This window comes from Paraburkholderia phytofirmans (assembly GCF_046028095.1).
GTDB lineage: Bacteria > Pseudomonadota > Gammaproteobacteria > Burkholderiales > Burkholderiaceae > Paraburkholderia > Paraburkholderia phytofirmans_A.
Genome location: NZ_JAQQDJ010000012.1, coordinates 115344 through 173014 on the forward strand (window position 1 = coordinate 115344; position 57671 = coordinate 173014).

Here is a 57671-nt window from a genome sequence, read left to right on the forward strand (position 1 = left end):
GATAAAGAGCCGGTCGCCACGCGTGGTGCCGATCGGCAGGAAGCCTTTGCGTTCGACGGTGGGCGAGCGGATTTCCCACACGGTCATGCCCGCCAGCATCACCACGACGCAGCCGAAAAAGATCGCCACTTCCGGTGTCCAATACATCCACGTGAGCATCAGACTCTCCCCATCGCAAAGCCCTTCGCGATGTAGTTCCGCACGAAATAGATGACGAGCGCGCCGGGCACGATGGTCAGCACGCCCGCCGCCGAGAGCACGCCCCAATCCATGCCCGCCGCCGATACCGTGCGCGTCATCACGGCGGCAATCGGCTTGGCGTTGACCGTGGTGAGCGTGCGCGCGAGCAGGAGTTCGACCCAGCTGAACATGAAGCAGAAGAACGCTGTCACGCCGACACCCGACTTGATCAGCGGCAGGAAAATCTTCACGAAGAACGCCGGGAACGTATAGCCGTCGATGTAGGCGGTTTCGTCGATTTCACGCGGCACGCCCGACATGAAGCCTTCGAGAATCCATACCGCGAGCGGCACGTTGAACAGCATGTGCGCGAGCGCGACCGCGATATACGTGTCCATCAAACCGACGCTCGAATACAGCTGGAAGAACGGCAGCAGGAACACGGCGGGCGGCGTCATCCGGTTGGTGAGCAACCAGAAGAACATGTGCTTGTCGCCGAGAAAGCGATAGCGCGAGAACGCGTACGCGGCGGGCAGCGCGACCAGCACCGACATCACCGTGTTCATCAGCACGTAGATGATCGAGTTGATGTAGCCCCAGTACCAGGACGGGTCGGTGAAGATGACCTTGTAGTTGTCGAAGGTCACGTGGTGCGGCCAGATTGCAAACGCCGACATCGTCTCTTCGTTCGTGCGCAGCGAGATCGACAGCATCCAGTAGAGCGGAATCAGCGCGAACAGGATGTATAACGTGAGTACGACGACGCGCATCCAGCGGTTATTGCGCATAGTCGTCTCCGCTGGTGGCCGGGCCGCCCTTGCCGACGCGCTCCATCCAGTTGTACAGAATGAAACACAGCAACAGGATGATCAGGAAGTAGATCAGCGAAAACGCCGCCGCCGGGCCGAGGTCGAATTGACCGACCGCTTTTTGCGTGAGGTACTGCGACAGGAAGGTGGTCGAATCGCCGGGGCCGCCGCCCGTCAGTACGAACGGCTCGGTGTAGATCATGAAGCTGTCCATGAAACGCAGCAGCACCGCGATCATCAACACGCCGCGCATCTTCGGCAGCTCGATATAGCGGAATACCGCGAAGCGGCTCGCGCCGTCGATTTCGGCGGCCTGATAGAAGGCGTCGGGAATCGCACGCAAGCCGGCATAGCAGAGCAGCGCGACGAGCGGCGTCCAATGCCAGATGTCCATCACCAGCACCGTTATCCACGCGGCGGCGGGACTGGCCGTGTAGTTATATTCGATGCCCGCGTGATTGAGCGCATAGCCGAGCAGGCCGATATCCGGCCGCCCGAAAATTTGCCAGATCGTGCCGACCACATTCCATGGAATCAGCAGCGGCATGGCCAGCACGACCAGCGAAGCCGACGCGCGCCAGCCGGAAGCGGGCATTGCGAGTGCAAGACCGACGCCGAGCGGAATCTCGAACAGCAGCACGCACGCGGAGAAGATGATCTGCCGACCGAGCGCGCCGCGCAGGTCGTCGTCGTTGATGATCGCGCGAAACCACTCGGTGCCGACGAACACATGCTGCGTCGGGCTGATGATGTCCTGCACCGAATAGTTGACCACCGTCATAAGCGGCAAGATGGCGGAAAACGCGACGCAGATGAACACCGGCACGACCAGCAGCCACGCCTTCTGGTTGACGGGCTTGTTCATCGCGTGATCCTTTCATCGTTGCTGAAGAACACGGTTTCCGCCGTGGCAAGCTTCAACCAGACCGCTCCTTCGTCGACCCGCAGATGCGGTTCGACTTTTGCCCTGAAGACGTGCCCGTCGCATTGCGCAGTGACGAGTTGGTAATTGCCGAGTTGCTGCACACGCAGCAGGTGCGCTTTCACCGCGCCGGCTTCACCGTCGCTCACCACGCGTACGAACTCCGGGCGAATACCGAGCGTCAGGTTGCCGTTGGCGTGCTTCAGCGTATCGAGCGTAGGCGGGTCGAGTTGTAAATGCTGCGTGCCGATTTTGATGCCGTCGGCGTTCAGTTCGATCGGGCAGAGATTCATGCCCGGGCTGCCGATGAAATAGCCGACGAACGCGTGATCGGGCCGCAAAAACAGCGCGCCCGGATCGCCTTTCTGCACGACACGGCCGTTCGTCATCACGACGACTTCATCCGCGAAGGTCAACGCCTCGACCTGATCGTGCGTCACGTAGATCAGCGTCAGCTTCAGTTGCTGATGAATCTTCTTCAACTGACGACGCAGGATCCACTTCATATGCGGGTCGATGACGGTCAACGGTTCATCGAACAGGATCGCGGCGACGTCCTTGCGCACGAGGCCGCGCCCAAGCGAGATTTTCTGCTTCGCGTCCGCCGACAGATTGTTCGCCTTGCGCGGCAATTCGCGCGTCATGTCGAGAATCTCCGCCACTTCGTGAACGCGCTGTTTCACGTCACGTACCGACATTTTCCGGTTGCGCAGCGGGAACGCGAGGTTGTCGAAGACGCTCATCGTGTCGTAGATCACCGGGAACTGGAACACTTGCGCAATGTTGCGTTCGCGCGGGCTCTTTGCCGTGATGTCGCTGCCGTCGAACAGCACCTTGCCTTCCGACGGCGTCACCAGGCCGGACACGATGTTGAGCAGCGTGGACTTGCCGCAACCGGACGGCCCGAGCAACGCAAACGCGCCGCCGTCTTCCCAGACCATGCTCATCGGTTGCAACGCGTAGTCGTCGAGCGTGGCGGGGTTGGGTGCGTAAGCGTGCGCGAGATTCTGGAACTCAATGCGCGCCATGAGCGGCCTCCGGGCCAGACACCAGCGTCGTGTCCGCGCCGAACACGAACAGTTCGTCGGGGTCGATGTACACGTCGAGTTCCGTACCGAGATCGATCTGATGCACGCCTTGCAGTTGTGCCACCAGGTCGATGCCGCCTTGCCGCGTGTGCAGATGCAGATAGGTTTCGGAGCCGCTCAATTCGGCCAGTTCGAGCCGGCACGGCACGGCGACGGAGCGCGGTGTCCGCGGCGCCAGTCGCAGATGGCCTGGGCGCACGCCGATGCGGAACGTTTCCTTTCCACTGACAGCTCGCGCGCTGGCCCGCCCGAGCGGCACGTCGATGCCGATCGGCAGGCGCGCGGTGCCGTCGGCGGTGAGGTCGCTGGCGAGCATGTTCATCGGCGGATCGTTGAAGACGGCCGCGACGTCGATATTGGCGGGCGCGTTGTACACGTCGAGCGTCGGGCCGTGTTGCAGCACGCGCCCCTTGTCGACGATCGCCGTATAGCCGCCGAGCAGCAGCGCTTCAAGCGGTTCGGTCGTCGCGTAGACGACGGTGGTTTTGCCGTCCGCGAACAGCGTCGCCAGTTCGACGCGCAATTCCTCGCGCAGCTTGTAGTCGAGATTGACGAGCGGTTCGTCGAGCAATACCAGCGACGAGCGCTTGACCAGCGCCCGCGCCAATGCACAACGCTGCTGCTGGCCGCCGGACAGTTCGCCCGGACGCCGTTGCAGCAGGTGATCGATATGGAGTTTGGCGGCGACTTCGTGGACGCGCCTTTTGACTTCGTCGGCGGGAGTCTTTTGGAGCTTCAGCGGCGACGCGATGTTGTCGAACACCGTCATGGCCGGATAGTTGATGAATTGCTGGTAGACCATGGCGAGGTTGCGCTGCCTGACGCTGACGCCGGTCACGTCGTTGCCGTCGGCCAGCACCCGGCCCGAAGCCGGGCGGTCGAGTCCGGCCATCACGCGCATCAGGGTGGTCTTGCCGGCTTGCGTCGGTCCAAGCAGCACGTTGATCGCGCCGGGGACAAGCCGCAGATCGACGCCGTACAGGTGCGTCTGAGCGCCCGAAACGACTGTCACCCGCTCCAGTTCCAAGACCAAATCGCTCTCCTTTGTTCTAGTGCGTCTCCGGTGCTGCGGGTGCCTTCTGGCTCATTTTGGGCGGACGGCAAGGCGCGCCCCTTTTTCTGAAAGGAAATCAAAACAACGGATTCGATGTTCCTTTTTGTTCGTTTACGTTTAAATTGGTGTTAACCATACAATCGGTCGACAATTAAGTTCGCCGGCGTTTACCGTATCGATAACGATTGCTTTCGTTGAATATTTTATTTCGTACCAATCGTAATCTGGGTGTCAGCGTAACAGAATGGCAATCAGTCTGAAGGATTGCCTGCTCACGCCGCGCGGATAGGACGCAGGTTTGGCGCGCATGGTCAAATGGGGCTTTTGAGGAGGACTGCATGAGTGCTGTCAACGATAAAGAAGCCGCTGACCGGACCGTCAAGCTCTACTCGGTACGCGACTTTTTCCGCAGGCCCGAGAAACACCAGTTCACGATTTCGCCGGATGGCCGGCATCTCTCGTTCTTGACCCGGCATGCGGGCCGCCAGAACATCTTCGTTCAGGAAGTCGGCCCCGACGGCTCACCGCTTGGAGACGCGCGGGCGCTGACCAACGAAACCGAACGCGACGTACCTGGCCACGCCTGGAAAGGCAACGACCGCATTCTGTTCGTCAAGGACTTTGGCGGCGACGAAAACTATCACGTGCTGTCCGTGCCGATCCACGGCGGCGAACCGGTCGACCTGACGCCGTTCGAAGGCGTCAAGGCGAGCATCGTCGACGATCTCCGGGACGATGACCGCCATATCCTGATCCAGATGAACCGGCGCGACCCGCAGGTGTTCGACGTGTTTCGCGTCGATGTCGTTACGGGCGCGTTCACTCCGATCGCTGAAAACCCCGGCAACATCATGGGCTGGATGACCGACCACGCCGGCAGCCTGCGCGTCGCGACGGCCTCGGACGGCGTCAACACGACCCTGCTCTATCGCGATACCGAAACCGAACCGTTCCGCCCGATCCTGACGACCAACTTTCGCGAAACGGTGTCGCCGCTATTCTTCACCTTCGACGATCGGCGCTTGTACGTGCTATCCAATCGAGGCCGGGACAAGACGGCCATCTTCGAGTTCGACCCGCAGACCGCGCAGGAAGGCGAACTGCTGTTCGAAACGGAACACGTGGACGTGGGCGGCTTGACGTTTTCGACCCATCGGCGCGTGTTGACTGCCGCGTGGTATGTGGACGACCGCCTGCATCGGCATTTCTTCGACGAGTGGGCTCGCTCGATTCACGAGGATCTGGCGCGTCAGTTGCCCGGCCAGGAAATCGCGATCACGAGCATCACGCGCGACGAGTCGCGCGCGATCGTGCACGCTTCGAGCGACCTGTCGCCGGGCTCGATCTGGACATACGATATCGCCAGCCGCCATCTGTCCAGGCTCACTGAACTGATGCCTTGGCTCGACGCCGCGGACATGGCGCGCATGGAACCGATCAGCTTCGTCGCGCGCGATGGGTTGCAGATCAACGGCTATTTGACGTTGCCCGCGGGCATCGAACTCGGGCAGAAGCTGGAGCGCTCGCTTCCATTGATCGTCAATCCGCACGGAGGACCTTGGGCGCGCGATTCGTGGGGATTCAATCCCGAAGTGCAATTGCTCGCCAATCGCGGGTATGCCGTCTTGCAGCTGAACTTCCGCGGATCGACGGGCTATGGACGCGCGTTCTGGGAAGCGAGCTTCGGTCAATGGGGCAAGTCGATGCAGGACGACATCGACGACGGCATCGACTGGCTCGTCGGGCAAGGTCTGGTCGACCCCGCGCGCGTGGGCATCTACGGCGCGAGCTACGGAGGCTACGCGGTGCTCGCCGGCGTAGCGTTCACACCCACGCGCTATGCGGCTGCAGTGGATTATGTCGGCGTCTCGAACCTGTTCACCTTGCTCGAATCGTTGCCGCCGTATTGGAAGCCGATGCTCGACATGATGTACGAGATGATCGGTAACCCGCAAACCGAATCGGGCAAGCAGGCGCTGCACGATGCATCGCCGCTATTTTTCGTGGATCGGATCGTGACGCCGCTATTTGTCGCGCAAGGCGCGAACGATCCGCGAGTCAAGCAAGCCGAAAGCGACCAGATCGTGAGCGCGCTGCGCGAGCGTGGGATCGACGTCAAGTACATGCTCAAAGACAACGAAGGGCACGGCTTCCACAACGAAGAAAACCAGTTCGAGTTCTACGAGGCGATGGAAGCCTTTCTTGCGCAGCATCTGGGCGGCCGTTCGGGGGCGTAGCGTCGCAGCATCTGCACCGGCCGGTGATCGTCACCGGCCGGCAGGCTATTCCCCGTGATAGGCGGTGAGAAACTCGTCGGACGCCACTTCGTCCGCGAGCGCCCGCAGCGTTGCCGCCGAGTCGCGGCCCAACACGTCTTCCACGCGATTGTTCGCTTCGGCCCAAAGCACCAATGCCTCCGAGAGGCGCTTCTTGCCGAGGCGGGTGAGAACGCCGTGTTTTGTCCGCCTGTCCTCGGCGTCCTGGCGCAATTCCACCAGCCCGTCCCGCACCAGCGGCCTTAACGCATGCGTCAATGCCGAAATCTGGATGGCGAGCCGAGCCGCCAGATCCTGCAATGTCGGCCCCTCTGCACTGCCGTTGGCGGAAAAACGCTCAATTTCGGCAATCAGGCCGATCTGAGTGGCTTTGAGGTCGAGCGGAGCCAGCGCCTCGTCGTATAGCTGGCCCAGTCTGCGCGCGGCGCGTCGTAACGCCGTGTTCGTACACGCGAGCTCGCCGAGGATATCCCGCTCATCTGTAGCTGGCCGATCCAGATCGTCCGGATTCGCCAGTGAATCAATTTTCTTTCCCATACGCATAGGATGGTTGAGTACTGCACTGTTGACAAGGGGGTGACGTCCGGCTATATACTTGAGCCCTCAATTATTATAGTTGAGTACCAAACTAACGGAGTCACAGATGACCAGTTCACGGAAAGTTGCTGTTGTAACCGGCGCGTCGTCCGGTATCGGTGCTGTCTACGCGGACCGCCTTGCCGCGCGCGGTTACGATCTCGTCCTTGTCGCACGGCGCGCAGATCGCCTCGAAGCGCTGGCTGCGAAGGTAACGGCGGCACATGGTGTCAAGGTCGACTCAGTTGTCGCGGACCTGACGAACGACGCCGATCTGACGCGGGTCGAGAAGATTCTCGCCACCAATACGGCCGTGCGCGTGCTGGTCAACAACGCCGGTCTCGCGCGACTGCGGCCGGTCGCACAATCCTCCGCCGAAGACACGCGCTCGCAAATCGCGCTCAACATCACGGCCCTCACCCGGCTGACGCAGGCTGCTGTGCCGGCATTCGTGTCGCGAAACGAAGGCGTCATCGTCAATATCGCCTCTGTTCTGGCGATCCACTCGCTTCCCGTCAGCGCCGTCTACAGCGGGACCAAAGCCTTCGTTCTGCAATACACCCGTGGCCTTCAGCAGGAACTCGCGGAGACTGGCGTGAAGGTGCAGCTCGTCCTTCCGGCATCGACGGCAACCGAAATCTGGGACGAATCGGGCATCCCACTTTCGGCGCTGCAGAAAGAGTCGGTGATGACGACGGAGAACATGGTCGATGCGGCTTTGTCCGGCTTCGATCAGGGCGAAGCTGTCACATGGCCGTCGGTGGCCGACGCGAGCCTGTGGGACACCTACGACACTGCCCGCGCGGCGTTGTTTGCCGCCACGCAGGTCGGCAAACCGGCTCCGCGCTACAAGATCGGTTGACTGTCGTTGGGGGCGTCAAGCGCTTGAGACCAGCGCCTTCGCCGCGGCAGCGGTGAAGGCGCTGGTGCTTATGTGATGCGGCCGAACCGGCAAGCAGATTTTGAACGATCTCGAACACGGCAGGGACCATGCCGATTTACAGTCCCTTCAAGAACGCAACTAGCAAGTCATTCACTTCGGCCGAACGTTCCCGCTGAATCCAATGACCCGCGCCATCGAGAATATGGCAGCCACGCAATCCGGGCAGCACGCGTGTCAGGTTCTCGATACGCGCCTGCGAGCCGGGAAACTTGAGAACGTCGTCTCTTGCGCCGGCCACGAACATCGAAGGCTGACGGATCACGGCGCCTCGCCATGCGGCCATCAGTTCCGACGAGCGTCGAATACCGCGGTACCAGTTGAGGCCGCCTCTGAAACCCGTGCGCGCGAACTCGCCCGCCACATAAGCGATCTCTTCGCTGGTGAGCCAGCCTGGCAGCGTCTCGGGATCGACCGTGCCGTCGAGAAAACCTGCGCCCGGGGCCAATATTCCCGCCACGACGCGCTCGGGTCCGTCGCCCGACATGCTGAAGGTGATGCGTCGAATCGCAGCTTCGGGATCGGCCTCGAACTCATGCTCGGCTACACCGGGCGTCTGGAAGTACTGCATATAGAATGTTCGTATCCCTTGCCGATCCAGTGCGCTAAGCAAATCCTCCCGTGCGGGCGGATGAAACGGCACGCTCATGCCGACAACCGCACGAAACAGATCTGGCCGCAACATCGCCGAATTCCAGGCGACCGGCGCGCCCCAATCGTGGCCGACGATCACCGCCTCGCTTTCACCGAGCACGTTGACGAGTTCGACCATGTCGCCGACAAGATGCAGCATCGTGTACGAGTCCGCATCAGGCGGCGCATCGGTGCCGCCATAGCCGCGCATATCGGGTGCGACGGCGCGGAAGCCCGCGGCGGCGAGCGCCGCCAACTGATGTCGCCAGGAGTACCAGGACTCCGGAAAGCCATGACATAGCAGCACTAGCGGACCGCTGCCCTGGCTGGCCACACGCATGCGCAGTGCGCCCACCTGCAATGTCTCGAGGCGAAGTTCGTGCAAGGTCGGCTCCATGAGTTCAGTTTAGCGTCGCAAGCAACGCCGACAGCCTGGCGGCGGCCGCTGCGGCCTTGGCCCCGCTCTCCTGCAACAACGCGAGCTTGGCGGTGTCGTCGGGCCGCATGCCACGCATGATCGCATTCTGGCTGTTCAGCCGGCATTGCGACAGCCACGCGTTCAAGCCCGCGTGCTGCCGCCAGTTCGTCGTTTGGCAAGGGTCACGGCCCACATGCGTAGCCAGTCGACCGGATGCTCGGGGCTCGGCACGAGGCGGCACAGCGCGTTCTGCTCGGTCGGATCCGTCACGTGGCTCTCCACATACCTCAAGGGGATACCCGTAGGCGTACCTCGTTGTTGATCCGCTCGTGAATGGCCTCGCAATGGCGAACGAGCTCCGGGCGCGAGAGCACGTACTGCTTTAACGGCGTGTCGATCCGATAGAAGTAGATGTTGGCGACAAAGCCATAGATCGCCGCGTCGACGGTTGTCGGCTCGGAGCCGAAAACAAATCCGTCATCGCCGAGCAGGTCCGCCACGACACGCAGATCGTCGATACCTCTCGCATAGACCTGCTCCGGCTCATAGCGGCCAATGCCTTGATAGTGATAGCGCAACCGGTTGTGTTCGCGCGCGGCTTCGAGATCGCTTGCACTCACGTCTTCGTGTGTCGCGAGAATGGCGTCGCGGAAAGAAGGCCAGAAGCGGTCGTCGCGCCAGCGTGAAAAGCTCATCGGCCAGTACAGGTCGTCGAGCGTTCTTCGCACCAGGAAGTCCAGATTCAATTGTCCCGGCGAAAGCGCGTGGTCGATGCGCAGGTCGTACCGGTGCTTTAAATGGGCGATGATCCGGTCGCTATCGCCGATCGTTTCTGCGCCATCGACCAGATACGGCAACTGTCCACGCGGGGCAAGGCTCGTGTCGAGGATGTGCCGATGCTCGAAGTCCATCCCGCACAAACGCATGAACGCGAATACCTTGAGACCGAACGGATTGTTGTCGGCGACGCCGAACAGGTCGGGATAGGAATAAAGCGTCAGCATGAGGCACTCCTCGCCGAGGGCCGTCACTCTGCGAAGTAGTCGCTACTGCGGAGTGCGGAAGTGAGCGGGTACGATGCTGCCAAGCTTACTCGACTCGTGGTTGACCGTCATGTGATTGGCGTGCGAACGCGTCACGCGGACGCGCGGACGCCCGGTGACGATATGTCGGCGTGAGCGGTTTTTTCCAGGCGCTGTCAGTGACCCAGACCGCTCTTGGCGAGTTGCTGCTCCACGAACTGGGCAAACAGAGAATGCAGATGCGTCGTCGGATGAAGGTCGTCGGCGAACATGTACGTCTGGTCCGCGTTGCTGGTCACGTAGGTCGGCGGCGAGCACAGCAAGGACGTGTTATCGGGCGTTTTCTTGGGGTCGCAGGCCTGACCCGTGTTCGACACGGCAAAGCCATTGGCCTGAAAGTTCGCGATGATCCCGTTCAACCACGTATAGGCATCGACCTGGATGACTTTCGATTGCACGCCTACGGTCTGCAATCCGGTGTTCAAGGTGTCGTTGAAGAGTTGCGATAACTGGGTCAAGTTTGCGCCGCCGTCGGAAGCGGCAAGGCCGGTCGGCGACAGGCCGACATTCGGAACATTGACCACCACGACGTGCGCGCCGCCGTTCTGGACGATTTGGCCGATTACCTGAGCCAGCGTGTTGGCCGCAGTCTGCACGGTCGGCGCCGCAGCAGGCAGTTGCCCGGCGCGAAGCACATCGTTTGCGCCGGCCCAGACGAGCACCAGTTGATTGGAATTGAAACTGCCATGCGCCGAGAGATAGCTGGACACTTGCTGATTGACCGGCATCTCGATGTTGCCGATCACCGAGGTCAGAAAATCGGACTGGTTGGCCGGCGTCGCTACAGTAGCACCGCCTTCTGCATAACCGAGGCCGCTCTGCGCAGTAAGCTTGTGCGTGATGTCGATTGTGTACGCAGCCTTTAGCGTGTCGCCGTAGTACTGCGCGACATTCTGAGTCCACACCTGCCCGGGATTAGTCGTAAAACGACCGCCGCCAACCGCGCTTGCGAGCGGCGCGTAGGTTCCGACGTCGGAAAGGCTGTCGCCGAACGAGACGATTTGCAGATTGATGCCGCCTGCCGGTGTAGCAGCTGGGCTGCCGCTACTCGAGTCGCCTCCGTGTCCGCCGCATGCCGTAAGCAGTGAGATCGCCACTGCAAAAATTGCAGCGCGTACCGTGTCATTTCTTCCTCGCATCGCAACGTCTCCTAGGCTGGCCGGAGAGCCGTTGCGACGTTGCGCTAAATTGCCGGTCGCTCTCTCCAAATAAGCACTCTTTTAAAGCAATAAGCGTGCGCTATCGTAACTGGCGCTGCTGTGACGTCGTGCACACTTTCGGGAACGCCGAGCGACGCGGAGCAATTAGGGGAATACCGCCGCTTTCAATTGAAGGATTCCGTATCAACCCAGCGTCCGGTTTTCGGCACATCCCTCACGGCATATCCGACGCATTTCGCCAGCGTAGAATCACACACTCACTTCGAAACACGCGCTCCCTACTACACGCAAAACGGCTCCGACATGGAAATCAAGTGGATCGAAGACTTCATCGCACTCTCCCAGTATCAAAGCTTCTCGCGCGCGGCGGAGTTTCGGAATGTCACCCAGTCAGGGTTCAGCAGGCGCATTCAATCGCTTGAGCAGTGGGTGGGCGCGGACCTGATCGACCGCAGCAGTTTCCCGCCGACGCTGACGCCTGCCGGACAACTGTTTCGTGAGGCCGCAGTCGACATACTGGGAAAACTGTTCGATACACGGGCCATCATTCGCATCGATCAACGCATGGCGGGCAAAGGCTTGCAGATTGCAGCGGGCCATACGATCGCGCTGAGTTTCCTGCCGGCCTGGTTGAAGGCGCTCACGGCACGTTTCGGCGAGATCCGCGCCCGAGTGATACCCACTAATGTCCACGACTCCATTCTGATGCTCGTGAACGGCAACTGCGAACTGATGTTTGCCTACCATCACCCGGAGCTTCCGCTGCACCTCGACCCGGTCAGGTACGAGCATCTCACCGTGGGAGTCGATGTACTGCTGCCCGTTTGCCGACCCTATCCACGTGGCGCGCCTATTTTCCGGCTGCCGGGAACCGCGGCCCGTCCATTGCCGTTGATTTCGTATACAGAAACCAGTTATTTCGGCCGCTGCCTTGCCCTGCTTTTGAGCCGGATCGACACGACGCCGGCTTTGCGGCCGCACTACGAGTCCGATATGGCCGAGGTTCTCAAGAAACTGGTCCTGGAGGGCGAAGGCGTCGCATGGCTTCCAAAAAGCTCGATCGTCGCCGAACTCGATGCGGGCGAGTTGGTCCTCGCGGGCGGCGACACATGGAGTCTTGAAGTCGAACTTCGCGCCTACCGGGATGCGTCGAATCGCGATGAGTTTCTCGACATGCTCTGGCGCCACCTTCGCGCTGCGTCGCCGGCGGCCGATTAGGGGTTAACCCGCCTTATGCGAGTTTCGCATATCCCCATGCCAGACCCGCATCGAGTGTTTTTTGTCCATCTCTAACATCCGTCCATACACAGAAACGTCGCGTCGCTAACGGCGTTTTTGCCTTCTGCCAGCGTACCGCGGTCACGTCAGACCCTCGTGCGCCTTCCTCGGACTGATGGAAATGAAAAACCGTCTTACTTTCTATATTGTGGTCGGCATGGCGCTCGGCGTGATCGTCGGCTATGTGTGTCATCGCAGCGCTACGGGCGCTGCCGAAGCGAAGACCATTGCGGGTTACTTCTCGATCATTACCGACATTTTCTTGCGGCTTGTGAAGATGATCATCGCACCGCTTGTCTTCGCCACGCTGGTGTCCGGGCTCGCCGGCATGGACGGCACGAGCGATGTGCGCAGGATCGGGTTCAGGTCGGTGGGATGGTTCGTATGCGCGTCGCTTTTCTCGCTCGCGCTCGGCCTTGCCCTTGCGAACGCGCTGCAACCCGGCGCGGGGCTGCATATGACGCAGACCAGTTCCGATGTGGCCACGGGCCTGAACACCGCGGGCCTGAATTTCAAGGACTTCGTCACGCATGCGTTTCCCTCCAGCATCATCGATGCGATGGCGCGAAACGACATCCTGCAGATCCTTGTCTTTTCCGTCCTGTTCGGCGTCGTTCTAAGCGCCATCAAAAAAGATCCGCGTGTCACACCGTTGATCGCCGGCATCGATGCGCTCGTACCGGCCATGCTGAAGCTGACCGACTATGTGATGCGGCTCGCGCCCATCGGCGTTTTCGGCGCTCTTGCGTCAGCGATTACCGTGAACGGCCTGGATGTGCTGACCACGTATGGCAAGCTCGTCGGCAGTTTCTATCTCGGTCTTGTCACGCTGTGGATCGTCCTCATCCTCGTCGGCCATGTCTTTCTGGGCAAGTCGATCTGGAGGTTGTTGAAAGCGATCCGGGAACCCGCCATGCTCGCCTTCTCGACCGCGAGTAGTGAGGCTGCTTATCCCCGTCTGACTGAGAAGCTGGAAGCGTTCGGCATCGACAAGAAAGTCGTCGGCTTTACGCTGCCGCTCGGCTATGCGTTCAATCTCGACGGCTCGATGATGTATCAGGCGTTTGCCGCGATCTTCATTGCGCAGGCATTCGGTATCGACATGCCGCTCAGCGCGCAAATCATGATGTTGCTGGTCCTGATGTTGAGCAGCAAGGGAATGGCGGGCGTCGCAAGAGGTTCCGTGGTGGTGGTCGCCGCTGTTGCGCCGATGTTTCATCTGCCTCCGTCCGGCGTAGTACTGATCCTCGCCATCGATCAGATTCTCGATATGGGGCGGACCGCTACGAATGTGATTGGCAATAGCATCGCGACGGCCGTTATTGCGAAGTGGGAAGCGAAGCGTGCCGTCGAACCTATCGACGGCGCCGACAGCCTTGCTTTGGGCCGATTGCAAGAATTGCCGGAATTGCAAGGCGAAACGAAATGATCAGCGCAAGCGTGCTGAGCGGGAAAAAGTTCGGCGTGGTGGGCGGCCTGGGTTCACTGGCGAGCGCCGACGTCTTTTTCAAGCTCGTCAAATCGACGCCCGCGTCGAGCGATGCGGAACACGTCGACGTCATCTTCGAGCAGCATCCCTTTCGCGGCGTGGTCGCCGGTAGCGAAGCAACGACTCGGCGGAAACTGTACATCTTCGACATGATCAGCAGTTTCGAGAAGCGAGGCGTGACGACCGTCGTACTCCCGTGCTTTCTCAGCCATACGTTCATCGATGAGTTGAAGGCTAACTCGCCGCTGCAGATTGTCGATATGGTCGAAGCCGTGCGCAGCCATGTGCGTAGAAAATTTCCGACGGCGCGGCGAATCGGCGTGCTGACCTCGGACTTCACCCGTCGAAAAGGCTTGTTCGAAAAGTACTTCGCGACACCGGAATTCGAAGTCATTCATCCCCGCCCACGCGAGGACATCGACCTCGTCACCGAAGCGGTCTACGGCGCGAACGGCGTCAAGAGCGGCAACCTGTCCGGCCGGCCCGTCGCGCTTCTGCGCGAGGCGTGCGAGGACCTGATCGCGCAAGGCGCCGATATCATTGTGCCGGGCCTGACCGAAATCGCACTCGTGGCCGAGGAAATGGGCACTTTCAGGGTACCGCTGATCGACTCGAATCTTGCATATGCGAAGTACGTGATAGCGGGCGATTACGGTTCACCTGAATCGATCTTCAAGGTAGGTGTGGTGGGTGGCGTTGGTCCCGCGGCGACGGTGGATTTCATGCAGAAGATCGTACGCAACACGCCGGCAAATCGCGACCAGGACCACATCAGGCTTCTGATTGAACAGAACCCCCAGATTCCCGATCGCACGGAAAACCTGATCGGTGACGGCCCCGATCCGACTATTTCGCTTTACGCGACCTGCAAGAAGCTCGAGTCGGGCGATGCCGATCTCATCGCTATTCCGTGCAACACCGCGCATGCATTTGTCGAACGCATTCAGCCGTATCTGAGCATACCGATCGTCAATATGCTGACGGTGACGGTCCGTCATCTTCGAGAGAGGTTTCCGGTGCTTCGCTCAGTCGGCGTGCTGGCCACTTCGGGGACGATCACAAGCGGCGTCTACGAGAAAGCACTGCGATCAGAGGGATTGCGGCAAATCGTGCCGCGCCCGGAATTGCAGGCGCGGGTAATGGAAGCAATCTACGGCAAGGAAGGCGTGAAAGCGGGATTCACCACCGGGCAGTGTTTGAACGATATCTCCGCTGCCATTGATGGACTCGTTGCAGAAGGTGTCGAAGTCATCATCCTGGGATGCACCGAGTTGCCGCTTCTATTGCCGAAGAAGAGCTTCGTCGGCACAACCGGCACGCGCGTCAGCCTGGTCGATCCGACCGATGTCCTTGCACGGCAATGCGTGGCTCTGGCGACGGCGTCCGCTCTACCCGCTCCGGTCGTTAACGCGCCCGGTCGATCGCGCTGACGGCCAACTCCCGCGCAAGGTCCGCGTACAGTTCGGCCCACTTGCCTATCAAGCTGGGATCATCGGTCAGGAAAAGCGGGTGTTCGGCCCAGGCACTCACATCCGCACCTTTCCAGGCCATTTCGAATATCCGCAACTCCTCATCCTCGCTGACGCCCACGTCGACCAGTTCGCCGAACGAGGCCAGGTTGGAGAGAGACACATTTTCGGCCGCGATGCCGTGGATAGCGGCCAGCGCGCCGGTAGCCCGCTTTCGCGCGTCGTCGCGGCTGCCGGCAAACAGAAACACGATGCTTTCGCCGTGCGCGTTGTTCGCCACCGCCCGATACAGAGAAGTTTTGCAGCGATGACTCAGTTGCGTGCCCATGGTTGCCCCCGGTTCCGAAAACTGTTCGTCGTTTTGCTCCGCCGCCTGAGGTACGCTGATTTGCGTCTCCAGGCGCTGCTGCCGGACGCGGTATCTGTCGCTGCTCCAGTACAGGTAAATACCGCACACGACCAGGCAGGCCAGCGCGAGAATCCCGACGCCTCCCAGTATCGCAAGATCCGCATGCGCCATTTCGGGCCTCCTCTAGTCTCGCGCGTGTCACGCCCGCATTTGCGGGATCTTGCCGCACGCTATCTATCAGAATACGGCGGCCCCGCTCGACTTTTTAAACCGTCCCGCGCATGAACCGGACGCGGGCGGCGAAGAATCGGTCTGCTCGCATCGCCAGCGTGGCCATGATCTTGCGAGCGCAGGGACGATGCTTCGAGTATCTGATGGGAGTGGCTAATGATCAACAGAGCACACCTCTCTATTGACCAATCGATCGCGCTATAGGACGCTATGAGGCTTATGCCAATGCGCCGGACGGCTGTCACGTCGCGCGCCGTCTTCCGAAACTCCCCCCGCCTCTACACCCCTGCCAGCGCCGGCAGTTCCACCTCGTACGAAACGCGTTCGCGCCAGCTGCCCATCTCCGGCTGATGAGCCACACGACTCTGACGCGGTGCGCTTTCGACGCGTCCCGGCAGCGGCGCCGGGTAACGCGCACGCTTCTTCTCAAGAATCGCTTCGCTCAAAAACTCTGCGCTATACGCTTTCAACAAATGCGCATGATGTGCTTCGATGTACGCGGCGATCTGCGCCTGTTCACCGTCGATCGTGGCCAGCAACGTCAGCGTCTGCGCATCCCAACGAAAGCGCAGGCCGAGTTCATCGAAAGCGGCGTTATAGGCGCACAGTTGCGCCTGGATTTCAGCATGGTGCGCGCTGTCGCCAGCGTCGAATTGCGAGGGGTTCATGGTCGTCTCCATCAGGCAGGTGGCATGGACGAACAGTAGAAGACCCCATGAATAAACAACAGTTAAAGTTTTTTCGAAAAACGATAGTGCTTTGTTTATATATTGGTTTACCCCAAGTAGCCCTAGCTTCGAGATCTGCCCACCTTGGGCAGCGAGCCATCGCCGTCAATCGAGCCACTGCCAAGGGCGACAGCGCATCCATTAGGAATGCCGAATGCAAACCATAAAATGTTTTAACTTTTCCTTATTGCTGTTCTCGCGCAGCATCCACTCAGACGCGCTGCACGACCCATTGCCTCTCACTCGCCGGTTTTGCGCTCGACGGGTAAGGGTTTTCGTTAGTGCAGCTCCCTCTGGCCGACCATTGGCGCCTCGCTGCCGCAAATAAAACGGCGATGAAGCGGTTCGATCACGTAAGTCCAACGCGCCGTTTGAGCGCGACGGAATATACAGGAGACGGAGACATGGGACATTCCAGTGCATCGGAAAGAGGCCGCACCGCATTCACGCATCACCGCTGGGTGCAACTCGCAATCGGCATTGTGTGTATGGGGCTCGTCGCGAATCTGCAATATGCGTGGACGCTGTTCGTCGTACCGATGGACAACGCACACCATTGGGGACAAGCGGCGATCCAGACAGCGTTCACGATCTTCATCGTCACCGAAACCTGGCTCGTGCCTGTCGAAGGCTGGCTCGTCGATAAGTTCGGGCCGCGTCCAGTCGTGATCGGCGGATCGCTGTGCGCGGCGCTCGGCTGGATCATCGACGCCCATGCGAACAGTCTCGCCGAACTGTACGCCGCGGCGGTCATCGCCGGGATCGGCGCGGGCTGCGTATACGGCACCTGTGTGGGCACGGCGCTTAAATGGTTTCCGGATAAACGCGGTCTCGCGGCCGGTTTGACCGCGGCAGGTTTTGGCGCCGGCGCGGCCGTCACCGTGATTCCGATCGCCAACATGATCCAGCATTCGGGCTACCAGCACACCTTCATGTTCTTCGGCATTTTCCAGGGCGTCTGCATTCTGCTGCTCGCCACCATGCTGATCCGGCCGAAGCCACCGGCAACCGCCGTCGCCGCTAAACGCATCGTCGCTAGCAAGATCGACTACACCCCTGGCGAAATGATCCGTTCGCCGCTCTTCTGGGTGCTGTATCTGATGTTCGTGTTCGTTGCAGCCGGCGGCATCATCGCGACCGCGCAGCTCGGGCCGATTGCGAAGGAATTCGGCTTCGCCAAGCTGCCCGTGAATCTGATGGGCATCACGCTGCCGCTCCTCACGATGACACTGTCCATCGACAACCTGTGCAACGGTTTTACCCGTCCCTTGTGCGGCTTTCTGTCGGATCGCATCGGCCGGGAAAACACGATGTTCATGATCTTTCTCGGCGAAGGCGTCGCGCTGCTGGGACTCATGCAGTTCGGCCATAACCCGTACGCCTTCATGTTCTTCGCGGCCGCCGTGTTCCTGTGCTGGGGCGAGATCTTCTCGATCTTCCCGGCGACCTGCGCGGACACGTTCGGCAGCAAATACGCCGCCGCCAACGCGGGAACGCTGTACACCGCGAAGGGCACGGCGTCGATGCTGGTGCCGCTGGCATCGGTGCTGTCGGCGAACGGCGGATGGAGCACGGTGTTTATCTCCGCCGCCGTGGTGTCGATCGCGGCAGCCGTGTCCGCGAAATTCATCCTCGCCCCCATGAGAAAGCGCTGGATCGAAAACTCAGGCGCGCCGGCCAGCGTCGTCATCGCCGAAGCACGGCTGCAGCCGTCGTCCGGCGGTTCGCCTGATTGACTGACCACGTGAGCGCGCCGCTCGCGACATACCACACACGCCCCGCCACCAAGGAGAGATGTCATGGCAGAAGCCGACCAGCCCACAACAGACAACACGTCGACACAACAGGCGACCGAGACGACCGACGGATTCCACCTCGTCATCGACGCGCTGAAACTGAACGACATCAACACCATCTTTGGCCTGGTCGGCATCCCGATCACCGACCTGGCGCGTCTTGCCCAGGCGGAAGGCATGCGTTTCATCGGCTTTCGGCATGAGCAGCACGCGGGCAATGCAGCGGCCGTTTCCGGTTACATGACAAAGAAACCCGGCATTTGCCTGACGGTGTCGGCGCCGGGCTTTCTGAACGGACTGACCGCACTCGCCAACGCGACCACCAACTGCTTCCCGATGATCCTGATCAGCGGCTCAAGCGAGCGCGAAATCGTCGATCTGCAGCAAGGCGATTACGAAGAGATGGATCAGTTGAATGCAGCCAAGCCGTACGCGAAGGCCGCTTATCGCGTGCTGCATGCGGAAGATATCGGCATCGGCGTGGCGCGCGCGATCCGGGCCGCGGTGTCGGGCCGCCCTGGCGGTGTGTATCTCGACTTGCCCGCCAAGCTGCTCGCGCAAACCATGGACGCCGTGAAAGCGCAGCAATCGCTGGTGCGCGTGATCGACGCCGCGCCTCGTCAATTGCCCGCGCCGGAATCGGTCAAGCGCGCGATCGATGTTCTGAAGAGCGCCAAGCGTCCGCTGATCCTGCTCGGCAAAGGCGCGGCATACGCGCAGGCCGACGCGGAGATTCGCGGATTCGTCGAACAAAGCGGCATTCCGTATCTGCCGATGTCGATGGCCAAGGGCCTGCTGCCCGATACACACGAGCAATCAGCGTCGGCGGCGCGTTCGTTCGTGCTGCAGGAAGCCGACGTCGTCGTGCTGATCGGCGCGCGTCTGAACTGGTTGCTCTCGCATGGCAAGGGCAAAACGTGGGGCGCCGAGCCGAAGAAGTTCGTCCAGATCGACATCTCGCCGACGGAAATCGACAGCAACGTCGCAATTGCCGCGCCGGTGATCGGCGATATCGGTTCGTGCGTGGCGGCGCTGCGCGAAGGCCTCGATGCGAGCTACAAAAAGCCGAGCACCGAGTGGACCGGCGCGATCGCCGAACGCAAGAACAAGAACCTCGCCAAGATGGCCGCGACGCTCGACAAGAATCCGTCGCCGATGAATTTCCACAGCGCGTTGCGCGCGATCCGCGACGTGCTGAAAACACGGCCGGACATCAACGTCGTCAACGAAGGCGCGAACACGCTCGACTACGCTCGCAGCATCATCGACATGTACGAGCCGCGCAAACGCTTCGATTCGGGCACGTGGGGAATCATGGGCATCGGCATGGGCTTCGCGATCGGCGCGGCAGTGACGAGCGGCAAACCGGTCGTCGCGATCGAGGGCGACAGCGCGTTCGGCTTCAGCGGCATGGAACTCGAAACGATCTGCCGTTACGACTTGCCGGTTTGCACCATCGTCTTCAACAACAACGGCGTGTATCGCGGCACCGATGTGAACCCGACCGGCGGCAAAGACGTCGCGCCGACCGTGTTCGTGAAGAACGCGCGTTACGACAAGATGATCGAGGCATTCGGCGGCATCGGCTATCACGCGACCACGCCGGAAGAACTGACGAAGGCGCTGCTCGAATCGATCGCCTCGGGCAAACCGAGTCTGATCAACGCCGTCATCGACGAAGCGGCCGGCACCGAAAGCGGCCGTCTGACCAATCTGAATCCGCAAAGCGCGGCAATGAAAAAGTAGTCTGGGCAACCACGGAGATTCAACATGACCAAACCTCTCGAAGGCATCAGGATCATCGACTTCACCCACGTTCAGGCGGGCCCGGCATGCACGCAGTTGCTCGCGTGGTTCGGCGCGGACGTCATCAAGGTTGAACGACCGGGTTCCGGCGACGTGACGCGCAATCAGTTACGCGATATCCCTGACGCCGACGCGCTGTACTTCACGATGCTCAACAGCAACAAGAAGTCGCTCACACTGGACACGAAAAAACCCGAAGGCAAGGAGGTGCTCGAAAAGCTGATCCGCGAATCGGACGTGCTGGTCGAGAATTTCGGCCCCGGCGCGTTGGACCGGATGGGCTTTTCGTGGGAACGTCTGAACGAACTCAATCCGAAGATGATCGTCGCTTCGGTGAAGGGCTTCAGCGACGGCCACCACTACGACGACCTGAAGGTCTACGAAAACGTCGCGCAATGCGCGGGCGGCGCCGCCTCCACTACCGGCTTCTGGGACGGGCCGCCGACCATCAGCGCGGCGGCGCTCGGCGACAGCAACACCGGCATGCATCTGGCCATCGGCATTCTGACCGCACTGCTGGGACGCGACAAAACCGGCAAAGGCCAGAAGGTCGCAGTGTCGATGCAGGACAGCGTGCTGAACCTGTGTCGCGTGAAACTGCGAGATCAGCAACGGCTGGAACGCGTCGGTTACCTGGAAGAATATCCGCAGTATCCGCACGGCGAATTCAGCGATGTCGTGCCGCGTGGCGGCAATGCGGGCGGCGGCGGCCAGCCGGGTTGGGTGCTCAAATGCAAGGGCTGGGAATCGGATCCGAACGCGTACATCTACTTCACGATTCAGGGTCACGCGTGGGAGCCGATCTGCAAGGCGCTCGGCAAGCCCGAGTGGATCGACGACCCGGCCTACAAGACGGCGGAAGCACGTCAACCGCATATCTTCGAGATCTTCAAAACGATTGAAGATTGGCTCGCCGACAAGACCAAGTTCGAAGCGGTCGACATCTTGCGCAAGTTCGACATTCCGTGCGCGCCGGTGCTGACCATGAAAGAACTGGCCAACGATCCATCGCTGCGCGCGAGCGGCACGATTGTCGAAGTGCCGCACAAGAAGCGCGGCTCGTATCTGACCGTCGGCAGCCCGATCAAGTTTTCGGATCTGAAGCCGGAAGTCACTGCCTCGCCGCTGCTAGGCGAACACACCGAAGAAGTGCTCGCAAGCCTCGGCTACAGCAAGCAGGACATCTTCAACCTGCGCGAAGTGAAAGCGGTTTAAGTGGTGCTACGCAAGGCCGGGTATCAGCCCGGCCTTGCCGATGCGGCGTCCCTGGCGGCGCCGTATTCTATTGAACATTCGTGTTCTCAGATCGAGGGGGAGCCATGCAAAACGCCATCGACTTCCAGCAACTTGCCAACGCAATCGGCGACGCGATCATCATTTCCGACGCCCGGGGCAGCATCACATTCTGGAACCCCGCGGCTGAACGCATGTTCGGTTTCACGCAAAGCGAGGCGCTCGGCAATTCGCTGGACCTGATCATCCCGGAGCGTCTGCGCGGCCGGCACTGGGACGGCTATCACAAGACCATGGCAACGGGCGAAACCCGCTATGGGAACGACGTGCTGCGTGTACCGGCCGTGCACAAGGACGGACGGTCGCTATCGATCGCCTTTACGGTCGCGTTGCTGCATTCGCCACAAAAGGAACTCACCGGCATCGTCGCCGTGATCCGCGACGAAACCAGCCGCTTCCAGGAAGATCGACTGCTGCGCAAGCGGCTTGCGGAACTGGAGGCATCTGCAGGCGCTTGAGCGCCCTTGCTCCACTCCCTTCGGTCCATCGCTGTAGACTCTGCCAGATCGCGTTTTCAATCACACCGGATCAGGCAACATGGACCGCATCGACGCAATGAAGGTGTTCGTCGCCACGCTCGACGAAGGCAGCCTGGCAGGCGCGAGCCGTCGACTCGGCCGCTCGCCCGCCGCGGTTAGCCGCGCTATTGCGTTTCTCGAGGAACATGTCGGCACGGCCTTGCTGCATCGCACGACGCGCACCATCAAACTGAGCGAAGCCGGCGAACGATACGCCGCCGCCTGCCGCCGCATTCTCACCGATCTCGAAGAGGCCGATCTGCTGATCGCCGGCGAGCGCTCCGCGCCGCGCGGGCTGCTCACGATCACCGCGCCGGTGGCCGCCGGCCAGGACATGCTGCAGCCGATCATCGACGAATTCGTCGACCGCTATCCGGCTGTGTCGGTCCGCCTGAATATGCTCGACCGCCCGGTGAGCCTCATCGACGAAGGGATGGATCTGGCGTTGCGCATCGCTCATCTGCCCGATTCGACGCTGGTGGCGATTCCGGTCGGTGAAGTGCGGCGGGTCGTTGCCGCGTCGCCTCGTTACCTGGCGAAGCACCCTCCCATCACCGAACCTGCCGATCTGGCCCAGCATCAGATCATCTCCATGACTCACTTCGGCCTGGATTCGTGGAGCTTTCCGCCGCCGAACGGTTCGACGATTCCGCGCGTCGTGCAGTTCACGCCTCGCTTCATCGTCAACAGTATTCAGGCGGCCGTGGCCTCGGCGGTCGCGGGACACGGCGTCACTCGCATGTTTTCCTACCACGTCGCCGAACAGGTCAAGGAAGGCACGCTGAAGATCGTCCTGAGCGACAACGAACCCGCACCGCTACCGGTCCACCTGCTGACGCCGCACGGGCGCCTCGCCGTGCCCAAGGTGCGCGCGTTCGTCGATTTCGCGGCGCCGCGTCTGCGCAAGCATTTCATCCAATCCCAGCGGATTACCACCAGAAATTGAACCGTTTCGCGGAAGAATGTCTACCGAGTCGCGTGGATTCTCTCTTCAATCGGTTCAATCTAGACTTACCTCCATCGAGATCACCTGGCGCAAGCCGTCGGCCACTCCGGCAATTCGCCGACGTGACCGACGACGCCACGCTCCACTCGAATCGGCAATCTTCGTAACGGGCCCACATCCCGCACGTGAACGGCGGCCACAACAGCGGCGCTCCAAGTGTCGTTTGTCACACTGCGAAGCATTGCGGATTCGGTTTGCAATCCTCATCAGAGGCATTGCGAGCGGTGATCTTCGTACCTTTCGTGTCGAGCCCGCCAGCAAAACGAGTCGGCGCGTAACCGAACAGTGGAGGCAGCGATGCAACGTGCAGTCGTCAACGAACCGATCCCGCCGGCATTCAATGTGTGGCGCGGCGCGCTGGCAGGCGCCAGCGCGAGCCTCGTCGGCATCGGCCTCGCGCGCTTCGCCTATACGCCGTTGTTGCCGGCGATCGTCAGCGCGCACTGGTTCCCGGCGTCGACCGCCGCGTATCTCGGCGCGGCCAACCTCGGCGGCTATCTGGCGGGCGCGCTCGCAGGCGGTTGGCTGGCACGGCGTTTCGATGCCACGTCCGTGTTGCGCGCGATGATGCTGCTCGCGACCGTCGCGTTCGTCGCGTGCGCCTTTCCGGTTTCGTTTCTCTGGTTCTTCATCTGGCGCTTCGCGTCGGGCCTGGCCGGCGGCGCGCTCATGGTGCTGGCCGCGCCGACTGTCCTCGCGCATGTGATTCCGTCACGCAGGGGCTTTGCGAGCGGCGCGATCTTCAGCGGTATCGGTCTCGGCATCGTGGCATCCGGGACGATCGTGCCGATCCTGCTGCGCCAGGGCCTGATGCAAACGTGGCTGGGACTGGCCGCGATCTCCCTCGCGCTGACGGCCGTCGCGTGGAACGGATGGCCTGGCCGAGGCGAATCCGCCGCGCAGCACACGACGCATCACACACGGCATGGCCAGACTTATCCGGCTGCGTCGCTGCGCGCGCTCTACACCGAATATGCGTTGAACGCAGTCGGCCTCGTTCCGCACATGATCTTTCTCGTCGATTTCGTGGCGCGCGGCCTCGGCAAAGGTCTCGATGCCGGGGCGCAGTACTGGGTGCTGTTTGGACTCGGCGCGATTGTGGGCCCGCTGCTGACGGGTCATCTGGCTGACCGCGCCGGCTTCGGTCCGGCATTGCGCGCGGCCTATGTCCTGCAGATCGTCGCGGTCGCGTTGCCTGCTGTCGTGCGCGGGCCTGCGGCATTGATCGTGTCGAGCGTCGTAGTCGGCGCATTCGTGCCGGGCATCGTGGCGCTCGTGCTCGGCAGGATTAATGAATTGCTTGCGCATCATCCGGCTGCCCAGAAAAGCGCGTGGAGCGCGGCAACCACCAGTTTCGCCGTCTTGCAGGCGGTCGCGGCATACGGTTTGTCGTTTCTGTTTGCGCACGACGGCGGCAATTACACGACGCTGTTCGTGATCGGCGCAGCGTCTTTGGCGCTTGCCCTCGCGGTGGATCTGTTCGCGGCGCTTCGCTTCGGTTCGAAGCAAGCCTAGCCACTCCACTGCGGGCGACTCCACCCATTACTCGAACTGTGAGAACCCCATGACCTCCAATACCCGCTTTCTGCAAGCACTTGGCGTGCAGCACCCCATCATTCAGGCGCCGATGGCCGGCATCTCGACGCCCGCCCTCGGCGCCGCGGTTTCCAATGCCGGCGCGCTCGGCTCGATCGCCGTGGGTGCGAGCACCGCGCAGCAGGCGCGCGAGTTGATCGTTGCGACACGCGCGCTCACCAGCAAGCCGTTCAACGTCAACGTGTTCTGCCATCGCCCGGCGTACAGCGATCCGCTTCGCGAAGCGACCTGGCTCGCGCATCTGCAGCCGCTGTTCGCCGAGTTCGGCGCTAGAACGCCGGTGGCGCTCAAGGAGATTTATACGAGCTTCGTGGTCGACGAGGCACTGCTGCAAGTGTTGATCGAAGAGCGTCCCGCCGTCGTCAGTTTTCATTTCGGGCTGCCATCGCGCGAATGGATCAATGAACTGCATCGCGCCGGCATTCTGCTGTTCGGATGCGCGACCACGCCGCACGAAGCCTTGCAAATCGAGCAGGCGGGACTCGATGCGATCGTCGCGCAAGGTGCCGAAGCAGGCGGTCACCGCGGCGTCTTCAATCCAGACGACGACGCGATGATCGGCACCCTTGCGCTGGTCCGGCTGATCGCCAGACAGTCGGCGCTGCCGGTCATCGCCGCGGGCGGCATCATGGACGGTCAAAGCATTGCCGGCGCATTGCTCCTCGGAGCCAGCGCAGTGCAGATGGGCACCGCGTTCGTGCTGTGTCCGGAATCGGGCGCGGACGCCGCCTACCGCAACGCATTGACCACCCAACGCGCGTACCGGACGGCCGTGACGGCCGCGATCTCCGGCCGCCCTGCGCGCGGTTTGAGCAACCGGCTGTATATCGACGTAGACTCGCCGAACGCGCCGCCGCTGCCCGACTATCCGATTGCATACGACGCCGCCAAGGCGCTGAACGCCGCGGCCCGTGCCAAGGGCAACACCGACTTTGCCGTCCAGTGGGCCGGCCAGGGCGCACCGCTCGCGAGAGCGTTGCCTGCGGCGCAATTAGTTGCCACATTGATGAGCGAACTTGCCGAAGCAGAGGGTCAGTCACGCTCGCATTCGTTTGCCGAGAAGACGATATGAACACCCACTCGCAAGTTTCCGTGCCGTCCGGTCAGCCAACGCACGGCCTCGACTATTCCGCGCGACATGAACGTTACTGGCGCCGCAATCTGGCCGTGTGCGTATTCGGCTCGTTCACTACGCTCGTCAGCCTGAGCATGCTGCTGCCGTTCTTACCCATCTACGTCCAGCAACTCGGTGTGCAGTCGCAGTCCGCCGTGATCCAGTGGTCGGGAATCGCGTTCGGCGCGACGTTTCTCGGCACGGCCGTCACGGCGCCCGTGTGGGGACGCCTTGCCGATCGTTATGGCCGCAAGCCGATGCTGGTGCGCGCGGCCGTCGGCATGGCCGTGGTGATGTCGCTGATCGGCATTGCGCACAACGTGCATCAACTCGTCGCCCTGCGTTTGCTCGCGGGTCTCGTGGGCGGCTACTCGTCGGCATCGACGGTGATGGTCGGCACACAGGCGCCGAAGGAACGCGCGGGCTGGGCGCTCGGCGTGCTGTCGACGGGCGCGCTGGCCGGCAACCTGATCGGGCCGCTCGTCGGCGGTTTCTTGCCGGGCTGGCTCGGCATTCGCGGCACGTTCTTCGCCGGCGGCGCGATGATCGCGGTCGCCGCGCTGCTCACGATTTTCGTCGTCAAGGAAGATTTCGACCCGGCCACGCATTCCAGCCGGCGTCCCGCTGAACACGCGCCGGCGAGCACGCATCGCAACAACTACCCGGTGATCGCCGCGTTGCTCGTCACAGCGATGATGGTGCTGCTCGCCAACATGTCGATCGAGCCGGTCATCACCGTCTATGTGGGCAGTCTCGGCGTGCCGTCGCTGCATCTGGCGCGCGTAGCGGGCATCGTGATGGCCTGTTCGGCTTTCGGCAGCATGCTGACGGCCGCGCGCCTCGGCGCGCTGGCCGATCGGATCGGCAGTTGGAACGTGATCGTCGCTTGCCTGGTGCTGACCGGGCTGGTGATGATTCCGCAAGCGTTCGTTCACGCGTGGTGGCAACTGGCGGGATTACGCGCGCTGATGGGCATGACGCTGGCCGGTCTCCTGCCTGCGATTGCGAAACTCGCCCGGCATGCGGTGGAAGAGCACAAGACTGGTCAGATGCTCGGCTATTTGCAGTCGGCGCAATTCAGCGGACAGGTTGTGGGTCCGATTATCGGCGGCGTGATTGCTGTCCATCTCGGGCTGCACTCGGTGTTCTTCGTCACCGGCTCGTTGCTGGTGGCGTGTGCCGCGCTTGCGCAGTGGGCGCGGACTCGTCAGAGTCTCGCTGTTTGATCGGCGAGACTGCCGGCGGCGGCGGAATATAGTCCGGGTCCTCCGCGGCCTGGTTGCCGTTCGTCAGCGCCCAGTCGAAATTGAATCGCTCTATCAACACGGCACGGAAGTGATTCACCATTCGATTCGCCATACTGAACAGCATGAGATCTTCTCCGAGCGAAAGTATGTTGAATGGTCGAGTGGCGTTCGTTTCACGCACAGCGCTGGCATGGCCCTCAAGATTTTTACGTTGTAGGATGGATAGCGCAGTTTGCTAAGCGACCCGATACGCGTCACCTTACGTTCACCTCACTTCCGTCCGCTTTTGGGACTCATGCAACTCGAGCCGATGAACTCCACACCTGATACGCGTGATCCCGCATCTGCACCTGCACCTGCACAGGAGCGCAACGCAGACAATCCCGGCAAACGAGGCGGCACGATTGCGCCGGACATGTCGCCGGCAGTGGCTTTTTCGACGCTGGCCACGCCAATGGCCGCGCAAGTGGCGCAACGCATCGGCAGCTTGTGCGTGAGCGCGGATGCGGAAAGTCCGCACAAACTGCGTGTCGTGCTGCGGCGCTTGCGTTCGCTGTGGTGGGCTTACGATCCGCTTATCGACAGATCGCAGGCAAGATGGCAGCGGCGCGAATTCAAGGCGCTCGCTGATTCCGCCGGTCAGACGCGTGACTGGGATATCCTGAAACACTTACTGGCGGAAGACGTATCGACAGCGCATTCTTTTGCGGCGCTCCTCGAACGTCTCGATCTATTGCGTGGCAATGCGCTGTTGCGCAGTCGCGCAACGATCGCCGACTCAAACGCCGAAGCCATGCTCACACAGCGGATAGCGAGTGTGATTCATCAACTCGACGCATGCTCGTTCGACGAACCACTCGCGGTATTCGCCACGAACCGTATTGCAACGGCGAAGCAGTCGCTGCGAAAACGGTTGAAGCGCGCGCTGGGAAATCCGCACACCGGCTACGCCGAACTTCACGACGTCCGCATCGCGGGCAAGAAAGTGCGCTATCTGCTGGAGTTTTTCGCGCCGCTACTCGATAGCGGCAATGAGATCAGCGTCGTGGAACTCACGCAATTGCAGGACGAACTGGGCAAGCTCAACGATATCGTTTCGAGCGAAGCGCTACTCCTCGCGCATGCGGATCGGCTGGGTGAGCCAGGCGTAGTAGACGACGCAATCGCGTATCTCAGGCATCGCAAAGGCCAGCATATGCAGCGAGCGGATGCCGAGCTACGCGCACTCAGCGACCGGCTTGCCCTTGCGCGTCGCGGCGCCGGCATGAACTGACGCTCACCGCCGCCGAACCCGGACGCAACAGCCCTTATCGCTCCTTGCGCCGGCGAAATGCCCACCATCCCGCGAGCCCGGTAAAGCCGGCGACGAGTAACACCATCACCCAGAAGCCGTGCCGGTTTTCCGCGAGCGGAATACCGCCGACATTCATGCCGAAAAAGCCCGCGACGATATTGATCGGCATCGCCAAAACCGTCACCAGCGTAAGCGTAAACAGCGTGCGGTTGTTCTGCTCTTCGAGGCGGGAGATGATTTCCTCCTGCAGCAGCCTGACCCGTTCGATCAGCCCGGCCACATCGGAGAGAACCACGGAAAACTCTTCCGTCGACTCGCGCAGATCCTGTACGTCCTCCGCATGAAGCCAGCGCGGCGGCCTGGCCAGCAGGCGGAAGATCGCGCCGGGTTCTGGCGCCAGCATGCGCTGTAAGCGCGTCAGCATACGACGCATCGCGCCCAGGTCGATCCGGTTCTGCGTGGGCCGCTGCGATAGAAACCTGTCCTCGATCCGGTCGACGTCGGCGCTGGTTCGCCGGACGATCTGCACCAACAGGTCAGCCTGATCATGCATCAGGTGAACCAGCAATTCCGCTGGGGACCTGAACACCTCACCCTCCCGAACTGAAGCGCGCAATCGGTCCACAGAGCGCAGTGGCTTGAGACGCGCGGTCACGATGATCCGCTGATTCGCGTAGATCCACAGCGTCGCAATCTCGGAGGGAGTGAACTCGAGATTGAACATGACGTCGTTCACGACCGCGCGTAGTGCGCCGTCCGCATGTTCGATACGGGTAGAGTGCGAGCCTTCGCGCAATGCATCGAAAAACGTCTCGGGCAAATCGAGCTGGCTTCTCATCCAACGCTCGCTGGCGCTATGCGCCAGATTGAAGTGAAGCCAGAGAAACTCGCTGCCTTCCTTCGCTGGGCCGTTGGCGTCGTGGGCCTGCAGCCATTCGGCGACTTCGTCGGCGTCGACAGAGCGGCCGGCGCGATTTGAAGTAAAGAGAAAGCCGCAGACCATGCCGGACGAGTCCGCGCCGTAGGTTTGCAGTAGCAGATCAGATTTCATAGGTCATTCAGCGTTTGCTTCCCATGCGGGATTGGCCTATCCAGCAATCTGGCGGCCGGAATCAGAACCGTGGCAGTCGCCACACGACTCCAACCTGGAGCTGCACAGATTGAACCGGAATCAAAGGCCTGAGCATATCGCGGCCGATCAAAAGAAGGTTAACCCGCTAGTTTTCACGACGTCGACTTGGCGAATGCTTAAGGTTAGGCAAGCGGATCAATTAATTTGAGCAGTCACAAGAACGTCATATTTCACCCTTAAGTTGCAGCCCATCGAAGGCGACTGCGTCGCCATGAGGAGTCTCACCATGAATCTCAAGCAACTTACGCTGGTTGTGTGTGCGCTGTGTGCCAGCGCCGCACACGCCGCCGACATCACCGGTGCGGGCAGCACCTTCGCCGCGCCGATCTATACGAAATGGGCCGACGCCTACCAAAAGAGCGGCGGTGGCAAGGTCAACTATCAGGGCATCGGTTCGTCGGGCGGCATCAAGCAGATCATTGCGAAGACCGTGGATTTCGCCGGCTCGGACGCCCCGCTCAAAGACGACGAACTGGCCAAAGACGGCTTGTTCCAGTTCCCGACGGTTGTCGGCGGCGTGGTGCCGGCAATCAACGTGCCGGGTGTGAAGGCCGGCGAACTGGTGCTGTCGGGCGAAGTGCTCGGCGGTATCTATCTGGGCAAGATCAAGAAGTGGAACGATCCGGCGATCGTCGCGCTGAACCCGAAAATCAAGCTGCCGGATACCGATATCGCCGTGGTTCGCCGTGCCGATGGCTCGGGCACGAGCTTTATCTGGACGAACTATTTGTCCAAGGTGAGCCCGGAGTGGAAGTCGAAAGTGGGCGAAGGCGCCACGGTGAACTGGCCGACGGGGACGGGCGGCAAGGGCAACGACGGCGTGGCCGCTTTCGTGCAGCGTCTCCCGGGCGCGATCGGCTACGTCGAGTGGGCGTATGCGAAGCAGAATCACATGACCTATGCGTCGATGAAAAATGCAGCCGGTACTGTGGTCATTCCGGCGACCGACACCTTCAAGGCAGCGGCAGCAGGCGCGGACTGGTCGAAGTCGTTCTATCAGATCCTGACGAACGAGCCGGGCAAGAACGCGTGGCCCGTGGTCGGTGCAACGTTCGTGCTGTTGCACACGACGCAGGACAAAGCTCCGCAAGGCGCAGAAACGCTGAAGTTCTTCGATTGGGCGTTCAAGAACGGCGGCAAGGCGGCGGATGATCTCGACTACATCTCGCTGCCGGAATCCGTGACGGCTGAAATCCGCACGCAGTGGAAACAGAAAGTGAAGGACGCGTCGGGCAAGCCGGTTGCGCCGTAAGCGTCGGGTTCATAGGGCGCGCGTCGCATGCGCGCGCCTTTCTGCATTGCGCGTCTGACCGGTGGCTTGCGTCAGGTCGTGACTTTCGACATTACCGCCGTGGCCGGATCGTAACGGTAGCCTTTCTGCGCGAGTTGGTGCGTCATCGTCGCGGCGATCAGTTTTTGCTGCGCCTCTCTGGAGATCAATTCGTGGTCCGGCTTGAGTCGCTCCAGTTCGGATGAAAGCCGCCTGACGAGCGCCACCTCGCCGGTGCTGCGCGCGTCGATGAACAAGATTTTTTCGCTTGCGAGACCGAGCCGCTGCTTCAGGTCTTTGGCGTGCGCGACCCACTGTTCGGCCGTAGTGCGAAGCTCGCTCATGGCCTTTGCGTGGGCTTTGGCTTGCGTCGACACTTGACGTTGCAATGCCGCGACCTCCTCCGCATTGTCGTTTTCCTCGGCGCGGGCTGCGAGTTGCTGGGCGCGCTGAGCGTGTTGCGCGATGGCCGCGGTTTGCGCCGCGACGCGCTGCTCCAACTCCGCGACATGGCGTTCGGCGGCCTCGGCGCGTTCCCTCACGGCGGATGCATCCTGCGATAGCCGAGCGAGGTTCGCACCGACGAGTGTCTTCGCCTCGGTCACGGCGCTGATCTGCTCCCGCGCCTCCTCCAGTTCATGCGTGACGCGCTGCAACTCGCTGAGTTGAGCCGACGCTTCCTCGGCCCGCACCTGGGCTGCCTCGCGCTCCGCGATAAGCACAGCGCGGGCTTGTTTCAACTCGGCTTCCACTGCGGCGAACTGCGCGTGGTTCTCGCTTACCTGCGCTTCAGCGGCTTTTGCCTGCGATGAAGCCGCGTTCAACTCCGTCAACAACCGTGACGCTTCTTCTTCCTTGGCTTGATAGGCGCTGTTCAACGCTGCGATCTGCTGCTGGGCATGATCGCGTTCCTCGATGGCTCGCGCTATTTCATCGTGCCTCGCTGATAGCTCTGCGGCCAACTCCGCTCGTGCCTTGCGTTCTTCGTCCAGCAAAGCCGTCGCGGCTTGCTGTTCGGCAGCTTGCGACGCTGCGCGCTGCGCGAGTTCTTCCACGCGTGCTTCGGCTGCCTGCGCGCGCGACGTTGCCGCGCTCAACTCGTCGGACAGGCGCGCCGCTTCTTCCGACTTCGCCTGATGGGCGTCGCGCAACGTGGCGAACTGCTGTCGAGTTTGATCGTGTTCCTGCGTGACTCGCGTTACATCGTCGTTCCTGGCAGAGACAACCGCGGTCAACTCTTCGCGTGCTTTGCGCTCTTCTTCCAGCAACGCGTTCGTCGCTGTCAGATTGGCATGATCCGCCGATGCACGCTGTTCGAGTTCTTCTACACGTGCCTCTGCTGCTTGAGCGCGTGACGTCGCGGCGCTCGCTTCCTGCGACCACCGCGTCACTTCATGCGAGCTCGCCTGATACGCGGCTTCCAATGTCGCGAATTGCTGGAGCGCCTGGTCGCGTTCCTGCGTGAGGCGCGTTATTTCGTCGGTCTTGCTGGAGACAGCCGAGGCTAATTCCTGCCGTGCCTTGCGTTCCTCTTCAAGCGACGCATTCGTGGCTTCCAGGCTGGCATCTAGCGACGAAACGCGTTGCGTAAGCTCTGCCACGCGCGCCTCTGCCGTTTGCGCGCGAGACGCAGCAGCACTCGCCTCGAGCGACTTGGCCTCATAGGCGCCGCGCAGCGATGTGATTTCCTCCACCGCAAGATCACGCTCTTGCGCGACGCGCGTCATCTCATCGTTCGTGACCGAGACGATCGACGCCAGTTCTTCGCGTGCCCGGCGTTCCTCTTCGATCGACAACTTCGCAGATTCCAGGTCCTCGACCTGCAACGACACTTGCCGCGCCAGTTCTTCCGCGCGCGCCTCAGCGGCCTGCGCACGCGACGAAGCGGCGCTCGCCTCCTGCGACCGTTGCGTGGCTTCTTGCGACTTCGCCTCATGGGCGTCGCGCAAAGCGGCGATTTCCTGCTGGGCCTGATCGCGTTCCTGCGTGATTCGCGTTACTTCATCGCTCTTGCTTGCGACAACCGTGGCCAACGTTTCGCGTGCCTGGCGTTCCTCTTCAAGCAACGCGTTCGCGGCTTCCAGTTTGGTCTGGTCGTTGGACGCGCGCTGCACGAACTCCTCGATGCGTGCCTCCGCCGCTTCAGCGCGCGACGTAGCCGCGCTTGCCTCTTGCGCGAATCGCGTCGCCTCTTCTGTCTTCGCCTGACAGGCGTCGCTCAGTGTTACGGCTTCGTGCCGCGCCTGATCTCGCTCCTGCGTGATCTGAGCGACTTCATCGGTTTTGCCGGTCAGCGCCGTGGCCAACTCTTCGCGCGCCAAGCGCTCTTCGTCGAGCGAGGCCTTCATGCCTTCCAGTTCGGCGTCTTGCGCGGATGCACGTTGCACCAGTTCGTTGACGTGAGTTTCGGCCGCTTCGGCGCGACCGGCGGCGGTCGCGCGCTCCGCCTCGAGGCGTAGGGCAGCACTTTCCGACGCGCTCAGCGCGTCCGTCAGCGCGCTGAGACGATTGCGCCCCGCTTCCATTTCATCGATGCTCTTTTGATACTCGGCAAGCGCTTCGTCCCGTTCCGCGAGGGCAGCTTCAAGGTCCTGGTTCACCGCGACAAGACGTTGATTGAACGCCTTCTCCGCATCGTGCTGCGACGCCGCCCAGATCCGATCCGCGGCGCTGATGACCGTTTCGGCGAGGCCCTCCGGCAATCCGGGCTGGACCTGTGCTTGCGGTGTGTCGGCCTGCCGCGCCTCGCGCCAGCGTTGCAAGGCTGCGACTATCGCCACCAGCGAACCGCCGCGAACCTCTTTCCAGATTGTCACTGGCGACACTCTTCTGCCCTCTTCGACCATGCGATCGGCGATGGCAGCGATCTGTTCATCGGTGATTGTGTCTGTGTCCGTGGACATATGCGCCTCAAGAATCAATGTAACGGGGCGAAAGGTTAAATTTTATACGTTACTACGTCTGCGGACGTCCGGCGACGTTCGGGATACAAGCTAAATGACAGCTAACAGCACGCGGACCGATGATATTAGGGCTCAACGGTCGTCTCGAATGCGCGGAACAACGGACCATAAGGCCGCTATATCGCCGCGGATCGCTCGCGCGAGGGAGGTACCCGCGATACCGGTACGAGCGCTTGCCTTGTTAGCCCGCACCGACGTTGCAACAATGCAGCGGAACCGATTGGGGCGCCCGCCGGCGTGGCAATACGAAGCGGCATCGACACGACAAACCTGATAACGAGGCACACGGCAATGCGTATTTCGTTTCTGCATACGATGGATGGGAACCGCCAGGTGTTTGAGCAGGCAGCAGAAACGCTTGGACTGCGGGCCGAAGATCTTCACCATGAAGTGAGAGCGGACCTTCGCGAGGCCGTCGACCGAACGGGGGCGTTTTCCGACGAGTTGCGCGCCCAGACAAACCAGCATCTTCTCGCGCTGGCAGCCGATTCCGACGCTGTCATTCTCACTTGCGGCACGCTCGGACCTGCGGTGGCCGATATCAAGAGTCCGCCTGTGCCCATCGTCCGGGCGGATGTCGCCTTGGCTGCGGCGGCAGCAGAAGTGGGCGGGAGAATCGTCGTGTTGTGCGCGGCTGAATCGGCAATCGAGGCGACGAGGAAACTCTTTACGGAGCATGCGAGCAAGCATGCTGCGTCGGTGGAAGTCGTTCACGTCGGCCACGTCTGGGCGCTATTCAAAGCGGGGGACATTCAAGCGTGCCTCGTGGCGGCCGCGTCATCAGCCGATGCGGCGTATGAGGCAGGCGCGACCGTTGTCGCATTCGCTCATCCGTGGATGGCGGCCGCCGCCGGCCTCGTCCAGAAGGGTAGACGGCCGCTCGATAGTCCGAGCGCGGCGCTGCACGCTGCAACACAAGGATTCAGCGAACGCTTGGGGCGCGCCTGACCGGGGATGGCGCCCAAATCAGCGACGACTGGACTGAAGACACCCTGTGTCAAAAAAGGAATCGTGATGCGCGACTCCACGATAACTGCCTGCGACGCCCAACACGTTGAACCTGTCATGCTTCAAATCCGCTCACCATGGCGATCGTTTATCGCTCTGACCGAAGCGCACGACGCGTGACTCGGCTTCGTCCACTGCGAATACCGGCGCTGTTTGCAGCTGCTGCTCGTGCAGATCGAGAAGCCTCGTGATCGGCGCGCAGTCCACTGCCGCGATCCGCCAGATTTCTCGGCTCGCGCTCCGGGCGGCGGCATCCAGAATACGTTCGGCATCGAGATAAAGGTCACGCTCCAGCGCGCCGAACCCGGCCTGTTGAAGATACCAGGCCAGGTAAAGCGCCTTCACCAGGTTTGCCAGTAATTCGCCGTTGCCATTACCCGCCTGAAATGCGGCCAACGCGAGATGCCAGCGCAACGACTGTTCGCGCACGTATGTCGTGGTATGCGGCAAAAGTTTCGCTTTACCCAGCGGCTTTCTGCGCGCCTGATTCCCCGTTGGTCGTTTTTTACGATTCTGAGACATGGATCGTTTATGTTGTCGATGCTGCTTTTAATTCCAGCATCGTAATGCATACGACAATGGAAAATCTATCATCGAGACGATTTGACAGAATTTATTAATATGCCGATCGCATAATAGACTCTGCGATTAATCGAATATTGGGCTGTGGATATCTCGCAAGCACCTGTTTTATTTGAATTTTCCTGATCCAGATAATCGGAATTACTGCACCGACCGGGCGAAGCTGTTATCAAGGCTCGCGGATGGCGGGAGACAACATAACGCGCCGCACAATACCTGAACTAATGCCTTCCTTCCGAACGACGCCAGGATTATCAGGCCCGCGATATAAACGCGACTGGCGGCCCAAATTAATATTGAGGCCGGCAACGACACCATCGGGCCGCCACTCGTCCGCCATGAATCAAGTTTCCGATGAGAAAAGTGCGCGAATGTCGCGCTCGCCTCGATCTCGCGAATCGACTTCCCTGCTCAGGCCTCGCGCGACGGCTCAAAGCGCTGGCGAAAATCCCACCACTAACGCCCGAATCTCGCCCGCAGACTTGCCGCTCGCCCCAAATGTTATTATCGGAAACAACATTGTCCCTCCAAGCGCGCATTTAGAGCATCAAGCCCCATGGACACCCATCTCACCAAATCCGCCGATCCGTCCATCACCGACCTCGGCCGCCGCGTCCGCGCCGCCCGCCAGGCGCAGGACCTGACGCTGGAAACTGCCAGCCGCCTGTGCGGCGTGTCCCGCTCAACGCTCTCAAAGGTCGAAAACGGCCTGATGTCCCCCACTTTCGACGTGCTGCAGAAAATCGTCCTCGGACTGAAGATTGAAATCGGCGAGCTGTTCGGCTCCACGCCAAAAGTCAGCGCCAGCGGCCGCCGCGCGCTGACCCGCAAAAACGAAGGCCAGCGCCACGCGTATCGCGGCTACCAGATGGAACTGCTCGCCACCGACCTCGCCCACAAGGCGATGCTGCCGTTTCGTATCCGCATCTCCGCGCACACGCTCGACGCCTTCGACGACTGGGGCCGTCACGAAGGCGAGGAGTTTCTGTACGTGATCAGCGGCAGCGTCTGCCTCTACTCGGAGTTGTATGCGCCGACGCATCTGAACGCCGGCGACAGTCTGTACTTCGACAGCCGCACCGGTCACGCAGCGGTCTCCACGAGCGAAGAAGACGCCGAAGTGTTGTGGATGGCGACCAGCGCCGACATTCCGCAAGCGCCGGCCACCATCGAATCGACGAAAAAGTAAACGCAAGCGCAGCAACGCGCGTAAGCCCGCTTCAGCGCGCCGCCAACGCCCGCTGCGCGAGTTGCGCGATATGCATTGCGTGACGCCCCGTCCCCTGCTCGATCTGTTCACGGCAACTGAAGCCGTTGGTCAACACGATCGTCTCCGCGCCCGCCGCACGCACCGCCGGAAATAGCGTGTCTTCGCCGATCTTCGTGGACAGCGCGTGATGCTCCGTGTTGAAACCGAACGATCCCGCCATACCGCAGCATCCCGTATCGAGCAGTTTCCATTTCACGCCGAGCTTGTTCAGCAGTGCGGTATCGCCCTGCATGCCGAACAGCGCCTTCTGATGGCAATGTCCGTGCACGATCACGTCCGCGGCGAGCGTCGGCCAATCGAACGGCTGACGCGCGACGAAATCGGAGAACAGGAAAGTTTGCGCCGACAGCTTCTTCGCCAATGCATGATCGGGCAGTTGCTTCAGCAGTTCGTCCTTGAACACCGACAAACAACCTGGTTCGAGACCGACTAGCGGCACGCCGGCGGCGATATCGTCCGCGAGGTCGTCGAGAATGTGCGTGAGCAGTTCGCGCGCGCGTTCGAGCAGGCCGAAGTCATACAGCGGCCGCCCGCAGCACAACCGGTTCTTCGGCAACACGACATGCCAGCCCAATTGCTTTAAGACATCGGCAGCGGCCTGCGCGATCTCGGGCGTGAAGTGATCGTTGAACGTATCGACCCACAGGATCACTTTCTTCACGTCGCCGCGAGCATCACGCGCCGATTGCGGCGAACGTCGTGCGATCTGCCTGTATGTGGCGTTCGCGAAACGAGGCAGTTCGCGCGTTGGCGCCACGCCTGCCAGCCACTTGCCGAATGAAGACAAACCCGGTGCCGACGTCATGAAGTTCGTCAGACGTGGAAAACGCGCCGCCCACGGCGCCCATTCGCCGATGCGTCCCATGAACAGCGCCTGCCGTGGCCGACGATTCGTCTCGTAGTAATGCGAAAGAAATTCTACCTTGTATGAAGCCATGTCCGTATGCGTCGGGCAATCGGATTTGCAGCCCTTGCAGGCGAGGCATGTATCGAGCGCTTCCTTCACTTCGCGGCTTTGCCAGCCGTCGGCAATCACGTCGCCTTGCAGCATTTCCCAGAACAGATGCGCACGGCCACGCGTCGAATATTTCTCTTCGCGTGTCGCGCGATAACTCGGGCACATCGTGCCGCCTTCGAGCGAGCGGCATTTGCCCATGCCGATGCATCGTTCGATCTCGCGTTGAAAACCGTCGCCTTGCTGGCTCGCAAACGTCAGTCTGGTTTGCAACGTGACCGGCTTGTAGGCGGGGCCCATGCGCAGGTTCTCGTCGGCGCGATACGCATGCACCACCTTGCCCGGATTAAGACGATTGGCCGGATCCCAGATCGCCTTGAACTGCTCCATCGCCTGCATCAACTCGGGGCCGTACATGATCGGCAGAAACTCGGCCTTGGCCTGGCCGTCGCCGTGTTCGCCCGACAGCGAGCCGCCGAATTCGACGACCAGTTCGGCCGCTTCGCGCAGAAACTTGCGCCACGTCGCCACACCTTTCGCACTGCGCAGGTCGAAGGTAATGCGCGCGTGCACGCAGCCGTCGCCGAAATGGCCGTAGAGACTCGTCTCGTAACCGTAGCGATCCACCAGTGCCTGGAACGCGCGCAGATAGTCGCCGAGACGCAGCGGATCGACCGCCGCATCTTCCCAGCCGACCACGGGGTCCGGCGTGCCGGAATCGACCGACAACGCCACCGCCGACGCGCCCGTCTCACGAATCGACCAGACCTTGGCCTGTAACGCCCGGTCTTCGACGAGCATCGCCGAGACGTTCGGCCCTGCTTCCCCCGAGGCAAAGTAAGCGGCGGCGGCTCGCGCTTTAAGCATCACATCGCCTTGCGTGTCCGCGCCGAATTCGAGCACGACCCACGCATCGCCTTCGGGCAGCAACGCGATCTCGTCCTTCTTCAAACCGCGCGCCTGCAAACCGCGAATGATCGCGCGGTCCAGTCCTTCGATGGCGATCGGCCCGCAGCGCATGAAATGCGGCACGGCATCCGCCGCCGTGTAGATATCCGTGAAGCCGACCACGACGATCACGCGCATCGCCGGACTCTTCACGAGGCGCACTTTCGCCTGCAACGTGAGCGCGCACGTTCCCTCGGTGCCGACCAGTGCGCGCGCGACGTTGAAGCCGTTTTCCGGCAGCAGCTGATCGAGATTGAAGCCCGACACGCGCCGCTTGATCTGCGGGAATTTCGCGCGAATCTGCTCGGCGTAGGTGTCGCGCAACTGCTTCAGCGCGGCGTAGATTTCACCCTGACGGCCGCCCTCGCCGATGATGCGTTCGAGTTCCTGATCGGAGGTCGGACCGACCCAGAAACGCGCGCCGTCGAAGGTGGCGATTTCCAGCGCCTCGACGTTTTCGACCGTTTTGCCGGCCATCACCGAATGCGCGCCGCACGAGTTGTTGGCGATCATGCCGCCGAGCGTGCAGCGGCTGTGCGTCGCCGGATCGGGTGCGAAAGTGAGGCCGTGCTGTTCGGCGGCATCGCGCAAGGTGTCGCAGACCACGCCGGGTTCGACGATCGCGACGCGCGCGACCGGATCGACCGACACTACACGGTTCACATATTTGCTCGCGTCCGCGACCACCGCGACGTTGACGCACTGTCCGTTCTGCGACGTGCCGCCGCCGCGCGGGAGAAACGGCACGTCGTTGCGACGGCAAGCGGCGAGCGTGGCCAACAGGTCGTCGACATCCGCCGGCACGACGACGGCGAGCGGCACTTGCCGATAGTTCGACGCATCCGCCGCATACAGCGCTTTCGAACCCTGGTCGAAGCGCACTTCGCCACGCACGTGGCTGCGCAAATCGGCTTCGAGCGCCTGCATCACGGCGGCGGTACCGGAGAAAGGCGTGGCAACGCGTGGCGCCTGCTTCGGTGCACTAGTGCCGTTCGCGTGCAGTTCATCGACGCTCGCGCCCTGTTCCTCATCAAATGACGTTCCCACTGCGCTCCCCGTTCATCGTGTCTGTGCGCTGTCGTTTCGCACTCAGGCAGCCTGGCTCGCGGTCATCTTGAAGATGCCCTGTGCGTTGCCCGCGTCGAAACGCAGGTCCGTTTCCCAACGACGCGCGTCCTGATCGAACGTCCGCTTGCGCGTGATGAACTCGTAGAACGAGCCCGGCACTTCACGCGTCACGACGCTGCCGTCAGCCGCGCGGAACTCGCGCTGCACGAGATCGGCACGATACGCCGTCTGAAACACGCGTCCCGAGCGCGAGCGCTCCACTTCCGGTTTCATCGGACGACCCTTCGCCTTCTCGTCGTCGGACAATTGAAAGACATCCGCGACGCGATCGGTGGCATGGTTGAACGCGTTGCCTTCCGTGGCGATCCACGCCATCTCCGCCGATTCCCTCAACAATACTTCGTAATCGGCTTCGCGTGGCGTGTCGTGCTGGCGCGCGAACGCACCGACGATCACCGGCAACAATTCATGAGCCGAGTCGAGCGGCAGCACGCCGTCGCGCTCGAGCTCCCACAACTGGCCGAGAGCGCGCGGCGTCAACGGATCGCGCGACGCGCCGATCACGTTGGTCACCGCCTGCTGAAATTCCGGAGAGAACCGCTCAGGATGCAATTCGCTGACGAAGAACTGCGCGATTTCATCGGGCGCGTCGTCATGCGCCCACGCGCGGCCCGTCATGCCGAGGCGGTCGAGCGGATAGCGGCCGTTGATGCTGAAGCCGAGCGGACGCAGAATGCGCGCAAACGCGGCTTCGCCCGTCGGCAGCGCGCCGCTGTGCGGCCAGCGCACCGTGCGCAACGCGCCGTGATCGAAGTACACGCTGCCGCCCGCCGCGATCGTCTCTTCGGTGTACTGGCGGCCGTTCGCCGAGCGCGCCAGCAGATCCTCGAACAGCGCCATGTTCATTGCCTGCGCGAGTTCGGCGCGCGTGACGGTGCCGTCCTCCCATTCGTCCAGAATGCGCGGATGGTTTAGCGTCGCGAAGAGCCGTGTGGTTTTTTCGGCGCCGAGCAATTTCAGCAGCAGTTGTTCGACATTTGCATTCGTGGTGGTTCGCATAGCGGTTCTCTACGTGGCTTTGACGGGCGCTGATTGACGTGTTCGAACAGACCTGCCGGCTCGGATGCAATCAGCACCGGATGGCATGCTCGAAGACGTGATTATTCAAATCGCCCGGCTTGCCGTAAAGCGAGATAAAATCGCCACTTGATGCGCTTTTGGAATCAACGTGCGAAAGTTCAAGATCCCCAACATGGGCGCGCTGCTCGCTTTCGAAGCCGCCGCGCGGCACGAGAGCTTCACGCACGCGGCGCGCGAACTCTTTCTCACCGAGAGCGCGGTCTCACGGCAAATCAATACGTTGGAGAGCAATCTCGGCGTGCGGCTGTTCGTGCGCGTCAAACAGCGCGTGGTGCTGACGAAAGCGGGCAAGGTGTATAGCGCGCAGGTGCGGCGCTCGCTGGAACAACTCGATCGCGACACACTGTCCATCATCGCGCACGGCAGCGGCGGCGGTTATCTGGAACTGGCGGTTCTGCCCACTTTCGCGTCGCAATGGCTGATTCCGCGGCTCGCGGCATTCAACGCGCAGTATCCGGACGTGCGCGTGAACATGGGCGTGCGAACCGGCACGTTCCCGTTCGCCGAGACCCATTTCGAGGCCGCGATTCACTACGGCAAGCCCACTTGGCCGGGCACGTCCGCGGATTTTCTGTTCAGCGAAGAGGTCGTGCCGGTCTGCGCAGCGAGTCTGCTGAAGCGGCCCGTTCAAAGCGCCGCCGATCTGCTGGACTACCCGCTTCTGCATTCCACCACTCGGCCGGACGGCTGGGCGTCATGGTTCGCCGGCGTGGGCGTCGACGACAACCGGGCCATGCAGGGCGTGCGCTACGAACTGCACACCATGCTGATCAGCGCGGCCGCAGCCGGCCTCGGCATTGCGCTGGTGCCGCGTTTTTTTGTCGACGCGCAGCTCGACCAGCTCGGGCTCGTGATTCCGCTCGATGCGCCCGCCGTCGCCGACTCGGCGTACTACCTCGTCTATCCGACCGAGTTGAGTCATGGCAGGCCGCTGGCGAGTTTCCGCGAGTGGCTGTTGCACGAAGCCGCGGCCTACAACGCGGTAAATCCCGAGCTAGGCAGCCCGCCCGACACGGCTTGAGCTGACGACGCGGGCTTCAGGTCAAATCTTCAGGTACCAGCCTGTTCGCGCGCTTTGGCCAGTGCGCTCAGATTGCCCTCGCCGAAGCCGTGATGACCTTGGCGCTGCACGATCTCGAAGAATATTTCGCCGGCGCGGCGCCGCACGAAGGTCTGGAAAAACAGCAGCGGCACGCCGTCCGCACCGATTTCGCCGTCAACCAGCACGTGCGTGCGCTTGAGTCGCGCGACATCGAGCCCATGACCCGGCAGACGCGAGTCGAGTTGATCGTAGTAACGCGGCGGCGGCTCGACGAATTCGACGCCGTTTGCGAGCAACTGCTCGACGCACGCGAAAATGTCGTCGGTGGCAAGGGCGATATGCTGCACGCCTTCGCCCGGGTGATCGGGCAAATACTCGTGCATCAGATTGGTCCGGCTGGTGCCTTCCTCGTACAAGGGCACGCGGATCGCGCCGCACGGCGACACCATCACGCGCGATTCCGCCGACACATGCCAGTTGGCGTGCAACTCGTGAATCTCGCGGAAGTTGAGCAGGTCGCGATAGAAGTCGAGCCACTCCTGCATCCGGCCTTCGCCGACCGTTTGCGTCAGGTGATCGACTGCAATGAGGCCGTTGCCCGCGTGGCTCAAGTCGGCATGCGCTGTGTCGATCTGGATGGGCCGGAAGTCGATATCGAAGATCGAGATGTCGCCGAGGCCGCCACGCTGGCCGCCGCGGCCGCGCCAGCGGTCGACGAAATAGATATGCGAGTCGCCGATGCCCTGAATGGCCGGAATCAGCAACTCGCCCGTGCCGATCTTCTCGCCTTCGAACGCCCATGCGCCGAGTTCGATCGCGCGGTCGAAGGCGCGCTGCGCGTCCGCCACGCGAATGCCGATCGCGCAGATGCCCGCGCCGTATTCTTCCGCATAGCGCGCGGCGAACGAGTCCGGCTCGGCGTTGATAAGAAATTGCATCTCGCCCTGACGATAGAGCGTGACGTCCTTGCTGATATGCCGCGCAATCGCCTTGAAGCCGAGCTTGGTGAAGGTCTCGCCGAGCGCCTGCGGATCGCGCGCGGCGAATTCCACGAATTCGAGGCCGGCAGTGCCGAGCGGATTGTGCTCAGGCGCCGACACGGCGCGCAGCGCGGCGTCTGGAGTGGGCAAGTCGCTGGGCATGGCAATCTCCTTTACAGTCTTTCGACGCTGTTCCCGCTGTTACTGGTGTTCGGTGCAAGCAGCCACCACACCCTTAGTGTGACACCGCATGCGTGGTGCGCCGCGGCATCACGGCCCGCGACGGCTTTTGCACCGTGTTTGTACACCGGGTAGCACGGCATTCGCAACCTTCATTTTGTACCGAATGGTTCACTCGATGGCGCCGCCCTACGCCTCGCGCTATCAGACACTCCCGATCAAAGACGAAACGCCCTATTTACGACTCCGCTTCTGCACCCTTTTTCCTGCTGCCTTATCCGCACTCGAAGCCATGCGCTGCTGCGCGACCTCGCGCACCGCCTCGATAAACGCCCGCCCGACCGGCGACGGTTGCGTGTCCGAGCGCCGGATCAATCCGACCGGCTCGCCGGTGCCGGCGAAGGGCAATGGCAAACGTACCAGCATGCCGTGCGCCAGTTCGTATTCGACGGCGCTCAGGGGAACGAACCAGACGGCGCCGTTCTCCAGCGTCAACGCGCGGCCCGTCGAAACCGACAATACCTCGATGAACGCCGACAACGGCGGCACGCCCCATGCGCTCAACAGACTGTCCGCCGATTGCCGGATCAGCGTGCCGAACGGCGGCAAGACCACCGGAAAATCTTCGAGCGACGTGGCCGGCAACCCCGCGCCCGCCGCCAACGGATGCCCGGCGCGGACCACCGCGATCAACGGCTCGCTAAACAGTTGCTCGAAACTGAGCCCGACCATCCGCTCGGGATCGGCCAGCCGACCGATCGCAAATTCGATCGTGCCCGCTTTCAGGCGCTCGAGCAATTCCGGGTTGGCGCCGGTCGCGAGGCGTACGATGACGCGCGGCCAGAGCGCGGCGAACCCCTTCAGCACCGGCGGTATCAACGCCGCTGCAACGGTCGGCAGAATGCCGATTTCCAGCGTGGCCGCGGCCGCGCCTTCCGCGCGCGACAACAGATCGACACCTTGGCGCAGCGCGCTCACGCAAGCGCTCGCGTGAGGCATGAAGAGTTGCCCCTCGCGCGTCGGCACGGCGCCGTGGCGGCCGCGCTCGAACAGCTTCACGCCGAGAATCGCTTCCAGTTCGGCCACCGTCTTGGAGACCGCGGGCTGGGTGATCGACAGGCTGTCAGCCGCCCGCTGGACGCTGCCGAACTGCGCGACGGCCAGAAAGCACTGGAGATGACGGAATTTGACGCGGCTGTCCGCGAGGCTGCGTTGCATAACGGCAGGTTATACGAAAAGGGCGAAAACGTCATTTTGCATAACCTCTTAGGTTGGATAAAGTCTCTCCATAACGTCGTACCCCACAATTCCTCGAAGGAGACACTGATGGACGATTCCTTTCTCAGCGCGCGCGACTTCCCGTCCCATCCGCCTTACGTCTACCCCGGCTACGGTTCGTCGGTCAAACGCGGCCCGACGCTTCCGCTGATTCCGCTGAAGGAAAAGCTGCGCGACCAGCGCGTGCCGGTCTACGGCACCGACGACCTCGGCGCGCTCGATCACGACCTCACACGTAACGCTGTGCGTAACGGCGAACCGCTCGGCGAGCGCATCATCGTGACGGGCCGTGTGCTCGACGAAGGCAACCGCCCGGTGCGCAACACGCTGGTCGAAATCTGGCAAGCCAACGCCGCCGGCCGCTATGTGCACAAGGCCGATCAGCACGACGCGCCGCTCGACCCGAATTTCCTCGGCGCGGGCCGCTGCATCACGGACAACGAAGGCCGCTACCGTTTCCTGACGATCAAGCCGGGCGCGTATCCGTGGGGCAACCATCCGAACGCCTGGCGTCCGAACCATATCCACTTCTCGCTCTTCGGCGACCATTTCGGCTCGCGCCTCGTCACGCAGATGTACTTCCCCGGCGATCCGCTGCTGGCATTCGACCCGATCTTCCAGGGCACGCCGGAGCACGCCCGTGACCGCCTGATTGCCGATTTCTCGCTCGACACCACGCAAGAGGCCTATGCGCTCGGCTACGACTTCGACATCGTGCTGCGCGGCCGCAACGAAACTCCGATGGAGCGCTAAGCCATGACCACTCTCAAGCAAACGCCTTCGCAGACGGTTGGACCTTACTTCGCGTACGGTCTGTGTCCGCAGCAGTACGATTTCGACTTCAAGAGCCTGTTCACGCCGGTCCTGGCTGACCGCGAAGCGGCCGGCGAGCACATCACGCTTGTCGGGCAGGTCTTCGATGGCGACGGCAAGGTCATTGGCGACGCCATGCTCGAAGTGTCGCAAGTGGACTCGAACGGGCACTTCCCGGAGTCGCGTGAGGAAATCCTGAAGACCGGCTTTCGCGGTTTTGCGCGTGTGGGCACCGGCACGGATCCGCACAAACGTTTCGTCGTGGAAACGGTGAAACCGGGCCGGGCCAGTCCGGATGAAGCGCCGCATATGAATGTGATCCTGACCATGCGCGGCATGCTGCTCCACACGTTCACGCGCATCTATTTCGAGGACGAAGCCGCGGCGAACGAGAAAGATCCCGTGCTGGCAGCGGTTCCAGCGGAGCGACGCGACACGCTGATCGCGCGCCGCGAGCCGAATGTGGCGAACGTTTACCGTTTTGATATCCACATGCAAGGCGCTAAGGAAACCGTATTTTTCGATCTTTGACGCGGTTTTTCTACACTTTCATATAGCTTTCACATACACTGACCATGATCCTTCTAGCGACTGGATCGCGAAACTCCGAGTAGTTGAGCCCGCCTTGCGCGGGCTTTTTTTTGGGCTTTTTTCGGCTATCTTGTCTGACGAATACCGCCTACCGCAGCGAACAGCGCAGCCAGCGGCTGATTCTCACCACATCGGCAATGTGATCGTGCGCGCCTGGCGCGCCCAGCACCACGATGTCCACCGGCCTGCCGTGCACCTTCATTCGCACCACGACGCAGTGCCCGGCCTCGTTGATATAGCCGGTTTTCTGCAGCACGATCGAGCGGTCGCCGCCTCGCACCAGCGCATTCGAGTTGTGATAACTCAGGCTCGCTCGCCCGCCGCCGGGTAAGACCATCTGATCGCGATCAGTGGAATAGGCACGAATCAGCGGATAACGGCTGGCCGCGGCAACCAGCAACGACAAATCCCGCGCGGTGGAAACGTTCTGCGCCGACAAGCCCGTGCCATTCACGAACGACGTGTGCCGCATACCGAGCAAGCGCGCCTTCGCATTCATCGCCGCCACGAAACCTGGGCGGCCGCCCGTGTAATCGCGACTGAGCGCGGCCGCAGCGCGGTTCTCCGACGACATCAGCGCAATATGCAGCATGTCGTGGCGCGACAGCGTCGAACCGACACTCAAACGTGAACCAGTGAATTTGTCGAAATCCTGATCCTGAACCGTGACGTTAAGCGGCACGTTCAGTGCATGCTTTGCATCGAGCGACACGACCGCGGTCATCAGTTTGGATACCGAAGCAATTGGCATGACGCGGTCCGCCTGCTTTTCGGTAAGCACGGTTTGCGTTCGTTCGTCGACGACGTAGACGGATCTGGCGCGAAGCAAAGCGCGGGATTTCGGCGTATAGCCGCAGCGCGCCAACAAACGAGGGCTTTCATGCGACATCGAGACGCGCGACGTTGATGCACTTTGCGTATCGGCCTTCGCCAACGCTGTGGGGCGTCTCACTCCGCGTGGATTCCGCGCATTGCGCGCAGCTTGCCGGCGATGTTTGGGTGTGACTTTGCCGACATGCATCGTCCGCTCGGTGCTAGCCACGTGCTTTCGCTTGTGCGCGACACGCCGCCGAGTCTTGCCGGCAGTCGGCTTCTTCGCTTTGCTCGCGCGTTGTGCTTTCGCTTTGGACGTGCGCCTTGTGGACGGCTCAACGTGCCGGCTAGCGCGCGCGGACGGCTGACGCGCAGGCTCGTGGGCCGCTCCAAACGACCAGCCGATATTCAGCCACAACAAGCCGAATACCGCGAGACAACGGAGCCATGCAGGGAAACGAAAAGCCGGAAATTCAGATGAAGGTGTTCGACGACCGTGCGGCATGCAGCTTCCAGTTCTGTGCCGCATGCGCCCGCATGAATGGGCACGGAATCGGCAACGACCCGCCGATCTTAAGGCAGATCGTGCACGCGATCAACGGCAAAGGAACGCGCCAACTCGCTATGCGACAACCGCACGCAAGCAGCAGACGCCCCCTTAGCAACGGAAATGATCGATGTTCTGTCCAGCGTAAATTGCACGCGCGAGCCAGTCCGGTTTGTCTCCATGACCGTCCCACGTATTGCCGTAAGCGTCGCGATACATCACGGCCCGCGTCGCGGCCACATCGGCTTCGATCGCTTCGGCGAGCGCTTCTATCGTAATGCCGTATTCGTCCATGCGTCGGCGGATCCATGCGACCAGGCGCTCACGCGCATTCCCGTCGAAGTCGAGCTGCCGTTGTTCCCCAAGCTCTTTCATAACGTACCAGTGTCGCGGCTAATAATGCTCGCGTTAGAAAAGCAAAAGGCTTCGCTAAAGAACGCGAAGCCTATGAGTGATTCAGATGGCTCGAGTGCAAATCGAACTCGCGATGCCTCTCCCGATGCGGGAAAACTCGCACCTGGAAATCATGCCCAATAAATCTTGGATTATGGGGAATTCGTCGGCAACTGGATCGAATTGCGCTCGTGTCTCGCCCCGTGGTTCGGGGCTGCTTCAGCGTATGGAAAGCGATTCTAGCATCCAATTTCTTTTGCTTGCAGCAACGAATTGTTAGTCCGCGATGCAGGGCTTTTCAATTCCCATCGGGTTATCCAGACTGCGAGTAGGAGCGGCAATACTCATTGACAGGAAATGAGCGCACAGAAAGGACAAAAAAAGCAAAGCCACTTCTCTCATGTTATGTTCACTGACTAGCACGCTCGCGCACAGGAGACTCTCGACCATGACCGCTTCAACCGCCATCATCACCATCCTGGCCGCACTCCTGTTAGGCGCCATGAGTCCGGGACCGAGCTTCGTGATCGTCGCGCGCAATGCGATCGGACTGTCGCGCGGCGATGGTCTCGCTACCGCCCTCGGCATGGGTGTCGGCGGCGTGTTCTTTAGCGGCATCGCGTTGCTCGGTCTCTATACCTTGCTGGCGAGTGTCGAATGGCTCTACGTCGGCCTAAAAGTGGCGGGTGGGTTGTATCTGATCTACCTCGCGTCGAAAATCTGGCGCGGCGCCGCCAAACCGCTTGCTTTCGATGCCTCGCAAGCGGTCTCGGGCAATGCTCGCAAATCGTTCTGGATCGGCTTGAGTACACAACTCAGCAATCCGAAGACGGCCGTCTATTACGGCAGTATTTTCGCGGCGCTGCTGCCGCAACATCCGCCGTTGTGGTGCTACTTTGCATTGCCGCCCGCGATCTTCGCTATCGAAGCCGGCTGGTACACCGTCGTCGCGTTGTGCTTCTCGAGCAAGCGGCCGCGTGAAATTTACCTGCAATGGAAAGCCTGGGTCGATCGCGTTGCCGCGAGCGCTGTCGCGGCGTTGGGATTGCGCCTGATCCTGACGGCACACAAAGTGGGCATCTGAAAACGCGGGACCGCTCGAACGGCTTGCCGTGCCACGCGGCTCGGCAGGCCGGGCACCAGGACTTTATCGGCAAACGTCAGGCGCAGGCCATCCGCGGCGTCCGGCAAGACAGTTACAAGTTAAGTGTTGACGCTGATACACCCCCGCGGTTATTGTGGCATCCGAAGTTCAAGAAGTTCGATTGCTGTTCATCAATGTCTCGCTCTGTCAGCGGTATTCGTTGTCCTCTCCCTCCTTGACGCTTCTCAGCTCTTTCACAGAGCACATCTCTCTATTTTTTACCTCAAGGATTCTTCATGGATACCGGTACCGTTAAGTGGTTCAACGACAGCAAAGGCTTTGGCTTCATCACCCCGGACAAGGGCGGCGACGACCTGTTCGCGCACTTCTCCGAAATCAGCGGCGACGGCTTCAAGACGCTGGCTGAGAATCAGAAAGTGAGCTTCGAAACGAAGCAAGGCCCGAAGGGTCTGCAAGCGGCTAACATCAAGCCGCTGTAAGTTTGAAGGGCTCGGTGTCCGGCAACGGACATCGGGCTGCAGCGACATCCTCGCGGAGCTTTGTCTCCCACAGTTGGCGCGTATCGCTTTGAGCTGCATGTCATTCCAAGCAGCTTGCCTGAGCGCCAAACGCCTCGTTGCACCTCATTCTCCCCTCCGGCTTCAACGCCCATTTTTCGCCTTCCGGTTGCGTCAGGATTCGGCTCGCAATGGCTCGAATCAACTCATCCGCGCGACTCGTACAAGGGTTCGCAAGGCAGGCGTGCACTTGAACATCATTAAAATATAAAATGCAAAACAAACATATTCATCACTACAACGGCTATGCCGTGAAACCCTCGGCGCACCGTTTGCCCGATGGCACTTTTTCATCCAATCTACTGCTCGAACGCGCCGACAGCGCGCGCACCGAAGGGCGCTACCAGTTCTATTCGCTCGACTACTTCAAGAACGAAGAACAGGCGCTGCAGCACTCGGCACGCTGGGCACGCCACTGGGTCGACACGCGCGGCTAAGCTCGCGACCGGCGTGTGATCCTGCGCGACGACGCGCACGTGATCCACGCACTCCCGTGCACCTATGCTGCGGCACGAACTACCGGCAACGGCGTGCCATTCGGCACGCCACACCATCACACGCGCGGCCGCATCATGGCTTTTCTTCCGCCTTGATACGCGCGCGTAGTTCGAACTTCTGAATTTTTCCCGTCGATGTCTTCGGCAATTCGCCGAAGCGCACCGCTTTCGGCAACTTGTATCCCGCAAGAAAGAGCCGGCAGTGCGCAATGATCTCTTCCGCGCTCACCTGAGCCCCCTCCTTGAGCTCGACGAAGGCACACGGTACCTCGCCCCACTTCGGATCAGCCATCGCCACCACGGCCGCTACAGACACCGCAGGGTGACGGTACAGCGTGTCTTCGACCTCGATGCTCGAAATGTTCTCGCCGCCGGAAATAATGATGTCCTTGCTGCGATCGCGAATGCGAATGTAGCCATCGGGCATTCGCACGCCGAGATCGCCGGTATGGAACCAGCCGCCCTGGAAGGTGGCTTCCGTCGCGCGCTCGTTCTTCAGATAGCCTTTCATACAGATGTTGCCGCGGAACATGATCTCGCCGATCGTCTCGCCATCGTCGGGCACGGGTGTCAGCGTGTCTGGGTCGAGCACGGTCACTGCGGCCTGCAGGTGATAGCGCACGCCTTGCCGCGCGTTCATCTCGGCGCGCGCGCTGTCGTCGAGCGTCTCCCACTCCTCCTGTTTCGCGCAGACCGCGGCCGGACCGTAGGTTTCGGTGAGTCCGTAGACGTGCGCGAGATCGAAACCGATCTCCTTCATCTTCGCGATCACCGCCGGCGCGGGCGCCGCGCCCGCCACCATCGTCGACACGCGATGTTCGATGCCCTCGCGCCATTGCGCCGGCGCGTTCGCGAGCGCGCTCTGCACGATCGGCGCGCCGCAATAGTGCGTGATGCCTTCGCGGCGAATCAGATCGAACACCGTCTTCGCATCGAATTTGCGCAAACAGACATTGACGCCGGCTCGCGCGGCCACCGTCCACGGGAAACACCAGCCGTTGCAGTGAAATAGCGGCAAGGTCCACAGGTAGACGGCGTGCTTGGGCATATCCCATTCGAGGATATTGCTGAGCGCGTTCAGATAGGCGCCGCGATGGTGGTAGACCACGCCCTTCGGATCGCCGGTCGTGCCGGAGGTGTAATTCAGCGCAATGGCGTCCCATTCGTCGGCCGGCATAGCCCACGCGAATTCGGGGTCGCCGAATTGCAGGAACGCCTCGTAGTCCGTTGCGCGGATGAATTGCGAAGGATCGGCGGGCATCGCGTCCGCCACGCTGATCACGCGCAGGTCCGGGAATTCCAGCGCGGCGCGATGCGCGAACTCGCCGTACTCGGTATCGACGATCAACGCCTTCGCCTCGCCGTGGCGCAGCATGAACAACAGCGACGACACGTCGAGCCGCGTATTCAGCGTATTGAGCACGGCGCCGGCCATGGGCACGCCGAAATGCGCTTCTATCATCGGAGGAATATTGGGGAGCAGGGCCGCGACCGTGTCGCCACGCTGAATGCCGGCCCGCTGCAACGCGCTGGCGAGACGCCGCGTGCGTTCGTAGGTCTCGCGCCAGTTGCGGCGAATCTCCCCATGGACGACCGCCGGCCGCTCACCGTAGACTTCCGCTGCGCGCACGATGAAATCGATCGGGGTGAGCGGGACATAGTTGGCCTCACGGCGCTCGAGGCCTGCTTCGAACATGTGTTTCATCGCATCGTCTCCTGTAGACCCGAGTTGGCGCTTTAGCGCTTACTCGGGTCCCATGCAACATGGTTGCTAGGGCGCTGGGCGCGCCGTCGATTATTCTGATTGATGAACTAGGCTAACAATCGTCATGGTGAACTGTCTGTCATTCAAATGACAGAGTGGCGCGCCCTGGCGCTTCCGCACTCACACCCGCCCGAAAAACCCGCAAGCTGCCATGAACGACGCTCCGCTCACCGCCCCCGCCGATGCCCGCCCGCGCAGGCCAGAACGGATTGCGCGCGCCGATCTGCCGGGCCTGTTCGCCACGTGCGCGTGGTTCCGGGCGCTCGCCGCCGAGCATCAGTCCATGGTGCTCGCCAGCGCGCACGCGGAGCATCTGGAAGGCGGCGCGTGGATCGCGCGCCGCCAGGAACCGTCGGACTACTGGATCGGCGTACATTCCGGCCTCATCAAACTTGCCATCTATAGCCCTTCGGGCCGTAGTTGCACGCTGTCCGGCGTGCCGCCCGGCGGCTGGTTCGGCGAAGGCAGCGTGATCAAGCGTGAATTGCGCAAGTACGACGTGGCGGCGATTCAGCCTTCGCTTGTCATGTTCGTGCCGTCGGAGACGTTTCACACGCTGCTGGAGTCCAGCTTGCCGTTCAATGCATTCGTGATCCGGCAACTGAACAACCGCATGGGCGAATTCATCGCGTCGATCCAGAATAGCCGGTTACTCGATGTCGATGCGCGCGTCGCGCAGTCGCTCGCGCAGTTGTTTAACCCGGATCTCTACCCCGACACCGGCCGCACCCTCGCCATTTCGCAGGAAGAAGTCGGCCTGTTGGCGGGCGTTTCGCGTCAGCGGATCAACCAGGCGCTGCAAAACCTCGAACGGCTGCAGATTTTGCGCCTCTCGTATAACCAGATCGACGTGCTCGACCTCGAACGCCTGGGTGCGTTCGGCCGGGAACAGCTCTAGCACCCCAACTCCCTGCCTGCCGTTTTTGCTCCGCGTGTTTCGGCGGCCGCCTGCTCGCGGCCGTTCGACTGTTTTTTGAGCAATCGGATAAAGAAAGCGCCGCACGCGCCGTTATGCGAGCTATGCAGCGCAGATTGCAGCCCGTCCCTATTCCGAGCTCAACCTATTGTCGAATCCCATGATGAACCGTCTCACACTGAAACAGAAGTTGTGGGTGCCGTTGCTGCTGTGCTGGGCCGCGCTCCTGATCGTGACCGTTGTGAACGCGTACGAAGCCCGTAACGGTCAAATGGACGCACGGCGCGCCGATCTGGCCGACGTCACCGACATGGCGGTTTCGATCGTCGCGGACTATGCGAAACAGGCCGACGCCGGCAAGCTCTCCGTGGACGAAGCGAAGCGACAGGCGATCGCCCGCGTCGATGCCCAACGCTACGGTGCCTCCGGCTACGTGACGATCGTGCGCAGCGACTCGGTCATGATCGACCACCCGATGAGCCCGAAGCTGAACGGCAAGGAGATGGGCGGCTTCCGCGACGCCAAAGGCAACGCGCTGTATCACGACATCGCCCAGGCCGGTGCGTCGGCGGCCGGCGCCGGCTACCTGCGCTACTGGTGGCCGAAACCCGGCGAAACGACGCCCAGCGAGAAGATTGGCTACGTGAAGCGCTTCGGCCCGTGGGGCTGGGACTTCATCGCTGGCGCTTACATGGACGACATTCAGGCGCAGTTCTACACGACGCTCGTACGCTCGGCCGGCATGCTGGTGGTACTTGGCTTGATCGTGTCGTTCGTGGCGTCGCGCGTGGTGCGCAACGTGTCGCGCTCGATTGGCGGCGAGCCTTCCGCCGCGGCCTCGATTGCGATGCAGATCGCGCGCGGCGATCTGGCCACTCGCATCGAGCTGCGTCGCGACGACACGTCGAGCCTGCTGTTCTCGTTGCGTGAGATGCGCAATCAACTCGCGTCCACCGTCGCGCGGATCAAGAACTCGGCGGAGACGATCACCGTCGCCTCGAAGGAAATCGCCGCGGGCAATCTGGATCTGTCGAGCCGCACCGAGGAACAGGCCGCTTCGTTGCAGCAGACCGCCGCCAGCATGGACGAACTCACCAAGACGGTCACGCAGAACGCCGACAATGCAGCTACCGCGTCCGAACTGGCCAGCGACGCGTCGGCCATTGCCGCGCGCGGTGGCCAGGTGGTCAACGACGTGGTCGAGAAAATGGCGGGTATCACCGATAGTTCGCGCAAGATCGGCGAGATCATCAGCGTGATCGAGGGCATCGCGTTCCAGACCAATATTCTCGCGCTGAACGCCGCGGTGGAAGCCGCGCGCGCCGGCGAAGAAGGCCGCGGCTTCGCGGTGGTCGCGGGCGAGGTGCGCAATCTCGCGCAACGCAGCGCGACTGCGGCCAAGGAGATCAAAGTGCTGATCGATCAGTCGGTCGCGCAAGTCGGCGAAGGCTCGACGCTCGCGGGCAAGGCGGGTAGCACGATCGGCGAGGTGGTCGACGCAGTGCGCCGCGTGACGGCCATCATGAACGAGATCTCGGCGGCTTCGAAGGAACAGAGTTCAGGTATCGGCGAAGTCAATCTCGCGATCCGTCAGATGGACGACGTGACACAGCGCAATGCCGCGCTTGTCGAGCAGGCGGCCGCCGCGGCCGGTTCGCTCGATGAGCAGACCGAACACCTGCGACATGCCGTCGCCGTGTTCAAGGTCGAGCAAACTGTGTAATCGGGTCATACGGGTCACGAGATCCGCAGATCTCCTGATCGATTAAGGAAGGCTGTCGCCGGGAATCCGCTGACAGCCTTTTTTATTTGTCGCTGCGAAGCTGCGACCTACGCAGCACGCACGCCGCTCCTTCGCGTGATAGGCCGCTCGAGAATCGCATCGGTCCCGAACAGCGTGAACACCATGTCGGCCAGCACGCCCGACTTCTTCCAGCGCAGGTAGTAGCGATGCGCCGTCTGATACGGCGCGTAACGCTCCGGCATCGCGCTCCATGGCGCGCGCGCGTGCAGCACCCACATCACGCTATTCACCACCCAGCGGATATCGATGCCAGGACGACCACGGCGAGGTCCAAGAGCCTTCATTTCAGGCAGCAGCGGGACGATGCGATGCCATTGCTCGTCAGTCAGATCGTAAGTGGTCGGCAAATGAGGCTGCGGCTTTCGAGTGGAATTATCCATGCGGCAAGAACGCGCGGCCGCTGCATACAGGCTGGCGTCGCCGCGAAATAGCGTCTATCAATCAACGGATTTAAGACTAACCGAAGCACGCTTGCGCGAAAGTTAACTCTTGTCAGACAGCGCGGGACAATGGTTAGAAACTGCAATAAGTTATTGCGCTAAAGGACTTTTGGCGCGATGAGGGTGCGGGTCTATCATCGGCGCGCCGGCGCATGGCCAGCCCGCGCGCGCCGGACCCAAACGAATAAACCATAACCGCATAGCAGAAATTCCAATGAGACAAATGAGACTCCTCGAGACCGCTGCCATCGTGGGTGGCGCTGCCCTCGCGATGACCTCCGGGCACGCCTCGGCACAGAGCTCGATCACGCTGTACGGCGTCGCAGACGTGAGCGTGCGCTATCTGACCAACTCCAACGCCAAAAACGATGGCCGTCTCTTCATGACGAACGGTGCGATCACCAATAGCCGCTGGGGTCTGCGCGGCTCAGAAGATCTGGGCGGTGGACTGAAGGCGATCTTCGATCTGGAAAGCGGCATCAATCTGCAGGACGGGTCCGCCTCGGACAGCCAGCGGCTTTTCAACCGCAATGCGTATGTGGGCCTGAGCAGCCAATACGGCACGCTGACGCTGGGCCGTCAGAAGACGCCTTTGTTCGACCTGCTCGGCGACACCTACGACCCGCTCACGGTCGGCAACTACTTCGAGAACTCATGGTTGCCGGGTGCGCTCGGCGCGGGGCTTTACGCGGACAACGCCGTGAAATACACCGGCACGTACAAAGGCCTGACCATGGCTGCGATGTACTCGTTCGGCACCAACTCTGAATCGACCGGCGCGGGCGGTTTCTCCGGCCAGGTGCCGGGCCATCTCGGCGCGGGCACGATGTACGGCTTCACGTTGTCGTATGTGGCCGGCCCGTTGAGCGTCGCGGGCGGCGTGCAGCAGAACAGCGACAACAGCAATCACAAGCAGACTATCTTCAACGCAAACGCCGTCTATGCGTTCAGCACGGCGAAGGTGTACGTCGGCTATCTGCATTCGAAAGACGACACGGGTTTCGTCGACAGCGCGCTGGCGCAGCAGACGCTCGTGCCCGGCGTGGATATCCTGAAGGGCTCGGGCCGCGTCGACAATGGTCCGTTCGCCGGCGTCACATGGCAGGCGACACCCGCGCTGACGTTGACGGGCGCCGCGTACTACGACCACATGTCCAACGCGGCGATCGGCAACGGACAACTGGGCAGCGGCAATCGCTATACGTTGGTGGCGTTGGCTGAGTACGCCTTGTCCAAGCGCACCGAGGTGTACGGCACGGTCGATTTCGACAAGGTATCGGGCGCCGCCTCGGTCGAATTGCCGGGCAAGAACAACCAGACAGGCATTGCACTCGGTCTGCGTACGATTTTCTAAACCAGGCAGGGCCGCCTGCGCCCTGCAAGCCGCGCGGCATCCGGCATTCTCGCCGGGTGCCGGCCAGCGAATCGCGCGCGCATAAAAAAAGGTGCCGCGAACGGCACCTTTTCGTACAACAACCAGCTTCTGTTGAAGCTTAGAAGCGGTGACGCAGACCGACCGTAGCAGCCGTCTGGTTCTTCGACGACGACGGCAGTTGCGTGTTGTCGCCGCTGTAGATCGAAGCGACACCGCCGTCGCCCATTGCGTGCTGGTACACGGCTTGAGCGTAGACGTCCGTACGACGCGACAGCGAGTAGTCAGCCTGCACGCCGATCTGGTGGTAGCGCACCGACTCCGAACCACCGTTCGCGCCAACGCCGTAGCCCTTGCCGTCCGTGAACGTGTAAGCCACGCCCAGGCCCAGAGCCGGGGTCAGGTTGTACTTGCCGTTGACTTCGTAGTTGTTAGCGCGCAGCGATTGCTGACCGCCCACGAAGTTGTCCGAACGCGATTGCGTCCATGCCAGACCGACGGTTGCCGGGCCGAATGCGTACGAACCAGCAACGCCGAATTCACGTTGACGGAAGTTGCCGACGTTGCCTGCCAGTGCGTTGACGTACGAACCGTCCGAAGCACCCGTGTTACCTGCGCCCGGGTTGTTTTGCTGTGCGTAAGCAGCGCCCAGGTGCAGACCTTGCCACTGGTATGCAGCACCGACGCTGTATTCGCGGTTGTTTGCGAATGCGCCAGCCTGGTTCGAGAAGCCGTACGTGCCGCCGAACGAGAAGCCAGCGTAGTTAGCGCTCGAGTACTTGACCGAGTTGTTGACTGCGTAGCCGCCGTTCGTGTTCAGGTTGTCGTTGTTGAACGGGTGCGCGAAGTACGTACCGCCCCAGCTGCCCGTTGCGGTCAGCGGTGCCAGGTAGTCTTGAGCTGCGTCATATTGACGGCCCAGCGTGACCGTACCGAATTGCGCGCTCGACAGACCTACGAACGCTTGACGGTTGAACATGCCGTTGTTGTTAGCGAACTTGCCGTTGTTGATGTTGAAGCCGCTTTCCAACGTGAAGATAGCCTTCAGACCGCCACCCAGATCTTCCGAACCGCGCAGACCGAACATGCTTTGGTTGATGCCGCCGCTACCAGCTGCCCACTTTGCGTTGTGGTTGACGTTGCTGGTGTACGTCAGGCCCGCGTCCAGCAGACCATACAGGGTCACGCTGCTTTGTGCGTGAGCGACGGAGGCGAACGATGCGGCAACCGCAACGACGATGAGACTCTTTTTCATGCGTGGGACTCCTGTTCGATAAATTTACGCGGGGAGCGGGACCTGACTCGGCAGCGTGTGCATCGCACCTGTTGCCGCCCTTTAACCGGCCCGTTCTGGACCGTCGGGCACCCTTGAAACGAAGCGTGAGTGTAGGGGGACGCCCTAGTAGCGAGGTCGGCAATTCACGCAACAGGATTTTTCGTAATCAGCAACAATCCGATTGCCGCACGCATTAAGTCTTTGTTTTCCCGACGTTTATAGCCAAATCAGGCAGGTGTCGCACCTGCCGTGGCCATAAGTAATTTGCAACTTCTCAATATATTAAGTTGCGTGCATGCAACAGCGTTTTAATAATCGTGACGTAATCGGGTCGGAGCAATTAGGAAATTGAAGGCGCGTGATCGCCCGGAAAGGAGGCAATTAGGCTGCATGCATTCGGCCGGTATAAATTTATTTTAGAAAACCGGGAACTTAATTGAATTGATGTGATCGCGTTACTCGCATCGAATTAGCCCGCCTTTTAATCGCTTTGACCATTAACTTCTTTTGCGAGGGCAATTGAATTTGACGGGTGCTTTTTTATTCTGGCGCTGTGCAGCAGAGCAGTTCGATAGCGCTGAAGATCCGTGTGCTCGGCGGATGTGCCGCCGGCG

51 protein-coding genes (1 of these 51 only partly in view) are annotated in these 57671 nt (G+C 61.5%); 26 read left to right on the plus strand and 25 right to left on the minus strand.

The window, feature by feature from the left end; translation table 11 throughout:
* The 5 genes in view from PQR54_RS29215 to PQR54_RS29235 are tightly spaced (each overlapping or abutting the next) and all read right to left on the minus strand, a layout consistent with a single transcriptional unit that may run on beyond the window.
* Window positions 1-159 carry the 5' portion of a DUF2160 domain-containing protein gene (locus tag PQR54_RS29215; RefSeq protein ID WP_408251834.1) on the minus strand. 123 nt of this gene lie to the left of the window's left edge, so the window shows 159 of its 282 coding nt (coding positions 1-159); the start codon lies at window positions 157-159; its stop codon lies beyond the left edge, outside the window.
* A complete protein-coding gene (locus PQR54_RS29220) occupies window positions 159-968 on the minus strand; it encodes a carbohydrate ABC transporter permease (RefSeq protein ID WP_323048438.1) in 810 nt (269 codons plus the stop codon). The genes PQR54_RS29215 and PQR54_RS29220 overlap by 1 nt, the downstream gene beginning before the upstream one ends.
* Window positions 958-1854, minus strand: a complete 897-nt coding sequence (locus PQR54_RS29225; protein ID WP_408251836.1) for a carbohydrate ABC transporter permease — start codon at window positions 1852-1854, stop codon at window positions 958-960. Before PQR54_RS29225 ends, PQR54_RS29220 begins: the two co-directional genes overlap by 11 nt.
* A complete protein-coding gene (locus PQR54_RS29230; protein WP_408251838.1) occupies window positions 1851-2939 on the minus strand; it encodes an ABC transporter ATP-binding protein in 1089 nt (362 codons plus the stop codon). Before PQR54_RS29230 ends, PQR54_RS29225 begins: the two co-directional genes overlap by 4 nt.
* Window positions 2926-4032, minus strand: a complete 1107-nt coding sequence (locus PQR54_RS29235; protein ID WP_408251840.1) for an ABC transporter ATP-binding protein — start codon at window positions 4030-4032, stop codon at window positions 2926-2928. The genes PQR54_RS29230 and PQR54_RS29235 overlap by 14 nt, the downstream gene beginning before the upstream one ends.
* 359 nt (window positions 4033-4391) lie before the next feature.
* Between PQR54_RS29235 and PQR54_RS29240 the strand changes: the two genes are divergently transcribed.
* Window positions 4392-6290, plus strand: coding sequence for a S9 family peptidase (locus PQR54_RS29240; protein WP_408251842.1), 1899 nt, complete (start codon window positions 4392-4394; stop codon window positions 6288-6290).
* 45 nt (window positions 6291-6335) lie between these two features.
* On the opposite strand, the gene PQR54_RS29245 is transcribed toward PQR54_RS29240, so the two are convergent.
* On the minus strand, window positions 6336-6866 hold the full coding sequence (locus tag PQR54_RS29245) for a MarR family winged helix-turn-helix transcriptional regulator (protein ID WP_408251844.1): 531 nt from the start codon (window positions 6864-6866) through the stop codon (window positions 6336-6338).
* Between the two features lie 106 nt (window positions 6867-6972).
* Between PQR54_RS29245 and PQR54_RS29250 the strand changes: the two genes are divergently transcribed.
* Window positions 6973-7767 carry an SDR family NAD(P)-dependent oxidoreductase gene (locus tag PQR54_RS29250; protein WP_408251846.1) on the plus strand — a complete coding sequence of 265 codons (795 nt, stop codon included), beginning with the start codon at window positions 6973-6975 and terminating at the stop codon, window positions 7765-7767.
* Between the two features lie 136 nt (window positions 7768-7903).
* Here PQR54_RS29250 and PQR54_RS29255 read toward each other — a convergent pair whose 3' ends face one another.
* The 5 genes from PQR54_RS29255 to PQR54_RS29275 form a co-directional block, all read right to left on the minus strand.
* Complete coding sequence (locus tag PQR54_RS29255) at window positions 7904-8863, minus strand: alpha/beta fold hydrolase (RefSeq protein WP_408251848.1); 960 nt, start codon at window positions 8861-8863, stop codon at window positions 7904-7906.
* Window positions 8864-8879: 16 nt separating this feature from the next.
* On the minus strand, window positions 8880-9041 hold the full coding sequence (locus PQR54_RS29260; RefSeq protein WP_408251850.1) for a hypothetical protein: 162 nt from the start codon (window positions 9039-9041) through the stop codon (window positions 8880-8882).
* Window positions 9038-9166: a hypothetical protein gene (locus PQR54_RS29265; RefSeq protein WP_408251851.1), complete on the minus strand. Its 129-nt coding sequence runs from the start codon at window positions 9164-9166 to the stop codon at window positions 9038-9040. The genes PQR54_RS29260 and PQR54_RS29265 overlap by 4 nt, the downstream gene beginning before the upstream one ends.
* A gap of 17 nt (window positions 9167-9183) precedes the next feature.
* Window positions 9184-9900, minus strand: a complete 717-nt coding sequence (locus PQR54_RS29270) for a glutathione S-transferase C-terminal domain-containing protein (RefSeq protein WP_408251853.1) — start codon at window positions 9898-9900, stop codon at window positions 9184-9186.
* A 194-nt stretch (window positions 9901-10094) separates the two neighbouring features.
* A complete protein-coding gene (locus tag PQR54_RS29275) occupies window positions 10095-11117 on the minus strand; it encodes an SGNH/GDSL hydrolase family protein (RefSeq protein WP_408251855.1) in 1023 nt (340 codons plus the stop codon).
* Window positions 11118-11441: 324 nt separating this feature from the next.
* Between PQR54_RS29275 and PQR54_RS29280 the strand changes: the two genes are divergently transcribed.
* The 3 genes from PQR54_RS29280 to cuyB all read left to right on the plus strand — a co-directional run bounded on the left by PQR54_RS29280 (window position 11442) and on the right by cuyB (window position 15335).
* Window positions 11442-12356 carry a LysR substrate-binding domain-containing protein gene (locus PQR54_RS29280; RefSeq protein ID WP_408251857.1) on the plus strand — a complete coding sequence of 305 codons (915 nt, stop codon included), beginning with the start codon at window positions 11442-11444 and terminating at the stop codon, window positions 12354-12356.
* 181 nt (window positions 12357-12537) lie between these two features.
* On the plus strand, window positions 12538-13845 hold the full coding sequence (locus PQR54_RS29285) for a dicarboxylate/amino acid:cation symporter (protein WP_408251859.1): 1308 nt from the start codon (window positions 12538-12540) through the stop codon (window positions 13843-13845).
* Window positions 13842-15335, plus strand: a complete 1494-nt coding sequence (gene cuyB, locus PQR54_RS29290) for a cysteate racemase (RefSeq protein ID WP_408251861.1) — start codon at window positions 13842-13844, stop codon at window positions 15333-15335. The genes PQR54_RS29285 and cuyB overlap by 4 nt, the downstream gene beginning before the upstream one ends.
* On the opposite strand, the gene PQR54_RS29295 is transcribed toward cuyB, so the two are convergent.
* On the minus strand, window positions 15310-15894 hold the full coding sequence (locus PQR54_RS29295; protein WP_408251863.1) for a hypothetical protein: 585 nt from the start codon (window positions 15892-15894) through the stop codon (window positions 15310-15312). The genes cuyB and PQR54_RS29295 overlap by 26 nt on opposite strands.
* Before the next feature lie 338 nt (window positions 15895-16232).
* Window positions 16233-16622, minus strand: a complete 390-nt coding sequence (locus PQR54_RS29300; protein WP_408251865.1) for a hypothetical protein — start codon at window positions 16620-16622, stop codon at window positions 16233-16235.
* A 464-nt stretch (window positions 16623-17086) separates the two neighbouring features.
* Between PQR54_RS29300 and oxlT the strand changes: the two genes are divergently transcribed.
* From oxlT to PQR54_RS29345, 9 genes are all read left to right on the plus strand, one after another.
* Window positions 17087-18418 carry an oxalate/formate MFS antiporter gene (oxlT, locus tag PQR54_RS29305; protein WP_408251867.1) on the plus strand — a complete coding sequence of 444 codons (1332 nt, stop codon included), beginning with the start codon at window positions 17087-17089 and terminating at the stop codon, window positions 18416-18418.
* Between the two features lie 63 nt (window positions 18419-18481).
* The gene (oxc, locus tag PQR54_RS29310; protein WP_408251869.1) at window positions 18482-20224 is read left to right on the plus strand and encodes an oxalyl-CoA decarboxylase; all 1743 of its coding nucleotides are present in this window, start codon (window positions 18482-18484) and stop codon (window positions 20222-20224) included.
* A 24-nt stretch (window positions 20225-20248) separates the two neighbouring features.
* The gene (gene frc / locus PQR54_RS29315) at window positions 20249-21499 is read left to right on the plus strand and encodes a formyl-CoA transferase (protein WP_408251870.1); all 1251 of its coding nucleotides are present in this window, start codon (window positions 20249-20251) and stop codon (window positions 21497-21499) included.
* A 104-nt stretch (window positions 21500-21603) separates the two neighbouring features.
* The gene (locus PQR54_RS29320) at window positions 21604-22035 is read left to right on the plus strand and encodes a PAS domain-containing protein (RefSeq protein ID WP_408251872.1); all 432 of its coding nucleotides are present in this window, start codon (window positions 21604-21606) and stop codon (window positions 22033-22035) included.
* 79 nt (window positions 22036-22114) lie between these two features.
* Complete coding sequence (locus tag PQR54_RS29325) at window positions 22115-23041, plus strand: LysR family transcriptional regulator (protein ID WP_408251874.1); 927 nt, start codon at window positions 22115-22117, stop codon at window positions 23039-23041.
* A 357-nt stretch (window positions 23042-23398) separates the two neighbouring features.
* Entirely contained in the window at window positions 23399-24616 is a 1218-nt protein-coding gene (locus PQR54_RS29330) for a YbfB/YjiJ family MFS transporter (RefSeq protein ID WP_408251876.1), read from the plus strand.
* A gap of 49 nt (window positions 24617-24665) precedes the next feature.
* Entirely contained in the window at window positions 24666-25769 is a 1104-nt protein-coding gene (locus PQR54_RS29335; protein ID WP_408251878.1) for an NAD(P)H-dependent flavin oxidoreductase, read from the plus strand.
* Window positions 25766-27037 carry an MFS transporter gene (locus PQR54_RS29340; protein ID WP_408251880.1) on the plus strand — a complete coding sequence of 424 codons (1272 nt, stop codon included), beginning with the start codon at window positions 25766-25768 and terminating at the stop codon, window positions 27035-27037. The genes PQR54_RS29335 and PQR54_RS29340 overlap by 4 nt, the downstream gene beginning before the upstream one ends.
* 331 nt (window positions 27038-27368) lie before the next feature.
* A complete protein-coding gene (locus tag PQR54_RS29345; protein ID WP_408251882.1) occupies window positions 27369-28331 on the plus strand; it encodes a CHAD domain-containing protein in 963 nt (320 codons plus the stop codon).
* A 34-nt stretch (window positions 28332-28365) separates the two neighbouring features.
* On the opposite strand, the gene PQR54_RS29350 is transcribed toward PQR54_RS29345, so the two are convergent.
* The gene (locus tag PQR54_RS29350) at window positions 28366-29403 is read right to left on the minus strand and encodes a transporter (RefSeq protein WP_408251884.1); all 1038 of its coding nucleotides are present in this window, start codon (window positions 29401-29403) and stop codon (window positions 28366-28368) included.
* 307 nt (window positions 29404-29710) lie between these two features.
* On the opposite strand from PQR54_RS29350, the gene pstS reads away from it, so the two are divergent.
* On the plus strand, window positions 29711-30736 hold the full coding sequence (gene pstS / locus PQR54_RS29355; RefSeq protein ID WP_408251886.1) for a phosphate ABC transporter substrate-binding protein PstS: 1026 nt from the start codon (window positions 29711-29713) through the stop codon (window positions 30734-30736).
* Window positions 30737-30807: 71 nt separating this feature from the next.
* Here the strand turns inward: pstS and PQR54_RS29360 are convergent, their stop codons facing one another.
* Window positions 30808-33657: a DNA-binding protein gene (locus PQR54_RS29360; protein WP_408251888.1), complete on the minus strand. Its 2850-nt coding sequence runs from the start codon at window positions 33655-33657 to the stop codon at window positions 30808-30810.
* Between the two features lie 351 nt (window positions 33658-34008).
* Between PQR54_RS29360 and PQR54_RS29365 the strand changes: the two genes are divergently transcribed.
* Window positions 34009-34665, plus strand: a complete 657-nt coding sequence (locus PQR54_RS29365; RefSeq protein WP_408251889.1) for an arylsulfatase — start codon at window positions 34009-34011, stop codon at window positions 34663-34665.
* A gap of 132 nt (window positions 34666-34797) precedes the next feature.
* Here the strand turns inward: PQR54_RS29365 and PQR54_RS29370 are convergent, their stop codons facing one another.
* Window positions 34798-35247, minus strand: a complete 450-nt coding sequence (locus tag PQR54_RS29370) for a hypothetical protein (RefSeq protein ID WP_408251891.1) — start codon at window positions 35245-35247, stop codon at window positions 34798-34800.
* Between the two features lie 616 nt (window positions 35248-35863).
* On the opposite strand from PQR54_RS29370, the gene PQR54_RS29375 reads away from it, so the two are divergent.
* Window positions 35864-36496 (plus strand): helix-turn-helix domain-containing protein, encoded by a 633-nt coding sequence (locus PQR54_RS29375; RefSeq protein WP_408251893.1) that lies wholly within the window; start codon window positions 35864-35866, stop codon window positions 36494-36496.
* 31 nt (window positions 36497-36527) lie between these two features.
* On the opposite strand, the gene PQR54_RS29380 is transcribed toward PQR54_RS29375, so the two are convergent.
* Window positions 36528-39527: an FAD-binding and (Fe-S)-binding domain-containing protein gene (locus PQR54_RS29380; protein WP_408251895.1), complete on the minus strand. Its 3000-nt coding sequence runs from the start codon at window positions 39525-39527 to the stop codon at window positions 36528-36530.
* A gap of 42 nt (window positions 39528-39569) precedes the next feature.
* Window positions 39570-40607: a DUF1338 domain-containing protein gene (locus PQR54_RS29385; protein WP_408251897.1), complete on the minus strand. Its 1038-nt coding sequence runs from the start codon at window positions 40605-40607 to the stop codon at window positions 39570-39572.
* 169 nt (window positions 40608-40776) lie between these two features.
* On the opposite strand from PQR54_RS29385, the gene PQR54_RS29390 reads away from it, so the two are divergent.
* Window positions 40777-41709, plus strand: coding sequence for a LysR substrate-binding domain-containing protein (locus tag PQR54_RS29390; protein ID WP_408251898.1), 933 nt, complete (start codon window positions 40777-40779; stop codon window positions 41707-41709).
* A gap of 29 nt (window positions 41710-41738) precedes the next feature.
* Here the strand turns inward: PQR54_RS29390 and PQR54_RS29395 are convergent, their stop codons facing one another.
* Window positions 41739-42872: a 4-hydroxyphenylpyruvate dioxygenase family protein gene (locus tag PQR54_RS29395; protein WP_408251900.1), complete on the minus strand. Its 1134-nt coding sequence runs from the start codon at window positions 42870-42872 to the stop codon at window positions 41739-41741.
* A gap of 252 nt (window positions 42873-43124) precedes the next feature.
* Window positions 43125-44108, minus strand: coding sequence for a pca operon transcription factor PcaQ (pcaQ, locus tag PQR54_RS29400; RefSeq protein ID WP_408251902.1), 984 nt, complete (start codon window positions 44106-44108; stop codon window positions 43125-43127).
* Window positions 44109-44216: 108 nt separating this feature from the next.
* Between pcaQ and pcaH the strand changes: the two genes are divergently transcribed.
* Both pcaH and pcaG read left to right on the plus strand, forming a co-directional pair.
* Window positions 44217-44921, plus strand: coding sequence for a protocatechuate 3,4-dioxygenase subunit beta (gene pcaH, locus PQR54_RS29405; RefSeq protein ID WP_408251904.1), 705 nt, complete (start codon window positions 44217-44219; stop codon window positions 44919-44921).
* 3 nt (window positions 44922-44924) lie between these two features.
* Complete coding sequence (gene pcaG, locus PQR54_RS29410; RefSeq protein WP_408251906.1) at window positions 44925-45512, plus strand: protocatechuate 3,4-dioxygenase subunit alpha; 588 nt, start codon at window positions 44925-44927, stop codon at window positions 45510-45512.
* Window positions 45513-45660: 148 nt separating this feature from the next.
* On the opposite strand, the gene PQR54_RS29415 is transcribed toward pcaG, so the two are convergent.
* Both PQR54_RS29415 and PQR54_RS29420 read right to left on the minus strand, forming a co-directional pair.
* Entirely contained in the window at window positions 45661-46890 is a 1230-nt protein-coding gene (locus PQR54_RS29415; protein ID WP_408251908.1) for a serine hydrolase, read from the minus strand.
* A gap of 153 nt (window positions 46891-47043) precedes the next feature.
* A complete protein-coding gene (locus PQR54_RS29420) occupies window positions 47044-47307 on the minus strand; it encodes an H-NS family nucleoid-associated regulatory protein (protein WP_106313261.1) in 264 nt (87 codons plus the stop codon).
* 466 nt (window positions 47308-47773) lie between these two features.
* Here PQR54_RS29420 and PQR54_RS29425 point away from each other — a divergent pair, with 466 nt between their 5' ends.
* The 3 genes from PQR54_RS29425 (at window position 47774) to PQR54_RS29435 (ending at window position 49424) form a co-directional block, all read left to right on the plus strand.
* The gene (locus PQR54_RS29425) at window positions 47774-48409 is read left to right on the plus strand and encodes a LysE family translocator (protein ID WP_408251910.1); all 636 of its coding nucleotides are present in this window, start codon (window positions 47774-47776) and stop codon (window positions 48407-48409) included.
* A gap of 296 nt (window positions 48410-48705) precedes the next feature.
* Window positions 48706-48909: a cold-shock protein gene (locus tag PQR54_RS29430; protein ID WP_012428559.1), complete on the plus strand. Its 204-nt coding sequence runs from the start codon at window positions 48706-48708 to the stop codon at window positions 48907-48909.
* 290 nt (window positions 48910-49199) lie between these two features.
* On the plus strand, window positions 49200-49424 hold the full coding sequence (locus PQR54_RS29435; protein WP_012428560.1) for a hypothetical protein: 225 nt from the start codon (window positions 49200-49202) through the stop codon (window positions 49422-49424).
* A gap of 133 nt (window positions 49425-49557) precedes the next feature.
* Here the strand turns inward: PQR54_RS29435 and PQR54_RS29440 are convergent, their stop codons facing one another.
* The gene (locus PQR54_RS29440) at window positions 49558-51189 is read right to left on the minus strand and encodes an acyl-CoA synthetase (RefSeq protein ID WP_408251913.1); all 1632 of its coding nucleotides are present in this window, start codon (window positions 51187-51189) and stop codon (window positions 49558-49560) included.
* Window positions 51190-51400: 211 nt separating this feature from the next.
* Between PQR54_RS29440 and PQR54_RS29445 the strand changes: the two genes are divergently transcribed.
* Window positions 51401-52147 carry a Crp/Fnr family transcriptional regulator gene (locus PQR54_RS29445; protein ID WP_408251915.1) on the plus strand — a complete coding sequence of 249 codons (747 nt, stop codon included), beginning with the start codon at window positions 51401-51403 and terminating at the stop codon, window positions 52145-52147.
* Between the two features lie 181 nt (window positions 52148-52328).
* Window positions 52329-53888, plus strand: a complete 1560-nt coding sequence (locus tag PQR54_RS29450; RefSeq protein ID WP_408252057.1) for a methyl-accepting chemotaxis protein — start codon at window positions 52329-52331, stop codon at window positions 53886-53888.
* A 107-nt stretch (window positions 53889-53995) separates the two neighbouring features.
* On the opposite strand, the gene PQR54_RS29455 is transcribed toward PQR54_RS29450, so the two are convergent.
* Window positions 53996-54349: a transposase gene (locus tag PQR54_RS29455; RefSeq protein ID WP_408251917.1), complete on the minus strand. Its 354-nt coding sequence runs from the start codon at window positions 54347-54349 to the stop codon at window positions 53996-53998.
* A 274-nt stretch (window positions 54350-54623) separates the two neighbouring features.
* Here PQR54_RS29455 and PQR54_RS29460 point away from each other — a divergent pair, with 274 nt between their 5' ends.
* Entirely contained in the window at window positions 54624-55763 is a 1140-nt protein-coding gene (locus tag PQR54_RS29460) for a porin (RefSeq protein WP_494478082.1), read from the plus strand.
* Window positions 55764-55902: 139 nt separating this feature from the next.
* Here the strand turns inward: PQR54_RS29460 and PQR54_RS29465 are convergent, their stop codons facing one another.
* Entirely contained in the window at window positions 55903-57036 is a 1134-nt protein-coding gene (locus PQR54_RS29465; protein WP_408251921.1) for a porin, read from the minus strand.
* Window positions 57037-57671: the final 635 nt, after the last annotated feature.

Bases quoted from the DNA above. Each gene is read 5' to 3' on its own strand.
- PQR54_RS29225 (WP_408251836.1), bottom strand. From the start codon at position 1,854: ATGAACAAGCCCGTCAACCAGAAGGCGTGGCTGCTGGTCGTGCCGGTG.
- PQR54_RS29450 (WP_408252057.1), top strand. From the start codon at position 52,329: ATGAACCGTCTCACACTGAAACAGAAGTTGTGGGTGCCGTTGCTGCTG.
- PQR54_RS29440 (WP_408251913.1), bottom strand. From the start codon at position 51,189: ATGAAACACATGTTCGAAGCAGGCCTCGAGCGCCGTGAGGCCAACTAT.
- pcaH (WP_408251904.1), top strand. From the start codon at position 44,217: ATGGACGATTCCTTTCTCAGCGCGCGCGACTTCCCGTCCCATCCGCCT.
- PQR54_RS29455 (WP_408251917.1), bottom strand. From the start codon at position 54,349: ATGGATAATTCCACTCGAAAGCCGCAGCCTCATTTGCCGACCACTTAC.
- PQR54_RS29420 (WP_106313261.1), bottom strand. From the start codon at position 47,307: ATGAAAGAGCTTGGGGAACAACGGCAGCTCGACTTCGACGGGAATGCG.
- PQR54_RS29280 (WP_408251857.1), top strand. From the start codon at position 11,442: ATGGAAATCAAGTGGATCGAAGACTTCATCGCACTCTCCCAGTATCAA.
- PQR54_RS29375 (WP_408251893.1), top strand. From the start codon at position 35,864: ATGGACACCCATCTCACCAAATCCGCCGATCCGTCCATCACCGACCTC.
- PQR54_RS29335 (WP_408251878.1), top strand. From the start codon at position 24,666: ATGACCTCCAATACCCGCTTTCTGCAAGCACTTGGCGTGCAGCACCCC.
- PQR54_RS29365 (WP_408251889.1), top strand. From the start codon at position 34,009: ATGCGTATTTCGTTTCTGCATACGATGGATGGGAACCGCCAGGTGTTT.
- PQR54_RS29430 (WP_012428559.1), top strand. From the start codon at position 48,706: ATGGATACCGGTACCGTTAAGTGGTTCAACGACAGCAAAGGCTTTGGC.
- oxlT (WP_408251867.1), top strand. From the start codon at position 17,087: ATGGGACATTCCAGTGCATCGGAAAGAGGCCGCACCGCATTCACGCAT.
- PQR54_RS29220 (WP_323048438.1), bottom strand. From the start codon at position 968: ATGCGCAATAACCGCTGGATGCGCGTCGTCGTACTCACGTTATACATC.
- PQR54_RS29325 (WP_408251874.1), top strand. From the start codon at position 22,115: ATGGACCGCATCGACGCAATGAAGGTGTTCGTCGCCACGCTCGACGAA.
- PQR54_RS29445 (WP_408251915.1), top strand. From the start codon at position 51,401: ATGAACGACGCTCCGCTCACCGCCCCCGCCGATGCCCGCCCGCGCAGG.
- PQR54_RS29465 (WP_408251921.1), bottom strand. From the start codon at position 57,036: ATGAAAAAGAGTCTCATCGTCGTTGCGGTTGCCGCATCGTTCGCCTCC.
- PQR54_RS29370 (WP_408251891.1), bottom strand. From the start codon at position 35,247: ATGTCTCAGAATCGTAAAAAACGACCAACGGGGAATCAGGCGCGCAGA.
- PQR54_RS29425 (WP_408251910.1), top strand. From the start codon at position 47,774: ATGACCGCTTCAACCGCCATCATCACCATCCTGGCCGCACTCCTGTTA.
- oxc (WP_408251869.1), top strand. From the start codon at position 18,482: ATGGCAGAAGCCGACCAGCCCACAACAGACAACACGTCGACACAACAG.
- PQR54_RS29240 (WP_408251842.1), top strand. From the start codon at position 4,392: ATGAGTGCTGTCAACGATAAAGAAGCCGCTGACCGGACCGTCAAGCTC.
- PQR54_RS29350 (WP_408251884.1), bottom strand. From the start codon at position 29,403: ATGAAATCTGATCTGCTACTGCAAACCTACGGCGCGGACTCGTCCGGC.
- PQR54_RS29415 (WP_408251908.1), bottom strand. From the start codon at position 46,890: ATGCCGCACGGTCGTCGAACACCTTCATCTGAATTTCCGGCTTTTCGT.
- PQR54_RS29330 (WP_408251876.1), top strand. From the start codon at position 23,399: ATGCAACGTGCAGTCGTCAACGAACCGATCCCGCCGGCATTCAATGTG.
- PQR54_RS29395 (WP_408251900.1), bottom strand. From the start codon at position 42,872: ATGCCCAGCGACTTGCCCACTCCAGACGCCGCGCTGCGCGCCGTGTCG.
- PQR54_RS29360 (WP_408251888.1), bottom strand. From the start codon at position 33,657: ATGTCCACGGACACAGACACAATCACCGATGAACAGATCGCTGCCATC.
- PQR54_RS29435 (WP_012428560.1), top strand. From the start codon at position 49,200: ATGCAAAACAAACATATTCATCACTACAACGGCTATGCCGTGAAACCC.
- PQR54_RS29245 (WP_408251844.1), bottom strand. From the start codon at position 6,866: ATGGGAAAGAAAATTGATTCACTGGCGAATCCGGACGATCTGGATCGG.
- PQR54_RS29340 (WP_408251880.1), top strand. From the start codon at position 25,766: ATGAACACCCACTCGCAAGTTTCCGTGCCGTCCGGTCAGCCAACGCAC.
- PQR54_RS29270 (WP_408251853.1), bottom strand. From the start codon at position 9,900: ATGCTGACGCTTTATTCCTATCCCGACCTGTTCGGCGTCGCCGACAAC.
- PQR54_RS29345 (WP_408251882.1), top strand. From the start codon at position 27,369: ATGAACTCCACACCTGATACGCGTGATCCCGCATCTGCACCTGCACCT.
- PQR54_RS29250 (WP_408251846.1), top strand. From the start codon at position 6,973: ATGACCAGTTCACGGAAAGTTGCTGTTGTAACCGGCGCGTCGTCCGGT.
- PQR54_RS29230 (WP_408251838.1), bottom strand. From the start codon at position 2,939: ATGGCGCGCATTGAGTTCCAGAATCTCGCGCACGCTTACGCACCCAAC.
- pcaG (WP_408251906.1), top strand. From the start codon at position 44,925: ATGACCACTCTCAAGCAAACGCCTTCGCAGACGGTTGGACCTTACTTC.
- PQR54_RS29300 (WP_408251865.1), bottom strand. From the start codon at position 16,622: ATGAACCCCTCGCAATTCGACGCTGGCGACAGCGCGCACCATGCTGAA.
- PQR54_RS29460 (WP_494478082.1), top strand. From the start codon at position 54,624: ATGAGACAAATGAGACTCCTCGAGACCGCTGCCATCGTGGGTGGCGCT.
- pcaQ (WP_408251902.1), bottom strand. From the start codon at position 44,108: ATGCAACGCAGCCTCGCGGACAGCCGCGTCAAATTCCGTCATCTCCAG.
- cuyB (WP_408251861.1), top strand. From the start codon at position 13,842: ATGATCAGCGCAAGCGTGCTGAGCGGGAAAAAGTTCGGCGTGGTGGGC.
- PQR54_RS29295 (WP_408251863.1), bottom strand. From the start codon at position 15,894: ATGGCGCATGCGGATCTTGCGATACTGGGAGGCGTCGGGATTCTCGCG.
- pstS (WP_408251886.1), top strand. From the start codon at position 29,711: ATGAATCTCAAGCAACTTACGCTGGTTGTGTGTGCGCTGTGTGCCAGC.
- PQR54_RS29385 (WP_408251897.1), bottom strand. From the start codon at position 40,607: ATGCGAACCACCACGAATGCAAATGTCGAACAACTGCTGCTGAAATTG.
- PQR54_RS29275 (WP_408251855.1), bottom strand. From the start codon at position 11,117: ATGCGAGGAAGAAATGACACGGTACGCGCTGCAATTTTTGCAGTGGCG.
- PQR54_RS29320 (WP_408251872.1), top strand. From the start codon at position 21,604: ATGCAAAACGCCATCGACTTCCAGCAACTTGCCAACGCAATCGGCGAC.
- PQR54_RS29285 (WP_408251859.1), top strand. From the start codon at position 12,538: ATGAAAAACCGTCTTACTTTCTATATTGTGGTCGGCATGGCGCTCGGC.
- frc (WP_408251870.1), top strand. From the start codon at position 20,249: ATGACCAAACCTCTCGAAGGCATCAGGATCATCGACTTCACCCACGTT.